This window comes from Flavobacterium noncentrifugens, assembly GCF_900100375.1.
GTDB classification, from domain to species: domain Bacteria; phylum Bacteroidota; class Bacteroidia; order Flavobacteriales; family Flavobacteriaceae; genus Flavobacterium; species Flavobacterium noncentrifugens.
Map to the genome: position 1 here is coordinate 1 of NZ_FNEZ01000007.1, position 57,671 is coordinate 57,671.

At 41.5% G+C, this 57,671-nt stretch carries 50 protein-coding genes, 3 tRNA genes and 1 riboswitch (1 of these 54 running past the window's edge); of the genes, 34 read left to right on the forward strand and 19 right to left on the reverse strand.

Annotated features, from left to right (window positions below; all coding sequences use genetic code 11):
• The first annotated feature begins 720 nt into the window (after window positions 1–720).
• From thrS to BLS32_RS16380, 11 genes are all read left to right on the forward strand, one after another.
• Window positions 721–2,667 (forward strand): threonine--tRNA ligase, encoded by a 1,947-nt coding sequence (gene thrS, locus BLS32_RS16325; RefSeq protein WP_091398476.1) that lies wholly within the window; start codon window positions 721–723, stop codon window positions 2,665–2,667.
• Window positions 2,668–2,684: 17 nt separating this feature from the next.
• The gene (gene infC / locus BLS32_RS16330; protein ID WP_174799822.1) at window positions 2,685–3,242 is read left to right on the forward strand and encodes a translation initiation factor IF-3; all 558 of its coding nucleotides are present in this window, start codon (window positions 2,685–2,687) and stop codon (window positions 3,240–3,242) included.
• A 153-nt stretch (window positions 3,243–3,395) separates the two neighbouring features.
• Window positions 3,396–3,593, forward strand: a complete 198-nt coding sequence (gene rpmI, locus BLS32_RS16335) for a 50S ribosomal protein L35 (RefSeq protein WP_091398482.1) — start codon at window positions 3,396–3,398, stop codon at window positions 3,591–3,593.
• A gap of 134 nt (window positions 3,594–3,727) precedes the next feature.
• Window positions 3,728–4,072, forward strand: a complete 345-nt coding sequence (gene rplT / locus BLS32_RS16340) for a 50S ribosomal protein L20 (protein WP_091398485.1) — start codon at window positions 3,728–3,730, stop codon at window positions 4,070–4,072.
• A 537-nt stretch (window positions 4,073–4,609) separates the two neighbouring features.
• Entirely contained in the window at window positions 4,610–5,545 is a 936-nt protein-coding gene (locus tag BLS32_RS16345; RefSeq protein ID WP_091398488.1) for a nuclear transport factor 2 family protein, read from the forward strand.
• A gap of 143 nt (window positions 5,546–5,688) precedes the next feature.
• Window positions 5,689–6,324, forward strand: a complete 636-nt coding sequence (locus BLS32_RS16350; RefSeq protein ID WP_091398492.1) for a hypothetical protein — start codon at window positions 5,689–5,691, stop codon at window positions 6,322–6,324.
• Window positions 6,325–6,330: 6 nt separating this feature from the next.
• Window positions 6,331–6,903 (forward strand): Crp/Fnr family transcriptional regulator, encoded by a 573-nt coding sequence (locus BLS32_RS16355; RefSeq protein ID WP_091398495.1) that lies wholly within the window; start codon window positions 6,331–6,333, stop codon window positions 6,901–6,903.
• A gap of 119 nt (window positions 6,904–7,022) precedes the next feature.
• A complete protein-coding gene (locus tag BLS32_RS16360) occupies window positions 7,023–7,457 on the forward strand; it encodes a carboxymuconolactone decarboxylase family protein (RefSeq protein WP_091398498.1) in 435 nt (144 codons plus the stop codon).
• A 246-nt stretch (window positions 7,458–7,703) separates the two neighbouring features.
• Window positions 7,704–8,606, forward strand: a complete 903-nt coding sequence (locus BLS32_RS16370) for a helix-turn-helix domain-containing protein (protein WP_091398504.1) — start codon at window positions 7,704–7,706, stop codon at window positions 8,604–8,606.
• An 84-nt stretch (window positions 8,607–8,690) separates the two neighbouring features.
• On the forward strand, window positions 8,691–9,530 hold the full coding sequence (locus BLS32_RS16375) for an oxidoreductase (protein WP_091398507.1): 840 nt from the start codon (window positions 8,691–8,693) through the stop codon (window positions 9,528–9,530).
• A gap of 16 nt (window positions 9,531–9,546) precedes the next feature.
• A complete protein-coding gene (locus BLS32_RS16380; RefSeq protein ID WP_091398512.1) occupies window positions 9,547–10,386 on the forward strand; it encodes an oxidoreductase in 840 nt (279 codons plus the stop codon).
• 75 nt (window positions 10,387–10,461) lie between these two features.
• Here the strand turns inward: BLS32_RS16380 and BLS32_RS16385 are convergent, their stop codons facing one another.
• Complete coding sequence (locus BLS32_RS16385; protein ID WP_091398515.1) at window positions 10,462–11,304, reverse strand: isoaspartyl peptidase/L-asparaginase; 843 nt, start codon at window positions 11,302–11,304, stop codon at window positions 10,462–10,464.
• A 9-nt stretch (window positions 11,305–11,313) separates the two neighbouring features.
• Window positions 11,314–12,213 (reverse strand): cyanophycinase, encoded by a 900-nt coding sequence (locus BLS32_RS16390; protein ID WP_091398516.1) that lies wholly within the window; start codon window positions 12,211–12,213, stop codon window positions 11,314–11,316.
• A 340-nt stretch (window positions 12,214–12,553) separates the two neighbouring features.
• Here BLS32_RS16390 and cphA point away from each other — a divergent pair, with 340 nt between their 5' ends.
• The 3 genes from cphA to BLS32_RS16405 all read left to right on the forward strand — a co-directional run bounded on the left by cphA (window position 12,554) and on the right by BLS32_RS16405 (window position 18,702).
• On the forward strand, window positions 12,554–15,178 hold the full coding sequence (gene cphA / locus BLS32_RS16395) for a cyanophycin synthetase (protein ID WP_091398519.1): 2,625 nt from the start codon (window positions 12,554–12,556) through the stop codon (window positions 15,176–15,178).
• Window positions 15,179–15,429: 251 nt separating this feature from the next.
• Entirely contained in the window at window positions 15,430–17,562 is a 2,133-nt protein-coding gene (locus BLS32_RS16400) for a S9 family peptidase (protein WP_091398522.1), read from the forward strand.
• A gap of 246 nt (window positions 17,563–17,808) precedes the next feature.
• Window positions 17,809–18,702 carry a bestrophin family protein gene (locus BLS32_RS16405; protein ID WP_091398526.1) on the forward strand — a complete coding sequence of 298 codons (894 nt, stop codon included), beginning with the start codon at window positions 17,809–17,811 and terminating at the stop codon, window positions 18,700–18,702.
• Between the two features lie 3 nt (window positions 18,703–18,705).
• Here BLS32_RS16405 and BLS32_RS16410 read toward each other — a convergent pair whose 3' ends face one another.
• Window positions 18,706–19,968 (reverse strand): asparagine synthetase B, encoded by a 1,263-nt coding sequence (locus tag BLS32_RS16410; protein ID WP_091399032.1) that lies wholly within the window; start codon window positions 19,966–19,968, stop codon window positions 18,706–18,708.
• A gap of 128 nt (window positions 19,969–20,096) precedes the next feature.
• Here BLS32_RS16410 and BLS32_RS16415 point away from each other — a divergent pair, with 128 nt between their 5' ends.
• The gene (locus BLS32_RS16415; RefSeq protein ID WP_170227588.1) at window positions 20,097–21,785 is read left to right on the forward strand and encodes a sensor histidine kinase; all 1,689 of its coding nucleotides are present in this window, start codon (window positions 20,097–20,099) and stop codon (window positions 21,783–21,785) included.
• Window positions 21,786–21,807: 22 nt separating this feature from the next.
• Here the strand turns inward: BLS32_RS16415 and dnaB are convergent, their stop codons facing one another.
• The 5 genes from dnaB to tgt all read right to left on the reverse strand — a co-directional run bounded on the left by dnaB (window position 21,808) and on the right by tgt (window position 27,874).
• A complete protein-coding gene (gene dnaB / locus BLS32_RS16420) occupies window positions 21,808–23,352 on the reverse strand; it encodes a replicative DNA helicase (RefSeq protein ID WP_091398532.1) in 1,545 nt (514 codons plus the stop codon).
• 140 nt (window positions 23,353–23,492) lie between these two features.
• Window positions 23,493–24,446 carry an acetyl-CoA carboxylase carboxyltransferase subunit alpha gene (locus tag BLS32_RS16425; RefSeq protein ID WP_091398535.1) on the reverse strand — a complete coding sequence of 318 codons (954 nt, stop codon included), beginning with the start codon at window positions 24,444–24,446 and terminating at the stop codon, window positions 23,493–23,495.
• Between the two features lie 236 nt (window positions 24,447–24,682).
• Window positions 24,683–25,585, reverse strand: a complete 903-nt coding sequence (locus BLS32_RS16430; RefSeq protein WP_091398537.1) for a DMT family transporter — start codon at window positions 25,583–25,585, stop codon at window positions 24,683–24,685.
• On the reverse strand, window positions 25,572–26,657 hold the full coding sequence (locus BLS32_RS16435) for an LptF/LptG family permease (protein WP_091398540.1): 1,086 nt from the start codon (window positions 26,655–26,657) through the stop codon (window positions 25,572–25,574). Before BLS32_RS16435 ends, BLS32_RS16430 begins: the two co-directional genes overlap by 14 nt.
• A gap of 86 nt (window positions 26,658–26,743) precedes the next feature.
• Complete coding sequence (tgt, locus tag BLS32_RS16440) at window positions 26,744–27,874, reverse strand: tRNA guanosine(34) transglycosylase Tgt (RefSeq protein ID WP_091398544.1); 1,131 nt, start codon at window positions 27,872–27,874, stop codon at window positions 26,744–26,746.
• A gap of 202 nt (window positions 27,875–28,076) precedes the next feature.
• Between tgt and BLS32_RS16445 the strand changes: the two genes are divergently transcribed.
• The 8 genes from BLS32_RS16445 to BLS32_RS16480 all read left to right on the forward strand — a co-directional run bounded on the left by BLS32_RS16445 (window position 28,077) and on the right by BLS32_RS16480 (window position 39,200).
• Window positions 28,077–28,799: a T9SS type A sorting domain-containing protein gene (locus BLS32_RS16445; protein WP_170227589.1), complete on the forward strand. Its 723-nt coding sequence runs from the start codon at window positions 28,077–28,079 to the stop codon at window positions 28,797–28,799.
• 319 nt (window positions 28,800–29,118) lie between these two features.
• On the forward strand, window positions 29,119–30,234 hold the full coding sequence (locus BLS32_RS16450) for a helix-turn-helix domain-containing protein (protein WP_091398549.1): 1,116 nt from the start codon (window positions 29,119–29,121) through the stop codon (window positions 30,232–30,234).
• A gap of 130 nt (window positions 30,235–30,364) precedes the next feature.
• Window positions 30,365–33,895 carry a T9SS type A sorting domain-containing protein gene (locus BLS32_RS16455; protein ID WP_091398552.1) on the forward strand — a complete coding sequence of 1,177 codons (3,531 nt, stop codon included), beginning with the start codon at window positions 30,365–30,367 and terminating at the stop codon, window positions 33,893–33,895.
• Window positions 33,896–34,031: 136 nt separating this feature from the next.
• Window positions 34,032–34,796, forward strand: coding sequence for a methyltransferase domain-containing protein (locus BLS32_RS16460; protein ID WP_091398556.1), 765 nt, complete (start codon window positions 34,032–34,034; stop codon window positions 34,794–34,796).
• Window positions 34,797–34,877: 81 nt separating this feature from the next.
• Window positions 34,878–36,005, forward strand: coding sequence for a helix-turn-helix transcriptional regulator (locus tag BLS32_RS16465; RefSeq protein WP_091398560.1), 1,128 nt, complete (start codon window positions 34,878–34,880; stop codon window positions 36,003–36,005).
• Window positions 36,006–36,086: 81 nt separating this feature from the next.
• Window positions 36,087–37,187: an NAD(P)-dependent alcohol dehydrogenase gene (locus tag BLS32_RS16470; RefSeq protein WP_091399035.1), complete on the forward strand. Its 1,101-nt coding sequence runs from the start codon at window positions 36,087–36,089 to the stop codon at window positions 37,185–37,187.
• Between the two features lie 114 nt (window positions 37,188–37,301).
• A complete protein-coding gene (locus BLS32_RS16475; protein WP_091398563.1) occupies window positions 37,302–38,153 on the forward strand; it encodes a transketolase in 852 nt (283 codons plus the stop codon).
• A gap of 93 nt (window positions 38,154–38,246) precedes the next feature.
• Window positions 38,247–39,200: a transketolase family protein gene (locus tag BLS32_RS16480; protein WP_091398566.1), complete on the forward strand. Its 954-nt coding sequence runs from the start codon at window positions 38,247–38,249 to the stop codon at window positions 39,198–39,200.
• Between the two features lie 63 nt (window positions 39,201–39,263).
• Here BLS32_RS16480 and BLS32_RS16485 read toward each other — a convergent pair whose 3' ends face one another.
• Window positions 39,264–40,259: an FKBP-type peptidyl-prolyl cis-trans isomerase gene (locus tag BLS32_RS16485; RefSeq protein ID WP_091398568.1), complete on the reverse strand. Its 996-nt coding sequence runs from the start codon at window positions 40,257–40,259 to the stop codon at window positions 39,264–39,266.
• Between the two features lie 80 nt (window positions 40,260–40,339).
• On the opposite strand from BLS32_RS16485, the gene BLS32_RS16490 reads away from it, so the two are divergent.
• Window positions 40,340–40,729 (forward strand): RNA-binding S4 domain-containing protein, encoded by a 390-nt coding sequence (locus BLS32_RS16490; protein ID WP_091398571.1) that lies wholly within the window; start codon window positions 40,340–40,342, stop codon window positions 40,727–40,729.
• A 26-nt stretch (window positions 40,730–40,755) separates the two neighbouring features.
• The gene (locus tag BLS32_RS16495) at window positions 40,756–41,253 is read left to right on the forward strand and encodes a phosphoribosyltransferase family protein (RefSeq protein WP_091398574.1); all 498 of its coding nucleotides are present in this window, start codon (window positions 40,756–40,758) and stop codon (window positions 41,251–41,253) included.
• Here BLS32_RS16495 and BLS32_RS16500 read toward each other — a convergent pair.
• On the reverse strand, window positions 41,245–41,763 hold the full coding sequence (locus BLS32_RS16500; protein ID WP_091398577.1) for a shikimate kinase: 519 nt from the start codon (window positions 41,761–41,763) through the stop codon (window positions 41,245–41,247). The genes BLS32_RS16495 and BLS32_RS16500 overlap by 9 nt on opposite strands.
• 127 nt (window positions 41,764–41,890) lie before the next feature.
• Between BLS32_RS16500 and BLS32_RS16505 the strand changes: the two genes are divergently transcribed.
• From BLS32_RS16505 to BLS32_RS16515, 3 genes are all read left to right on the forward strand, one after another.
• Window positions 41,891–41,963 (forward strand) — tRNA-Lys (locus tag BLS32_RS16505).
• A 28-nt stretch (window positions 41,964–41,991) separates the two neighbouring features.
• Window positions 41,992–42,064: transfer RNA gene (locus tag BLS32_RS16510), tRNA-Lys, on the forward strand.
• 36 nt (window positions 42,065–42,100) lie between these two features.
• Window positions 42,101–42,184, forward strand: a tRNA-Leu gene (locus BLS32_RS16515).
• A 156-nt stretch (window positions 42,185–42,340) separates the two neighbouring features.
• Here BLS32_RS16515 and BLS32_RS16520 read toward each other — a convergent pair.
• Window positions 42,341–43,231 carry a tyrosine-type recombinase/integrase gene (locus BLS32_RS16520; RefSeq protein ID WP_091398578.1) on the reverse strand — a complete coding sequence of 297 codons (891 nt, stop codon included), beginning with the start codon at window positions 43,229–43,231 and terminating at the stop codon, window positions 42,341–42,343.
• Between the two features lie 255 nt (window positions 43,232–43,486).
• Between BLS32_RS16520 and BLS32_RS16530 the strand changes: the two genes are divergently transcribed.
• The 4 genes from BLS32_RS16530 to BLS32_RS16545 all read left to right on the forward strand — a co-directional run bounded on the left by BLS32_RS16530 (window position 43,487) and on the right by BLS32_RS16545 (window position 47,197).
• The gene (locus tag BLS32_RS16530; protein WP_307725632.1) at window positions 43,487–44,374 is read left to right on the forward strand and encodes a MerR family transcriptional regulator; all 888 of its coding nucleotides are present in this window, start codon (window positions 43,487–43,489) and stop codon (window positions 44,372–44,374) included.
• Window positions 44,375–44,449: 75 nt separating this feature from the next.
• Window positions 44,450–45,910, forward strand: coding sequence for a phytoene desaturase family protein (locus tag BLS32_RS16535; protein WP_091398585.1), 1,461 nt, complete (start codon window positions 44,450–44,452; stop codon window positions 45,908–45,910).
• Between the two features lies 1 nt (window position 45,911).
• On the forward strand, window positions 45,912–46,751 hold the full coding sequence (locus BLS32_RS16540; protein ID WP_091398588.1) for a phytoene/squalene synthase family protein: 840 nt from the start codon (window positions 45,912–45,914) through the stop codon (window positions 46,749–46,751).
• Window positions 46,748–47,197 (forward strand): sterol desaturase family protein, encoded by a 450-nt coding sequence (locus BLS32_RS16545; RefSeq protein WP_170227590.1) that lies wholly within the window; start codon window positions 46,748–46,750, stop codon window positions 47,195–47,197. The genes BLS32_RS16540 and BLS32_RS16545 overlap by 4 nt, the downstream gene beginning before the upstream one ends.
• A gap of 47 nt (window positions 47,198–47,244) precedes the next feature.
• Here BLS32_RS16545 and BLS32_RS16550 read toward each other — a convergent pair whose 3' ends face one another.
• The 4 genes from BLS32_RS16550 to BLS32_RS16565 form a co-directional block, all read right to left on the reverse strand.
• Window positions 47,245–47,778 (reverse strand): DUF4252 domain-containing protein, encoded by a 534-nt coding sequence (locus BLS32_RS16550; RefSeq protein ID WP_091398591.1) that lies wholly within the window; start codon window positions 47,776–47,778, stop codon window positions 47,245–47,247.
• Window positions 47,779–47,783: 5 nt separating this feature from the next.
• On the reverse strand, window positions 47,784–48,341 hold the full coding sequence (locus BLS32_RS16555; protein WP_091398595.1) for a DUF4252 domain-containing protein: 558 nt from the start codon (window positions 48,339–48,341) through the stop codon (window positions 47,784–47,786).
• 72 nt (window positions 48,342–48,413) lie between these two features.
• Window positions 48,414–48,866, reverse strand: coding sequence for a hypothetical protein (locus BLS32_RS16560; RefSeq protein ID WP_091398597.1), 453 nt, complete (start codon window positions 48,864–48,866; stop codon window positions 48,414–48,416).
• Entirely contained in the window at window positions 48,853–49,362 is a 510-nt protein-coding gene (locus BLS32_RS16565; protein ID WP_091398600.1) for an RNA polymerase sigma factor, read from the reverse strand. Before BLS32_RS16565 ends, BLS32_RS16560 begins: the two co-directional genes overlap by 14 nt.
• 121 nt (window positions 49,363–49,483) lie before the next feature.
• On the opposite strand from BLS32_RS16565, the gene BLS32_RS16570 reads away from it, so the two are divergent.
• Entirely contained in the window at window positions 49,484–50,941 is a 1,458-nt protein-coding gene (locus BLS32_RS16570; RefSeq protein ID WP_091398603.1) for a S41 family peptidase, read from the forward strand.
• Window positions 50,942–50,974: 33 nt separating this feature from the next.
• Here BLS32_RS16570 and BLS32_RS16575 read toward each other — a convergent pair whose 3' ends face one another.
• Genes BLS32_RS16575 through BLS32_RS16590 form a run of 4 tightly spaced genes read right to left on the reverse strand, consistent with a single transcriptional unit; the run spans window position 50,975 to window position 56,190 of the window.
• Window positions 50,975–51,961, reverse strand: a complete 987-nt coding sequence (locus BLS32_RS16575; RefSeq protein ID WP_091398605.1) for a T9SS type A sorting domain-containing protein — start codon at window positions 51,959–51,961, stop codon at window positions 50,975–50,977.
• Window positions 51,961–53,244 (reverse strand): DUF5074 domain-containing protein, encoded by a 1,284-nt coding sequence (locus tag BLS32_RS16580; protein ID WP_091398608.1) that lies wholly within the window; start codon window positions 53,242–53,244, stop codon window positions 51,961–51,963. Before BLS32_RS16580 ends, BLS32_RS16575 begins: the two co-directional genes overlap by 1 nt.
• A gap of 12 nt (window positions 53,245–53,256) precedes the next feature.
• Window positions 53,257–54,360 (reverse strand): YncE family protein, encoded by a 1,104-nt coding sequence (locus BLS32_RS16585; protein ID WP_091398611.1) that lies wholly within the window; start codon window positions 54,358–54,360, stop codon window positions 53,257–53,259.
• A gap of 3 nt (window positions 54,361–54,363) precedes the next feature.
• Window positions 54,364–56,190, reverse strand: coding sequence for a TonB-dependent receptor plug domain-containing protein (locus tag BLS32_RS16590; RefSeq protein WP_091399043.1), 1,827 nt, complete (start codon window positions 56,188–56,190; stop codon window positions 54,364–54,366).
• A 31-nt stretch (window positions 56,191–56,221) separates the two neighbouring features.
• Window positions 56,222–56,486, reverse strand: a riboswitch (cobalamin riboswitch).
• A 92-nt stretch (window positions 56,487–56,578) separates the two neighbouring features.
• Between BLS32_RS16590 and BLS32_RS16595 the strand changes: the two genes are divergently transcribed.
• On the forward strand, window positions 56,579–57,671 hold the 5' portion of the coding sequence (locus tag BLS32_RS16595; protein ID WP_091398614.1) for an ABC transporter substrate-binding protein. It continues 50 nt past the right edge of the window; the window shows 1,093 of its 1,143 coding nt (coding positions 1–1,093); it begins with the start codon at window positions 56,579–56,581; the stop codon falls past the right edge of the window.

A 57,671-nucleotide genomic window follows, 5' to 3' on the forward strand; every position in this document is an offset into this window, starting at 1 on the left:
CTTTCAAAACGGCTGTCAATTCAATATGTCTATGAACGTGTCTTATCTTTCTTTTCGCTTATCAAACTCACTTTCGTTTGTCTCTCAAAGCGGGTGCAAAAGTACAACTTCTTTTTTCCTGTGCAAGTCTTTTTTGAAATAATTTTTGAATTTTATTTCCGCTGAACTTGTATCACAATCTTTCTAAGAACTTGCTCCCTTTTCGATCTCTCGAACCGGGTGGCAAAGATAATTACTTTTTCCTTTTCTGCAAACCTTTTGTAAAGTTTTTGTAAACTTTTTTTCCAGTCTGCCTTTCAGTAAATAAGTAAGAACGTCTTTGTCAATGCGGGTGCAAAAGTAGGCATTCATTTGACTTTTCCAAACTTTTTGAGCATTTAATTTGATAGTTTTTTGTTGAAATTATGTAACTCGCTGGAAGGTAGTTTTTTGAAGGCGAAAGTTTTTTTGAAGGTTTTTGCTTCGGTTTACCAAGATGCCCATTTTGAACACAATGCCCCTAGCCCCGATTGAAGCGGAAATCCTTTTTTATGGGTTTACTGTAGCGCAGCGGAAGGAAAATCTATAAAAAAGATTGTAGCGCAAAGCGGGAAATAGATCCAAATTCTAAAGAAAGCAACTCCCAAATCCCAAAACAAACCCAAAATTCAAATTATACACTATATATATATTGTATGTGTTTTGCGAATCCGCTATATTTGCGCTCATAAATTTTGAACAATGATTAAGATTACACTACCAGATGGTTCCGTAAAGGAGTTTTCCAATGGCGTTTCGCCGATGGATGTTGCAATGAGTATTAGCGAAGGCCTGGCCAGAAACGTGATTTCGGCTTCCTTTAATGACACGACCGTTGAAACGACGACGCCTTTGACGACCGATGGTTCTCTTATATTATATACGTGGAATGACAAAAACGGTAAGAAAGCGTTTTGGCATTCGACTTCGCACGTCATGGCACAGGCTTTGGAGGAATTGTATCCTGGAATCAAACTGACCTTAGGGCCGGCGATTGACAACGGTTTCTATTATGACGTGGATTTTGGCGATCAGAAAATCACTGAAGCCGATTTTAAAAAGATCGAAGACCGCGTGCTCGAGATTTCAAGAGGCAAATATGAATTTACGATGCGCCCGGTTTCGAAAGCCGAAGCGCTCGAAGTATATAAGGACAACGAATACAAAACCGAACTGATCTCGAATCTCGAAGACGGAACGATCACGTTTTGCGACCACGCCGATTTCTTTGATTTATGCCGCGGCGGACACATTCCGAATACCGGAATCATCAAAGCGATGAAAATCATGAGCGTGGCCGGAGCGTACTGGCGCGGTGATGAGAAAAACAAGCAGTTGACTCGGGTGTACGGCATTTCGTTCCCAAAACAAAAAGACCTGACTGAATATCTTGAGTTATTGGAAGAAGCGAAACGCCGCGACCACAGAAAACTCGGAAAAGAATTGGAGTTGTTTGCGTTTTCACAAAAAGTCGGACAAGGTTTGCCATTGTGGCTGCCGAAAGGCGCTGCTTTGCGTGACCGATTGGAGCAGTTTTTGAAAAAAGCGCAGAAAAAAGCCGGATACGAGCAAGTGGTAACGCCGCATATCGGGCAAAAAGAACTATATGTAACTTCTGGCCATTATGAAAAATACGGCGCCGATAGTTTCCAGCCAATTTTAACTCCGGCTGAAGGCGAGGAATTTTTATTAAAACCGATGAACTGCCCGCACCACTGCGAGATTTACAACGTGCGTCCGTGGTCGTATAAAGATTTACCGAAGCGTTACGCCGAATTTGGAACGGTTTACCGATACGAACAATCGGGCGAATTGCATGGTTTGACGCGCGTTCGCGGATTTACTCAGGATGACGCGCATATTTTTTGTACGCCGGACCAATTGGATGAAGAATTTAAAAAAGTAATCGACCTTGTACTATATGTATTCGGATCGTTGGGATTTGAGAATTTCACGGCTCAGATTTCTTTGAGAGATCAGGAAAATCGCGAAAAGTATATTGGTTCAGATGAAAATTGGGAGAAAGCAGAGAACGCGATCATCAGCGCTGCAGCCGATAAAGGATTGAACACGGTTGTTGAATATGGCGAAGCGGCATTCTACGGCCCGAAACTCGATTTCATGGTCAAAGATGCACTCGGCAGACAATGGCAACTCGGAACGATTCAGGTGGATTACAATTTGCCGGAGCGTTTTGACTTGACTTATAAAGGGTCGGACAACGAATTGCACCGTCCAGTGATGATTCACCGCGCGCCGTTTGGCTCGATGGAACGTTTTATCGCGATTTTGCTCGAACATACAGCAGGAAATTTCCCACTTTGGCTGATGCCGGAACAGGCTATAATCTTGTCTTTGAGCGAGAAATATGAAAATTATGCCAAAAAAGTTTTAGAATTGCTGGAAAATCACGAAATTCGCGCCCTAATTGACAACCGCAACGAGACAATCGGCAGGAAAATCAGGGAAGCTGAAACACAGAAATACCCGTTTATGCTGATCATTGGCGAGGAAGAAGAGAAAAACGGCACCATTTCCGTACGACGCCACGGCCAGGAAGGAAAAGGCAATATCACCGTTTCAATCGACGAATTTGCAGCGCTGGTCAATGAAGAAATCAGCAAAACATTAAAAACATTTAACGTTTAACTTAAAATAATAAAGTCATAGCAATAAGAAGCAACAAGGGTTACCAACCCAGAGTAGAAAAAAAAGACGCACACAGGATCAACCAGCACATTCGTGGTGTCCAGGAAGTGAGGCTTGTTGGCGAGAACATTGAGCCGGGACTTTTCAAGCTTTCGGAAGCTTTGCGCCTTGCAGACGAATTTGAACTGGATTTAGTTGAAATTTCGCCAAACGCCGATCCGCCGGTTTGTAAGATCATGGATTATAAAAAATTCGTGTACGAGCAAAAGAAACGCGACAAGGCATTAAAGGCAAAATCTACTCAGGTCGTTGTAAAAGAGATCCGTTTTGGACCTCAGACCGACGAACATGATTATGAATTTAAAAGAAAAAATGCAGAGAAATTCCTTAAAGAAGGTTCGAAATTAAAAGCTTTCGTATTCTTCAAAGGACGTTCGATCATTTATAAAGACCAGGGACAAATCTTATTGTTGAGATTGGCGACTGATCTGGAAGAATTCGGAAAAGTAGAATCGATGCCGGTTCTCGAAGGAAAGCGGATGATTATTTTCATTGCGCCGAAGAAGAAGAAATAGTGAGCCAAAAGGCAAATTCATAACGAACTGCCCTAGCCCGGATTGCAGCAGAAATCCTTTTGTGGAGTTTACGAAACAAAAGATTGCCGCGAAAAGCCGGATTAGCTCCTAATAAAAATGTAAGTAAGTTAAATTAAATAAATTCAGGACAAGATGCCTAAAATGAAAACCAAATCCAGCGCCAAGAAACGTTTCAAAGTTACCGGCTCAGGAAAGATTAAAAGAAAACATGCTTTTAAAAGTCACATTTTGACTAAGAAATCTAAAAAACGTAAACTCGCGTTGACACATTCAACACTCGTTCACAAAACAGATGAGAAAAGCATCAAACAACAATTAAGGATTATCTAATACCAAGCAATTGGTGTTTGAAACAGAGCGAAAGTTCTAATTCTTTAGGTTACAAATTATTTAATAACCTTGGAGTACGGCATTAAGTTCCCTTGATTTAATTCGGGACGCCTGCTACAAAAAATCAGCAAATTATGCCAAGATCAGTAAATTCAGTTGCTAAAAGAGCAAGAAGAAAAAAAATAATGAAGCAAGCCAAAGGTTTCTTTGGCCGTAGAAAAAACGTTTGGACGGTAGCTAAAAATGCCGTGGAAAAAGCGATGGTTTACGCTTACCGCGACAGAAAGCAGAACAAGAGAAACTTCCGCGCACTGTGGATTCAGCGTATCAACGCAGGAGCACGTCTCGAAGGAATGTCTTACTCACAGTTCATGGGGAAAGTGAAATCTAATGGAATCGAATTGAACCGTAAAGTTCTTGCCGATCTCGCGATGAACCACCCGGAAGCTTTCAAAGCCGTACTTAACAAAGTAAAATAACGTTTTATCAACTACATTTAACTTACTTACATAGGAAACCCGTTCGAAAGAGCGGGTTTTTTTATGCCTATTTTTTGGGCGTTGCCTTTGGCCGGGCTATCCGCTCTATCTTTTACGGCTCCGCTGCGCTGCGACGTAAAAGGATGCCGCTTCCATCCCTAACGCGCCAAACATGAAACTTTATACATTGACCTTTTGCCTGATGCCTTTCAACTTTATCTCATTGTTTTTCAGCATATTAAAAATATTTTGTTATCTTTAACAACCTGCTAACCCCAGATTTGCAAAAACTTCCCGCCTGCTTTGGTATTATCGAGATATCAGTTCATTCCCAAAGCTTCATGGCCTATAAAATCCGATCGTAAAAGAATATTATCATTGTCACGACTACTCGTTGCAACGCATTGCGCTTGGTTATAAACAGTCAAAAAATCCTACAGCCTTTTGGCAAATGAATTTATCAAAGTTCAATTGCCAAGTTCCGCCCCAACCAAATTGACAATTAAAACATCTTTATAACCTTTAAATAACAAACCCATGAAAAAATTATTCCTTATCGCAGTATTGTTTGCGGCTTTTGTTTGCAATGCACAAAAAAAGACCAACGGCACCATTTACATCGAACATCCGGCTATTGCCGTCGTAGAAAACATGACCAAAGCGTTTGTCGCCGGTGATGTGCAAAAGCTCGCCACATACCTTTCAGATGATTTCAGATCTTACAATGGCGTCAGCGGCAAAATCACCGACAAAGGCGACGACAAAGCAGCTTATCTGCAAATGGCAAAAGCCTGGCACGACCAACTCGACTATTACTCGATCACACCCTGGGGAGAAGCCTATCCCGATGCGTTGGAATACAAAAAAGACAACGACAAAAACGTGATCTGGGTGCTTAGCTGGGACAAGCTCAAAGGCGTACACAAAGCCACCGGCGTAAAAGTAGAAATGCCGCTGCACCGCTCTTTCGTAGTCGACAAAGACAACAAGATCAAAATGGCCATCGATTACATGGATTCGAACGTAATTACAGAAATCAGGCAAAGCTACAGCGACCGCACCAACGGCACGATTTACAACCACCACGAATACATCAATACGGTCAAAAAAATGGTCTATGCCCTTGAAAATAAAGACTACGCAAAATCTTACAGCTTTTATGCCGACGATGCGCGTTTCTTTTCCTTAGGCGATTTCAGCAAAAACGGGATTTCCCTTGAAGAGCAAAAAGCCATGGACAAAAAGATACTTGAAAAATTTGAGATCAGCAGCATCGACATCGTTGGTTATCCGGATTACCTGCATTATGAGCTTGGTGATGGCCGCACGGTATTGTCATGGTGGAACTTTAACCTGATCCGGAAATCCGATAAAAAAACCATTGTTTTTCCAATCCATCTTTCAGATGAATTCAACAAAGACGGCAAAATCACGTCTGAAACGGCGTATTATGATTCGAAATTATTAGACTAAAATTTATAAAATAAATAGCAGCGACAAACATAATTGCCGCTGCTTTGTTTAGCGCTTTTCTAAAAAACTTTAGATCATCGAAACAAAAAAAGTATCACGGATAAAGGATTATTGCTAATTTTAGACAAAATTATATCCGTAAAATGACCTTTCGAAAACTGCTTTCAAAAATGGGTTTTGCTTTGTTATCGCTTGTAGCGCTTTCTGCTTCGGCACAAGATACTTTAAAACTAAAAAGCGGCTCCTTAAAACGCGTACAGATTTTAAATATTAACGATGAATCCGTGCATTTTAAACCCACTCCGGAATCACCAAACGCCTTTTATTTCGCCAAAAGCGATATCGAGGAAATCTGGTTTGGAAACGGAAAAAAAGAAAAAATCCTTCATCCCGAATTGACTGAAGAGGAACTGAAGCTTAAAGCAACCACACTATTACAAACCAATGCACACCTGAAAAAATCAAAAAATCCCATCCAGGTGCTTTTTGACAGCAATCTTTTGGTACTTTCCGAAATCAATCCAAATGATAACAAAACCATTGGAACCTCAAAAACTTACGATCTTTCAAAGGTTTTTGCTTTTCAACCTGTTTCTTACCGTACAGGCGACTTTGCTTTCCTGAACATTGTAATCATGGTTCGTGAAAATGATTCGGCCAACTGGGAACAGCAAAAACTCGTCCTTGCCATCGACCATCAGGAAAAAGCGGTGCTGTTGCTTGATGTGCTTAAGCAACTCAACGAAATGCTCAATCAAAAAAACGATCCTAAAAAATAAATTCCGATGTATATACCGCTAATCAATCACATCGAAAAATTCATTTCCCTCGACGAAAATGAAACCCAATTGCTGCGAGACGCGCTCCAATTCAAGACCCTCAAAAAGAAAGAAAACCTGCTCCATGCCGGACAAATCTGCCACCACCAATATTTCATCATCAAAGGCTGCTGCCGCAATTTCATCATCAATGACAAAGGCAACGAGCAAACGACCCAATTCGGGATCGAAAACTGGTGGCTCAGCGATTTCCTGAGTTACCACAACGAACGCCCTTCGGATTTCTACATCCAGGCCATAGAAAATTCTGAAATCATCGCTATCGAAAAAATAGACATGGAGGACTTGCTCGTAAAAGTCCCCAAACTCGAGCGCTATTTTCGACTGGTACTCCAAAAAGCATTCGGTGCCTCACAAATGCGCATCAAATACCTGTATACCCAAAGCGCCGAAGAACGCTACCATTTTTTCAATGATTCATTTCCTGAATTCACCCAGCGTATTCCGCAGTACATGCTCGCTTCTTACCTTGATTTCTCCCCGGAATTCCTTAGTAAAATCCGCGCCGGCAAAGTCTGACTACAATCAAAATCAACTCAGGACCTTGCAACTTTGCGACTCAGCAACTTCTTAAACTACTTCAAGTTTTTTTAAAGCTTAATACAAGAACTTTGTTCCAACTTTAAAAAACAACGAAAATGCAAACCAGAATCAATTTTTCAAAAGTAGCTCCCGAAGCGTATACTGCTCTGATGAATCTTGAAAAATACATTGGCACAACAGGTCTGGATCCAATCCACAAAGAACTAATCAAAATCCGTGCATCCCAAATCAACGGCTGTGCGTTCTGCATCAACATGCACACTGCCGATGCCCGGAAAATCGGTATGACCGAAAGGCATATTTACCTGATCAGCGCCTGGCGTGAAACCGATTTTTACAGCGAACAGGAAAAAGCAATCCTCGCCCTGACCGAAGAAGTAACCTTAATCAGCAACCACGTTTCAAACGAAACTTACGCGAGTGCAGCCAATCTTTTTGACGAAAAATACCTCGCCGAAATCATCATGGCGATTATCACGATCAACACCTGGAACCGTTTCGCGATCACGACCGGATTGCGCGTTGCCTGATTTTAAATTTAATTTGTTTGAAGAACCATCGTGAAAGCGGTGGTTTTTTTATGGGCGTTGCCTTCGGCCAGACTTTTCGCTGCAATCTTTTAAACTTCACTGCGTTGCGTCTAAAAGGATTTGCGCTGCAATCCTTAACGCGGACGGCAGCAAAAATCCAAAAAAGAAATTCTGAAACAGCAATCAACAAATAAACCGCTTCAATTAAATTTATTTTTGTTTGTTTGAATTTCATAACTTTGCCCCATGAGCAAAACCGAAACTTTACAGGATTTTTACACCCAAAAGCAACTCAACCAACCCGAAGGTTTGCATCCCGGCGTGGGCCATTTTAACGTGTTCCGACTCGAAGACTGCCTCCAAAAAGAAGGAAGCAGCATCACTTACAGCCGTCGCGATTATTACAAAGTCCTGCTCATTCGCGGCAAAAACCACTACCATTATGCCGATAAAAGCATCGAGATTTCCGGTTCGACTTTATTGTTTTTCAATCCACAGGTTCCATATACCTGGGAATCATTATCCGAAAATGTCACCGGATATTTCTGCATTTTTACAGAATCGTTCTTCACCGAAAAGATCAAAACCAGCCTCAGCGAACTTCCCATGTTTGCGCCAGGCGGAAAACCAAGCTATGTTTTAAATGATGCTCAAGATGCTGATGTCGCTGCAATTTTCAACAAAATGCTCGAAGAGATCAGTTCTGATTATGTTTATAAATATGACTTGTTGCACAATTATACAACTGAACTTACGCATTACGCGCTAAAGCAACAGCCTTCAGAAACTCTTTACCAACATCCTGATGCCAACTCCCGAATTACTTCCGTATTCAGGGAATTGCTAGAAAGGCAGTTTCCAATTGAAACGCCGGGACAACGTTTTACCTTGCGTTCGGCCAAAGATTTTGCACAGCAGCTTTCCGTTCACGTGAATCATTTGAACCGTGCCATTCGTGAAACCACCGGAAAAACCACGACCGATTACATTACGGAAAGATTGGTTTCAGAAGCCAAAGCCTTACTAAAACACACCGACTGGAATATTTCCGAAATCGGGTATTGTCTCGGTTTTGACGAAGCGGCGCATTTCAACAACTTCTTTAAAAAACAAACCACACAAACCCCTACATTTTTTAGGAATGTTTGAATTTCGTAATCATCCGTTTGATTCGCGCAATCTCAGCATTGCATAACCAACATACCTTTGCTTCATCATTTAAAACATTAAATCATGAAGCATTCCAATCAAAAAACGTGGTTCATTACCGGCGCTTCCAAAGGGCTCGGACTCGCATTGGCAACAAAACTTCTTAACGAAGGTTATGCTGTTGCAGCGACTTCGCGAAATTCTAAAAATTTTCCGGAAGTTTTACTCCAAAATCAGGATTTCCTGGCTTTGCAAACTGATTTATCTGATGAAAATAGCATCCGGAATTCAGTCGAGCAAACCGTCAATCATTTCGGCAAAATTGATGTCGTTGTCAACAATGCCGGTTACGGAATTGGCGGCGCCATCGAAGAACTCAGCGAAACCGAAATCAGCCAGAGTTTCGATGTCAATGTTTTCGCTACCTTAAAAGTCATCAAATCAGTCATGCCGCATTTGCGGGCGCAGCGCTCCGGGCATATTATCAATATTTCGTCGATTGCCGGATTTGCTGCAGCAACCGGCTGGGCCGTTTATGCGGCGGTAAAATTTGCAGTCGTTGGCTTATCAGAAGTTTTGGCAGAAGATGTCAAAGAATTCGGTATTCACGTTACAGTTGTAGAACCCGGCGCTTTCCGAACGCAATTCCTGAGTTCAGAATCTTTGGTTCTCGCGCAAAATCCGATCGAAGATTACACAGAGATCAGAAAATCCCACGAGCGCTACGCTTCTTTCGACGGTGCGCAGATTGGCGATCCGGACAAAGCCGCATCCGTATTTATCGACCTGGTTAAAAACCCGAATCCGCCGATCCGGTTGTTTCTGGGCAGCGATGCTTTCAACCGCGCGACAGAAAAAGTCAGCATCCTGAGTGACGACTTGCAAAACTGGAAAGCCGTTTCCATTTCAACCGATTTCAATTAATTTTCAAACAACAATCATGAGCAACAAAAAAGTATGGTTTATCACCGGAGCTTCACAAGGTTTCGGATTAATATTGGCAAAAAAATTATTAGAAAAAGGCGATTTTGTCGCAGCCACTTCAAGAAGAAAATCTGATTTGGAACGTGAAATTTCACCAAAGTCTAATCAATTTCTTCCACTAGAAATGAACCTGACCGATGAAAACGATGTCAAAAAAGCGATCGATGAAACAATCGCTGCTTTCGGAAAAATCGACAACATTATCAATAACGCCGGTTACGGTTTGCTTGGCGCGGTTGAAGAATTATCAGATGCGGAGGCAAGACAAAATTTCGACGTCAATGTCTTCGGATCATTAAATGTTATTCGTCAGGCGTTACCGCATATGCGCAGGCAACAATCGGGACACATTTTCAACATTGCATCAATCGGTGGTTATTTGGGAGATTTTCCGGGATTCGGGATTTACTGCGCCACTAAATTTGCAGTCGTCGGATTTTCTGAAGCGATGGCGATCGAACTCAAAGATTTCGGGATCAACGTCACCGCAGTACTTCCCGGTTATTTCAGAACCAATTTCCTGACATCGGGTTCGTTGTCCACGCCGCAAAATCCGCTTGACGATTACAAATCAACACGCGAATCACAGGAATTACACCAGCAGCAAATCAACAACAACCAACCCGGAGATCCTGAAAAAGGCGCGGCAGCGATCATTCAGATTGCTGGAGAAAAAAATCCGCCAGTACATTTATTCCTCGGAAGCGATGCGTATGGATTGGCGAAAACCAAAGCCGAAAATGTGATGAACGAGCTCGAAGTATGGAAATCGGTGACTGTAAATACCGATTTTTAAATTCTTCTAACAAACCAAAAAGCTACAGAATCAACTATATGAAACTGTAGCTTTTTTATTTATACAGATATTTTGTTATTCGAAAACTTCTTCTTTTTCCCCATCAAAACTCGCAAATACCATACTCGGATGCGAATCCTGATGAAAGATATTTCCATGGGAATCAATCGCGATTGCTCCGGCAAAACCATCAAAAGGCTTTAATTCCTCAAAAGTCTTCTCAAATGCTTTTTCAATGGTAAAGCCATCGGTGACACGCGTGACAATTTTTGCTGCGACAGCGCCGCTGACAATGTCTTCGCCGACACCGGTTAAACTGACGCCGCAAAAATGATTGGCATAATTTCCGGCTACAGTAGCCGAATCGGAAACGCGCCCCGGAATTTCAAAACCTTTTCCGCCGGTTGAAGTCGCAACCGCTATTTTTCCGTGTGTATCTAATGCGACACAGCCTACTGTTCCGGTTCCAGTTGGTGCTTTCTTGGCCACGTATTCTGCACGGCGTTGCGGAATTTCAGTCGAAAAAACCTCAAAACCCAATTTGCGTGCAAAATCGGTTGCACCATCGCCGCCCAAAACCTTATCTTCGCTGTCCATCAGCAATTGCGCCACCTGAATAGGATTTTTGACTTCTTCTATATTAATGACACCGCTCATTTTTTGGGTCGAGCCGTCCATTAACGATGCGCTCATCCGGATTTTCCCGTCGCTTTGAATTTGCGAACCGGTTCCGGCATTGAACAATTCGTCATCTTCCAATAAAGTAACGGCATGAACCACCGTTTCCAAAGCCGAATGATGCTGTAAAAAGTCGTACGAATTCTTAACAATTCTAAGCAAAGCCTGTTGTTTGGCGACTTTCGTTTCGTGGTTGGTCGATGATTCCGAAAAGAAACCGCCGTGAATGATAATTTTCATGTGTGGATTTTAGTCGTCTGAAAGCATTTTTAATTCATCTGCATATTGCGACGACTGGATGTTCATTTTGTGTGTTTTCAAATCGAAAGTGTCGTATTTGCTCATCACATGCGTGACCAAATGGTTGATCGAGATTGGCTGGCCCATTTCAACCTGCGTTAAATTCGTATCTTTAATTTCACGCCCATCCACCAAAATCACAAGCCCAGAACCAATTGCTTCCATTTTTTCATTGTTGGTAATCAGCAAACCGGTGTCTTCCCCAAGCCCGATTCCCAAAACTTTTGGGTTTCCAACAACAGCCTGGAACAATCTTCCGATCCTGCCGCGCTGCACAAAATGCGTGTCGATGATCACGCCGTCAATGAGTCCGAGTCCACTCGTAATTTTCACTTCACCTTTCAGCAAAGCTTCAGAACTGCTGCCCTGGTAAATCATCGTGTTCGACGCCGCCGCGGCTCCCGCAGAAGTTCCGGCATATATAAAGTCTTCATTGTGGTATTTGTCGAGGATCAGGTCGTGAAATTCCGTTCCGCCTAAAATGGATGTCAGCCTCAACTGATCGCCGCCGGTAAAAATCAATACATCAGCTGCTTTTACACGATCTAGCACTTCCTGGCTCGTTGCCTGTTCTCGCTTTTCGATATGCAAAACGTCCACATTTTTCGCGCCCAGATAATTAAATGCTTTTACGTATTCTGGTCCGATTTCACGCGGAATTTTCGAAGCCGTCGTAATGACTTCAATTCGCGAATCGATTTTATTCTTGGACTCGTTCAGGATCCGTTTCAGAATTCCGGTTTCAAAAAAGTTCAGATTATTGGCTACATTGGCATCCAGGTTCGTTTCAGTAAAACTCCCTTTGTCAACGGCGCCGCCTATAATGATTAATTTTCCTCGTATGTTCATCTGGTAAAAATAACCAAAAATTAAAATAAACCAAACGTATTTATGTTTTTTAGAAGCAGAAAATTCGGGCGTTAAAGGAACTTTTGTCCCGCTATCCGTTGCAATCTTAGCTATTAAATTAGCATTTAATAGCTAAGGATTTCCACTGCTATCGGGGCTAAATAACAAGAGCTTCGTTTCCATCACAACAATTCCCGACTGAAAATCAGGTTCCAAAAAAGAAAAACCTCAAATAAATCAAATAAATTTTGAAAACCTGCTGGAAAAATTTACTTTAGTAAAATCAATACCTTTTCTTTTTAACAAAACTGCTATCAAATAAACAAACATTACTTCGTCTATGAAAATCTTAAAAGTGCAGGCGCTTCGCGGCCCGAATATCTGGAGTGTCCAAAGAAAAAAATTAATCCAGATGCGTTTGGATCTCGAAGAAATGGAGCAATTTCCAACCAATAAAATCGACGGTTTTCAAGGGCGCATCATGGCGATGTTTCCTACCATGTACGAGCATCGTTGCTCCGAAGGCGTCGACGGTGGGTTTTTCATGCGCGTTGAGCAAGGCACCTGGATGGGACATGTGATCGAGCACATCGCCCTTGAAATCCAGACACTTGCCGGAATGGAAACTGGTTTCGGACGCACCCGCGAAACCAAAACGCCCGGAATTTACAACGTTGTTTTTAGTTATACCGAAGAAAATGTCGGGCTTTTCGCAGCCGAAAGTGCTGTAAATATCGCCGAAGCTTTAATCGCCGGAACAGATTATGATCTTGAAGGCGACATCCAGAAAATGCGCGAAATCCGAGAACGCGTAAGGCTTGGGCCAAGCACGGGAAGTATCGTTGAAGAAGCCGTTGCCCGAGATATTCCGTGGATTCGCCTCGGAACGAATTCACTCGTACAACTCGGATATGGCGTCAATCAAATGCGTTTTCAGGCGACCATTACGTGTAAAACGAGCAACATTGCAGTCGATATTGCGTGTAATAAGGAAGAAACCAAACGCATGCTCGATAACGCTTCTATTCCCGTTGCCAGTGGTGGCATTTGTATGGAAGAAGAAGATTTGAAAACAGTTGTTGACAAAATCGGTTATCCAATTGTAATCAAACCGCTCGACGGAAACCACGGAAAAGGCGCTTCTATTAATGTATTGAACTGGGAAGATGCCGTTGCAGGATTGGCTTACGCAAAAACGTACAGCCGCCGCGTCATCGTCGAAAAATTCATCACCGGTTTTGATTTTCGGGTTTTGGTTATCGACAACAAACTCGTTGCAGCAGCGAAACGCGTTCCGGCACACGTCGTCGGAAACGGAACCCATGCTTTACAGGAATTGATTGACACGGTCAATCTCGATCCGCGACGCGGTTACGGACATGAAAATGTCCTGACTCAAATTGATGTCGATCGCGACACCTTGGATTTACTAGAAAAATTAAATTATACTTTAGAAACCGTACCTAAAAACGGAGAGATTGTTTATTTAAAATCAACTGCCAATCTCAGTACCGGCGGAACTTCTGTCGACGTTACCGACATGATGCACCCCGAAAATATTTTCCTAGCCGAACGCATCTCGCGTGTCATCGGACTCGATATTTGCGGTGTCGACATCATGGCAGAAAATTTAACGCAGCCTTTAAAAGAAAACGGCGGTTGTATTTTGGAAGTCAACGCAGCCCCAGGTTTCCGCATGCACTTAGCGCCGTCTGAAGGTTTGCCGAGAAATGTAGCCGCTCCGGTAATCGACATGTTGTACCCGCCAGGAAAACCAAGCCGCATCCCAATCATCGCGGTAACCGGAACCAATGGAAAAACGACCACTACCCGATTGCTTGCCCATATTGTAAAAAACAACGGTTATAAAGTGGGCTTTACGACATCTGACGGAATTTACATCCAGAACCACATGATGGAAAAAGGCGACACGACAGGGCCATTAAGTGCAGAATACATTTTAAAAGATCCAACAGTGGAATTTGCAATTCTGGAAACAGCCCGTGGCGGAATTTTACGTTCTGGTCTGGGTTTTAGCCGTTGCGATATTGCTGTTGTAACCAATATTCAGGAAGACCATTTGGGAATCAGCGACATTCATACACTTGACGATCTGGCACGTGTCAAAAGCACCGTTGCAAAAAGCGTCAAAAAAGACGGCTGGGCGATTTTAAATGCTGAAGATGAGCAATGCGTCAAAATCGCATCTGAACTCAGTTGCAATGTGGCGTATTTCAGCATGGATGAAGAAAATCCGCTGATTAAAAAACTGAGCAAAGAAGGAAAAATTGTCGCCGTTTATGAAAATGGTTTCATTACCGTTAAAAAAGGCGAATGGAAAATCCGTGTGGAAAGGGCGACGCATGTGCCGCTGACTTTAGGCGGAAAAGCAAAATTCATGATCGCAAATGCGCTCGCCGCAACCTTGGCCGCTTATTTATGGGGATTCAAAACAGAAGACATCAGCTTGTCCTTACAGACTTTTATTCCGAGTGTCGCGCAAACGCCTGGAAGAATGAACATTTTCGACTTCAAGCGCTTTAAAGTACTGATCGATTTTGCCCACAATCCGTCGGGATATTTAGGAGTCGAGGACTTTTTGAACAGTGTCGATGCGAATAAAAAAATCGGGATTATTGCCGGTGTTGGCGACCGACGCGATGAAGACATTAAAGAATGTGCGAAAATCGCCGGAAGAATGTTCGATCATATTATCATCCGCCAGGAAAAACATTTGCGCGGAAGAACCGAACAGGAAATCATCGATTTAATCCTTGAAGGCATTGCAGAATCAGGAAGAAACGTGACGCATGAAATCATTACAAAAGAGGTCGAAGCGATCAAACACGCGATCAATTCGGCAGAAGAAGGTACGTTTATTGTAGCTTTAAGCGATGTGGTGACGAACGCGATTGAAATCGTACAGGAATATTTAGATAAAGAAAACGAGGAAGGTATTGTCTAATTTTTGTTGATTATCGGAAATTTCATAGTCAGAATAAGTTTGAACCATTAAGAAATGAAGGAACATTAAGACAAATGGCTTCATGCTTTCTTAATACCTTCTGGTTTATAAAAAAATTTAATCGGCTGAAATTTAAAACAGCTAATCAATAATTTTACGAGATTGTAACAAAGGATCATGTTAACAGACCAACAAAGTCAGTTTTCATGATCCTTTTTTAATACTTTTGTTTTTCAATTAAATCCAAACACATGAATAAAAAAATCGTACTGTTTTTCAGTTTTTTCATTGCGGTTTCGACCTTTGGGCAAACCAAAAAAATCACGCTAGAAGATGGCGTTTTACAGCAGAACAGGTTATTTCGGGCTGATAAATTATTGGGTTTCCAATGGATACCGAACACCAACAAATATGTTTATGTTGCCGATTCGTATAAGAAATTAATGACGGCCAACACTGCAAATTCCAAAGCAACCGAATTGGTCACACTTGCAGATCTAAACAAAGCCTTGTCATCAGATTTTAAAAACTTCTTCGGGTTAGAATGGAAAGATGCAAATACATTTATCGTTAGCAAAGACAACAAATATTACGAATACAATCTTTCCACAAAAGCTGGAAAACTCATTTCTGAACTCCCTGAAAAAGCAGAAAACGCCGCATTTGATGATCAGAAAAACAATATTGCTTACACCCAAAAAAACAATCTGTATATTTTAAATGCCAATAAAGAAAAAGTCGCCGTAACCAATGAAAGCAACGAAGCAATCGTTTCAGGACAGTTTTTTGCAAGAAGCGAATTCGGGATTACTGTGGGAACATTCTGGTCGCCAAAAGCTAATTATTTAGCCTTTTACCAAAAAGACCAGACCGAAGTGGCCGATTATCCATTATTGGACATCAATGAAACTCCGGGAAAATTAGAAAATATCAAATATCCGATGATCGGGCAAAAAAGCGAAAAACCAAGGGTCGGGATTTACAACCTGGCTTCTAAAAAAACAGTTTTCATTGCGCCAAGAGGAAATGCTGATGACTACTTAACGAACCTTTCTTGGACTCCAGATGAAAAATTTGTAGTGATCGCTGAACTGAACCGCGGGCAAAACGACATGCATTTAAATGTGTACGATGCGAATACGGGCGCTTTCGTCCGTACGATTCTTGAAGAAAAAAACGACAATTGGGTAGAACCGGAACATCCGGCGTTTTTCCCAAACTCTAAATCAAACAATTTCATCTGGATCAGTGAAAAAGACGGATTCGACAATTTATATTACTATTCGCTTGACGGAAAACTCATCAAACAACTGACACAGAACAAATTTGTTGCACATGAGATTTTAGGCGCAAATCCTGCCGGAACAGAAGTTTATTTTACGGCAACAGGCCCAAATCCGACAAATATGTTAGGATATAAAGTGGATTTAAAAGGAAAGCAAACTTTAATTACCAAGGATGAAGGCACACATACCGTTGCAGTGAGTACCGATGGAAACTGGGTATTTGACGAATATTCAAACCATACAACATCTTCAAAATCGTTATTGTACGACAAGAATTTAAAAGCACAGACTTTACTCGTCAGTGCTAACAAATATGACGGTTACCAAATGGGAACTGCCGAGGTCAAAACGATCAAATCTGCCGATGGAAAAACCGATTTATACACGAGATTGATCAAGCCAAGCAACTTTGACCCGACGAAAAAATATCCGGTTATGGTGTATGTTTACGGCGGTCCACATGCACAAATGATCACGAATTCCTACCTTGACGGAGCCAATTTATGGATGTACTGGATGGCCGAGCAAGGTTATCTTGTCTTTACAGTCGACAACCGTGGCTCGGGAAATCGCGGATTTGCATTCGAAAGCATCATCCATGGAAGATTGGGTGTCAACGAAATGGACGACCAGATCAAAGGTGTGGATTATCTAAAATCATTGCCTTATGTTGACGGCAATCGATTGGCAGTTCACGGCTGGAGTTTCGGCGGATTCATGACTACTTCACTAATGTTGAGAAAACCTGATGCGTTTAAAGTAGGTGTTGCCGGCGGCCCGGTAACCGACTGGAAATACTATGAAGTCATGTATGGTGAGCGTTACATGGACACGCCTGCAGAAAATCAAAAAGGTTTTGATGAAGCCAGTACACTGAATTATGTCAAAGATTTAAAAGGAAAACTGCTCTTAATTCACGGAACGAGTGACGATGTGGTCGTGATGCAGCAAAATTTCGCCTTGGTTAAAAAGTTCGTAGAAGCAGAAAAACAAGTCGACTTTTTCCCTTATCCGATGCACAAACACAATGTTGTTGGCAAAGACCGTGTGCATTTGATGACTAAGGTTTTAAATTATATTATTGATAACAATAAGTAATTTTATTTGAAGCTATTTCCTGCTGTCCGCTAACTCGAGCAAAGCGAACTGACCGAGCACAAAATCAAAATTATTATTTTGTGGGGTAATCTTTTTTTCGTTCCTCAAAAAAGGGTGCCGCTTCCATCAGGGCTAAAAGAGCCAGTCGTAAAAGATTGGCTTTTTTGTTTATTTGTAATTTATTCTATTTACGATGTAACACAAAGATTGCACTTAAAATATATGTTTGTCCAACAATTGTAAAATATGCTACTCAACAAAAAAATCCCTCTACCGTATATTTTAAGAACCATCAAGTATGAAGTCGTATATGTTTTTGTCATCGGACTTGTCGTATACTATCTGACACACGAATTTAAAATGCTGATCCCGATTATGCCAATTGCCATTCCGGCATTTATTGGTACTGCAATATCGGTAATCTTATCGTTTAAATTAAATCAGTCGTACGACAGATGGTGGGAAGCGCGAAAAATCTGGGGTTCGATTGTAAATGACAGCAGAAATCTAATCATACAATTGCAATCTTTCGTAGAAATTCCGGCAGAAGCAGCAATCAAGAAAATTGCTTACCGCCAAATTGCGTGGTGCTATGCGCTTGGGCGACATTTACGAGGACAGGATGTGCTTCAAACTCTTGAGAAATATTTTTCAGCGGAAGATCTAAATTCCATCAAAAAACACAGCAATAAACCACTTGCCATATTACAGCTGAATGCGATGGACATTGAAAAACTTAGGAAAAATGCAACATTAGAACTGTTCAGCCAAGTTCAGTTAAACAATACGATTGTAAGTCTCACAAATTCAATGGGAATGGCAGAAAGAATCAAGAACACGGTGTTTCCGGTGACTTACAAATATTTCCTGCACCTGATCATTTACCTGTTTGTCATCACGCTTTCCATCTCATTGCGCGACATCGAAAGCTATTTTGAAATTCCGTTGCTGCTGGTCATTTCGATGGCATTCTTTCTTCTTGAGAAAACGGCAAGCCATTTACAGGATCCGTTTAACGACATGCCGACAGACATTTCTGTGACTTCAATCGCAACAACCATCGAAATTAATATCATGGATTTGCTGAATGAAGATCAAAAACCAGAACCGCTAAAAACAGATAATTTTTATCTGATGTAAAATTTAGGTTTTCTGTTTTTTCTTTCTTGCTGCCGGAAACAAAATATTGTTCAAAATCAAACGGTAACCCGGAGAATTCGGGTGCAGATCTAGAACCGTTGGCTCATCGCCCACCCGGTGCTGGTAATCTTCGGGATCGTGGCCGCCGTAGAACGTAAAAAAACCTTTTCCGACCTGGCCGTGGATGTAACGCGCTTCACCGTTGAGTTGGCATTCGCCTAAAACCAATACATTTGATTTTACGAGTTCGCGTTCGAAAGAAGTCGTTTGCCCCATAAAACCTTTGACCAATTGGGTGTGGTTTTGGCATAACATACTTGGAATCACATCCCATTTTGCAGAAAATTCCATTAAGGTGAAATAATCTTTTTCCATTGGGATCTTGCGTTTTTCGGTCATGTCGATGTCTGAAAACTCGTAGCGTTCCGGTTTTCTTTCGAGTGTATAATTCTTGAAAGCAAATGATTTGGTGTAATCGATTTTAGATTGGTAATTGGGTTCGCTCGGATCGCCGTCAAACATCGGTTCGCAAATGTCGACTCCATCTGCGGCAAGCGCAATATCGAAACTATCGGTCGCCGAGCACATGGCAAACATGAATCCGCCGCCAATGACAAAGTCCCGGATCTTTTTCGCGACTGCGCCTTTTTCTTCTGAGACTTTATTGTAACCGAGTTTTTTTGCCAATGCCTCGGCATCTTTTTTCTGTTCGATATACCACGGAGCCGTTCGGTAAGCACCATAAAATTTGCCGTATTGCCCAGTAAAATCTTCGTGGTGTAAATGCAGCCAGTCATATAACAGCAACTGGTCTGTCAACACTTCTTCGTCATAAATGGGCGTAAACGGAATTTCGGCATAGGTTAAAACCAACGTTACCGCGTCATCCCAGGGTTGTTTGCCTTTCGGCGTGTAAACTGCAATTTTCGGCGCTTTTTCCAATACCACCGTTTCCATATTTTGCGATGGGCTGGAAATTTCATCAAGGATCGTCTGCGCCTGTGAATCTGAAAGTACTTCAAAACTGACCCCGCGAATCTGGCATTCTTTCCGGATTTCGGGCGAATCGGGCAGTAAAAAAGAACCGCCGCGATAATTGAGCAGCCAGCTCGCCTTGAATTTTTTGTCGAGGCACCAATAGGTGATTCCGTAAGCTTTGAGGTGGTTTTGCTGGGTGGTTTCGTCCATCGGCAGCAAAATAAAATTCGCCTTAGCCAGGATTGGAAATACAAAAACCAATAAAACGACGATTCTTTTAAAAAGCATTCTTTTATTTTTATCCAAAGATAACAGATTTGCGATGAAAATGTTTCCCAATAAAACTATTAAACTGCTGCAGATCGTTAAAAATTTATTACTTATGCAATCTGATTATGTTTGACCAAATAAATGTTATGAGATTTTTTTTAGTGCTTATCGTTTTGCTGTTGTTTGCTCCAAACGCAGTTTCGCAAAATTACGTGAAAGAGAACAATGAGATCAGTGATTTGATTTACAAAAACCAATATACAGAAGCGCAAACGTATATTTATCGTTTGATGAACACGCAAAAACCTGACAAATATGAGCAGGTTTTGCTAAAGCTTTTCCTTAGCGACATCCAGCGGTTGCTGGCACATCCAAAAAAAGCAGCGGAATATTCGAAAGAAGCCTTGCAAATTTCGTTTAGGGATGGCACCCGCGGGCTCAGAAGCCGTGGCTATATTTTCCATAAAATTGCTAATCTTTTTTATGAACGGAAAGTTTATGACTCGGCTTACTTTTATGCCAGAAAATCGATGCTTTTTGCAGAAAAATACAACCGCAAAGAAATTGTTACCGATAATAAGATGATCAATCTGCCGATTATTGGTTATTACTACCTTGTCAATAACAATCCGAAACTTGCCAAAGAAACTTTTCTCCAATCCATAAAGCTATTTACAGAAAACGGCTCTGAATGTGAAACTTCCCTGCAATATAATAAGCTTTCAGATGTTGCCATTTCGACAAATAACCTGAACGAAGCTGAAAATTACGGACTCAAAGCATTAAAAATCGCAGCCGATTGTAGGATCAGTTCTTATGAAATCAGTGCCGTTAATAAACTCATTGAAATTTATAAGCTTCAGAACAATGCTGCCAAATTGTATCAATACTTTAAGCAGAAAGAAATGTTGATGAGCGCCATAAAGTTTGATGAACAGCGCAAAAACCTGCTCGCTCTGGAAGTAAAATATCAATCCCAGATCAGAGAAAAAGAGAATAAATTGCTCAAGATCCAGAATGTTGCTCAGGCAAACAGATCGCGGGTTTTTATCGTGATCATAATTTTATCTGCAATGATTTTAATTGGATTCATGCTGATTGCGTTTTACTTACAACGTAAAAACCGCTTGATCCGAAAGCAAAAAAATGAACTTGAAAAACTGAATACTTTAAACCAGAAGATTTTTTCGATTATTTCACACGATTTTAAAAGCCCGCTGACCAATTTACAGCAAACAATCGAACTCACAGAAAATGAAGTGTTGGATTTTGAAAGCTTTCCAATGCTAGCCTATGGAATTAAACAACAAATCAACCAAACTACACTGATTTTAGAAAATCTTTTGAGCTGGGCACAGTCTGAAATGAATGATGCAGCCCGAGCAAATGTGTTGTGCCAGCCGAAATTGGTTGCCGCCGAAACGATTCTCCAGTTGGAAATGTTCTTGAACCGAAAAAATTTGACAGTTGAAATTGACATTCCAAATAATCTTCTCATCAAAATCCCTTCAGAAATCCTCAAGATCGTTTACCGCAATATTATCAGCAATGCAATTAAATACAGTTATGAAAATGGGCAGATTGAGATTGGTTATGAACAAGCTGAATCTTATTTTTTTGTAAAAGATAATGGTGCTGGCATCAGCGAAAAAAACCTGCAGCGGCTTTTTACTAATAAAGTCCAGTCGGCTCAGGGAACATCAGCAGAAACCGGATATGGTATCGGACTTCATATTACGTATGAAATGATCCGAAAATTTGGAGGCGAAATCTGGGCTGAAAACAATCCGGAAAAAGGCGCGATCATCAAATTTACTATTCCGTTACAAAAATAAAAATTCAGGTTAAAGAAATTTATTAAAACGGCACATCACTATCATCATCTGCCGCATTCATATTGCTTCCAAACGCTTCATTCGGCGACGGTAAATTTTTAGTCGTAAACGGATTGTCTTCATGGTTCATCTTCGATGGCAAATCGTCATAGCTTCCGCTGAAATCCTCCAAATTGTCAAACTTACCAAGGTTTCCGATAAATTTCAATCGGATGTTTTCAAGTGATCCGTTACGGTGTTTGGCGATGATAAACTCTGCCTGTCCGGCTGTAGGCGTTTGCTCGTCATCGTCCCATTCGTCAATTTTATAATACTCGGGGCGGTAGATGAACGACACGATATCGGCATCCTGCTCGATCGCCCCGGATTCCCGAAGATCCGAAAGCAACGGCCTTTTACTCGATCCACGCGTTTCCACGGCACGCGACAATTGCGACAAGGCAATGACCGGAACGCTTAGTTCTTTGGCCAAAGCCTTTAAATTTCGGGAAATGGTTGAGATTTCCTGCTCGCGGTTTCCGCCGCCTTTACCGTTTCCACCGGCAGTCATTAATTGGAGGTAATCGACAATAATCAGCTTAATGCCGTGCTGCGAAGACAAACGGCGCGCTTTGGCCCGCAAATCGAAGATCGAAAGCGAAGGCGTATCATCGATGAATAACGGTGCTTTTTCAAGGTTTTTCACTTTGATCGAAAGCTGTTCCCATTCGTGCTTTTCAAGTTTTCCGGTTCTTAATTTTTCAGAGGACAATCCGGTTTCAGACGAGATCAAACGCGTGATCAACTGTACCGATGACATCTCGAGTGAAAACAACGCTACCGGATGGCCAAAATCGATCGAAATATTTCTTGCCATTGACAAAACGAAAGCCGTTTTACCCATACCCGGACGTGCCGCGATGATGATTAAATCGCTGGGTTGCCAGCCTGAAGTAATCTGGTCGAGTTTTTCAAATCCAGTCGCAATTCCGGAAAGCCCTTCTTTACCTGCGATTTCCTCAATTCTTTTTTTCGCCTGAATCACCAAACTCTGCGCGGTTTCAGAACTCCGCTTGATGTTTCCCTGCGTGACTTCGTATAATTTGGATTCCGCTTTGTCGAGCAGATCGAAAACATCTGTGGTTTCATCATACGATTCTTCGATGATTTCTGATGAGATCTTGATCAGGCTTCGCTGGATGTATTTCTGTAAAATGATCCTGGAGTGGAATTCGATATGTGCTGAAGATGAGATCTTTTGGGTGAGCTGGATCAGGTAAAAATCGCCTCCGGCCAAATCGAGTTTGGCGTTCTTTTTCAATTGTGCCGACACTGTTAATAAGTCGATAGGTTGCGTGTCTGTGAACAACTGCACGATCGCTTCAAAAATATGTTTGTGTGCGTCTTTGTAAAAAGCATCGGGCTGCAGGATGTCAATCACCTCATCAACACCCTTTTTATCAATCATCATCGCACCGAGAACAGCTTCCTCAAGGTCTAAAACCTGCGGCGGCAGCTTGCCTTTTTCAAGGTTGATGATCGTAGTTTTATCTACGCGTACGGGATTGATATTCCTGAAATTTTCCATAGTGCGAAAGTAACTAAAAAATAAAAAAAGGGCTGCCAGAGTTATTACAAACTGTTGTTGATAAATCGGTATTTTTTGTTTATAACCATAAAAAAATCCGAAACCACAGGGCTTCGGATTAAGTATCTATTTGTAAGATTTTACTCTTTGTATTCGCCCATTTTACTGTATTTATCCATTCTGCGGGAGACCAGTTCGGCTGTTGATAAATCTTTAAGTTCATTGAAACCTTTCAACACATATTCCTGAACATTTTTGAAAGTCGTCTCGCGGTCGTAGTGCGCGCCGCCCAATGGTTCCGGAATTACGTCATCAACAAGCTTTTGTCTTTTCATGTCGGTTGACGTTAGTTTCAATGCTTCAGCGGCCTGCTCTTTATAATCCCAGCTTTTCCAAAGGATGGACGAACAAGATTCTGGTGAAATTACCGAATACCAGGTGTTTTCAAGCATATATACTTTGTCTCCAACACCGATTCCGAGTGCGCCACCCGATGCGCCTTCTCCAACGATCACAGAGATGATTGGCACTTTTAAACGGATCATTTCGAAGATATTCCTTGCAATCGCTTCACCTTGCCCGCGCTCTTCGGCTTCAAGGCCGGGATAAGCTCCGGGTGTGTCGATCAGCGTTAAAACCGGAATCCCGAATTTTTCTGCCATTTGCATGAGTCGCAACGCTTTTCTATAGCCTTCAGGATTTGCCATTCCGAAATTGCGGTACTGGCGTGTTTTGGTATTGTATCCTTTTTGCTGTCCGACGATCATGAACGACTGGCCTCCGATTTTCCCGAGTCCGCCAATCATCGCTTTGTCATCTTTAAAATTCCTGTCGCCAAAAAGTTCTAAGAATGAGGTGCCGCACAACGCACGGACATGATCCATCGTATATGGCCGGCTTGGATGCCTTGACAGCTGCACGCGTTGCCATGCCGTCAGGTTTTTATAAATGTCTTTTTTGGTTTCGAGAAGTTTTTTTTCGATCTGTTTGCAGGTTTGTGTCACGTCGACGTTTGATTCCTGGCCGATGATCTGGCATTTGTCTAACTGGTCTTCCAGTTCTTTTATGGGAAGCTCAAAATCTAAATATTCCATAGGATTTGTGCGTTTAATTTTAAATTGGAAACGCAAAGATAAAATTTAAAACTTGGAACGAAAGCGTTTTTTTTGATTTTAATTGTTAACGTTTTTGGTGCTGGAATGCCCTAGCCCGGATGGGAAGCGGTATCCTTTTTTGTAGTCGTTGCGAGGCACGAGCAATACTATAAAAAAGATAAAGCGGACAGCCGGAACAGCTCCTGAAAAAATAATTTTTTTAAACCATTAAGGCATTAAGCTGTTGGTGTTTGTGCTGCTTTTTTTCGGGTATAATTTTTTACAATGCCATTCGCGATGACTGTTGCAAGGATGATTGCAGATACAATATAAAACGGAACGCTCATTTTTTCGCTGTCGCCGATGATGAAATACGCGAGGAAAATGCCGTAAACGGGTTCGAGATTCGTAGTGAGCATGACCGTATAAGGCGACAATTTTTTCATGACATTGACCGAAGCCGTAAACGCATAAGCGGTACAGACGGATGATAAAATGACGATTAAAACCCAGTCTTTTCCGGAAACGCTGAAGAATTCAGGGGTGAATTTGCCGTCGAAAAGCAGGTAAATGGAGACGAAGAAAAATCCGGCGAAAAACTCGTATAATGTGATGACAGTCGAATCGTATTGCTGGATGAGTTTTCCGTTGAAAATCGTAAACATCACGCCCATAAATACTGAAAACAAAGCGCAGAGCATTCCGTTTAAATATTTGGCCTCGACATCCATGATGATGCAAAGTCCGGCAACGATGATGAGCCCGAATAATATTTCATACCACAGCATTTTGCGCTTGTAGAAGATTGGCTCGAGGATCGATGCAAAAAACGCGCCTGTGGAAAACATCGCCAGTGTCACCGAAACGTTTGAAATATTGATCGCACGAAAGAAAAAGATCCAGTGGATCGCAATTAAAAAACCGACCAAAACGAGTTTGATCACGGCTTTTGGAGGCAGTAAAAACGACTTTTTTGTAATCAGTAAATAAGACAAAAGGAAAATTCCGGCAAGCAGCATTCGGTACCAAACGAGCGATGCTTCGCGAATCGTGATCAAATCGCCGAGCACTGCCGTGAATCCCCAGATGAAGACAATCAGGTGAAGATTGAGGTAACTTTTGAAGTTAGCGCTTGGCATTGCGTAGCAGGTAAATGGCCAGGATTCCGAAGACTACATTTGGAAACCAAACGGCAACGATTGGCGGAATGCTTGATTTTTCGGCCATGACGCCAAAAACCTTATCGAAAAAAACATACGTAAACGCGAGGATAATTCCGATGGCAAGGTTCATTCCCATGCCGCCACGACGTTTCATAGCAGAAACCGAAACTGCGATGATCGTTAAGATAAATGCAGAAACCGGAATGCTGTATTTTTTATACAACACGACTAAATAGGTATTGATATTGGCGTTTCCACGCTTGCGTTCTTTATCGATAAAACTGTTGAGTTCTCCAAGTGAAAGGGTTTCGGCTATGTAAACCACCGGCGTTAAATCGTCGAGTTCGAATTTAAAAACAGTATCTTTTTTCTCGGCCTTTTCGAGTTTGTCATTGAGTATGCCCACAGTTCGCTTGGTGTAGCCAAACATGGTGTATTTCTTTGTTGACGGGTTATATTTGATGCGGTTCGCCGTAATTTTATAGTCGAGCTGGTCGCCTTTGAATTTTTCGAATGAGAAATTAAATGCCGTTTTCGACATTGTATTGAAATTGCTCACATAAATGAATTCGTCGTCGGTGATCTGGCGGAATACATTGTTGTTTTCGCGCATTTCGTTCTTGCCGTTTCCTTTCAGATAGGTATACCGAAAATTATTGAAACCTTCACTCGCCTTTGGCACGATGAAAAATCCCATCAGCAAAGCAAAAACCGAAACGATTGTCGCACCGATAATATAAGGCCTCAAGAATCTCGAAAATGAAATCCCGGAACTTAAAATGGCAATGACTTCAGTATTGTTGGCGAGTTTTGACGTAAACCAGATTACCGACAAAAACAGGAAAATCGGGAACAGCAGATTTGCAAAATAAATCGTAAAATGCAGGTAGTACAACGCAATGTCTGCAAAAGGCACTTTATTCTCGAGCATTTTATTGACCTTTTCCGAAACATCGATCACAATCCCGATCGGAATAAACAACAACAGCATCACCACAAATGTGGAAAGGTATCTTTTAAGGATGTATCTGTCTATTATTGTTAGCATACTTTCAGTTGAAAGTCGAAAGTCGAAAGTCGAAAGTCACCGCCCGAAGGATCTTTTGACTTTTAGAATTTAGACTTTAGACTGTTTTACAATCGTTGGTCCATTTGCTTGACCATTTTTTCTTTCCATTCGCGGAAATCTCCCGCTAAGATATGTTTTCTGGCTTCGCGAACCAACCACATGTAGAATCCTAAATTGTGGATCGTCGCGATTTGTTTTCCAAGGTATTCATTGGCCGCGAACAAATGGCGCAAATAGGCTTTGGTGTATTCTGTATCTACGAAAGTGTGGCCCATATTATCCAATGGGGAAAAATCGGCTTCCCACTTTTTATTTTTGATGTTGATAGTTCCCTGAGACGTGAACAACATACCGTTTCTGGCATTTCTAGTTGGCATCACACAGTCGAACATGTCGATTCCGAGTGCAATATTTTCGAGGATGTTAATTGGTGTTCCAACGCCCATTAAATAACGCGGCTTGTCTTCGGGAAGGATCGCGGTCACAATTTCAGTCATCGCATACATTTCTTCGGCCGGTTCACCCACAGACAATCCACCAATCGCATTGCCCTGCTGTCCTGCATTCGCAATGTATTCTGCCGATTGCACGCGCAGATCTTTATAGGTACTTCCCTGAACGATCGGGAAAAATGTTTGTTCGAAACCATATTTAAACGGCAATTTGTCCAGATGCGAAATGCAGCGGTCGAGCCAGCGGTGTGTCATGTGCATCGACCTTCTCGCATAGTGAAAATCACACGGATAAGGCGTGCATTCGTCAAAAGCCATAATGATATCTGCACCGATCGTACGCTGGATTTCCATCACGTTTTCGGGCGTGAAGAAATGGTACGAACCGTCGATGTGCGATTTAAATTTGACGCCTTCTTCCTTGATTTTGCGGTTTGCCGAAAGCGAATATACCTGGTAACCGCCGGAATCTGTAAGGATGTTGCGGTCCCAGTTCATGAATTTGTGCAATCCGCCTGCTTTTTCGAGGATTTCGGTTTGCGGGCGAAGGTATAAATGGTAAGTATTTCCTAGGATAATATCGGGATTGATGTCGTCTTTGAGTTCGCGCTGGTGCACGCCTTTAACCGAAGCTACGGTTCCGACAGGCATAAAAATCGGGGTTTCAATGACACCGTGATCGGTGGTGATTTTGCCGGCGCGGGCTTTTGTTTGCGGATCTGTCTTTAGTAAATCGAACTTCATGGATTTGGTTTCCCGTTACTTTTGGGACGGCAAAGATAGCAGATTTCAAATTTAGGATTAACGATTTGATATTTATTTTAACAGCTTTTTGACGGATGGATTTCACAGCCAAATGATTATTTTCACTTTCTTATTGTGCTTTATCACCATTCATTTGTTCTTTTTTGTAAATTCACACCTTAACAACCTTAAAAACAGACTTATGAAACAATTCTACATTTTTATATTGATTGCATTTGCAGCGCAATTCAGCCAGGCGCAGCCTGAAGTTTTGTTTAGCACCCAATGGAAACTTACTTATTTGGCCGTTGGCAGCGAAAGTTATATTCCGGTATCGAATTCAGAAGTTGTGCAGGTTCCGCTGCAATTCAGCACTGGTGATTTTGCACCCACTTCAATGAGTACTTCCGTATGCAACACCGGATTCGGATTTACTGAATTTTCAAGTACAGAACCGACTTTTTCCATGGGTGAATTTGGACGCACGCTCATCATGTGTAACCTTCCGGAAAATGAAAGCATGGAAGGAAGGTATTTTAGTTTCTTTTCAGAAAATATTCCGGGAATTTTTACCTATGAAGTTACTTATTTGTTAGATTTTTCCTATACTCCGATGTTGACCATTACGAATCCTGACGGAGATTATGCCCAATATACCGATGCCAATTTGGCTGCGAAATCTTTCACTTCTGAAAAATTCACCATTTCTCCAAATCCGGCGACAGACTACATAGCAATTGATTTTGGAAACAAAACTGCTACAAATGCAACAGTCGAAATTTATGACACTTCCGGAAAACGGATTCGAACAGAAAACCTTTCGGCATCCAATACGATCAATGTGCAGAACCTGGCAAAAGGCATTTATTTCCTGAAATTAAAAAACGGCGATGCAGCATCGGCAACAAAATTCATTAAGATATAACTTTCGACAACGTCCGCGTCATCTGCATATATATAAGGTATATTTCGCTTGGCGCATTGGAATCAGGAAAATATTATATGAAATTGCCTCCAGATAATAAAATCTGGTAAAGCCATTCATTGACGATAAAAATCAAAAAAACTAAAATTAAAGTCCTGCTCCAGCGGGATTTTTTTAGATGTATAAAAGCTTCACAACAGCTGTCTGAAACAAATTAAGGCAATTGTTAAAATTATTCTACATCGGTAAAAATTTCCCAAAATCTGTATATTTGGACTGACGCTCAATGATCTGACCGAAGAACTTAAAAAGATACCATGTGAATTTCAATATTTTCAACAGCATCATTCTCGCAGGGATTTTCCAGGGAATTGTTTTTGCGATGGTCGTACTCTTTTCCAAAAAATACAATATTTTTAAGAGTACGCTTTTGCTGGCGGGAATTATCCTGAGTTTTTCACTCAGCAATCTTGGCTATTACCTGCGTGACATCAACCTGATCACGGCGATGCAGTTTTATGAATATTGCTACGTGCCTTTTCCGCTGCTGATCCCGGTATTGCTGTATTTTTACGTGGGTGCGTTTCTCGATCCTCAAAAGAAAACCAAGCTGAGGGAAAAATTCCTGTATGTGCCTTTTGCCATTTTTCTGCTGCCCTGCATTGCCTTTAAGATTGCAAAACTTTCAGGTTTTCAAAATGACACATTTTACCGATCAATATATTATGTGCCTTTTGAGGTTGAAATCCTGGGAATTTTGATGATGATGGTGACGATGTTGTACTGCATCATAAAAATCAACCGCTTTGAACGCAGCAATGATAAAAACATTATAAACAGCACAAATTCCGGACTCCGATGGCTCAAATGGACGTGTGGCGGATTGATTTTCCTCACGACTGTATGGAGTTATCAGATGATCAAAATCCAGATTGACGGCATGACCAGCGCGTTTTATTTGCTGTGGATTGGCATTTCAATCATGATTTACTGGCTTGGCCATATCGGAATTTACAAATTCGGCATCCAACAGCAACGCAAGAAAATCCGCAATTATTCAATAGAAAGCAAGATTAGTTATGTTCCCGAAAAACAAAAAAGCGATTACATCGTTACTTTTGAAAAGATGTTTATTGGTGAAAAGCGGTTTCTGGATCCTACAATTACACTCGATAAAATCGCCGACGAGCTTCACCTGAGCAAAAGTTACCTGTCACGCATCATCAATGGCGAACTCGGCAGCAGTTTTCCCGATTACCTCAACGCGCTTCGTGTGGAAGAAGCCAAATCGTATCTCAGCAATGCTGATTTTTCGAATTATACCCTGGTTGCCATTGGCCTGGAAGCCGGATTCAATTCTAAGACCACTTTCAACAATACCTTCAAAAAAGTGACCGGAATCACACCATCTGATTTTAAAAATGGGTTAAGATAGTTCCACTTTTTGTAAAAAAGCAATAATCGGCACACCGGAAATTCTTGGGTTGGTACATTTGTCGAACCCATTTCCGCCGACTTCCCTATTGATGTTCTGAAATTTATTTCTCAACATTAATAAAAAAACCATGAAAAAAACTTTATTCTTTTTGATGCTCTTGTGTAGTGTTTTTACTACATCGGCACAAACCATTACGTGGACAGGATCTGGCAGCAATACCAATTGGGATACTGCCGCAAACTGGAGTCCGGCTACGGTGCCAACAGCCGCTAATGACGTGATCATCCCAACAGGAAAAGCGGTCGTCATCAATGTTGCCGGGGTTACAAAATCGATTGTTGTGCAAGGCAATGCTTCGGTGACGATTGTGGGCGGACTGTCTTTTTTGAATGCGTCTTCGTTTGCTGCGAATGCAGTTACAAACTGGACTTCGGGAACGATCAGCGGCGGCGGAACTTTGACAAATGCGGGTACTTTAAATCTCACTTCGGGTACTTCAAAAGTGATTTCGCAAGTGACTACGATTAACAATACAGGAACGATCAATATCAAAGACGGCGGATATTTTTACCTTAACAATGGAACGATCAACAACCAGGTCGCGGGAATTGTCGATTTGATGTCTGACAATGGCAACATCACCTGGTCTGGCGGCGGTTCGCACTTGTTAAACAATCTGGGAACAATTAAGCGCTCGACGACTTCAGGCACTGTTGTGATTGAAGCAGAACTGCATAATTCGGGAACCATCGATGTTACTACTGGTATCCTTTACTTTAACAATTCGGCAATAGTGATGACAGGCGGCATTTACAATGTTGCTATGGGAGCCACTCTGAACTTGGCACTGACCGTAACTTGTTCAGGAACACTGACCGGTATGGCAAACGGATCACTGAACTGGCTTGGAAACATGACCGTTCCTACGACTGCAACATTCAACTTTACTGGAACTACCGGGCTTATCTGGGGATCTGGAGTCCTAAATGGTGGTGGAACGGTAACAAACAACAGCCCGATCGCTTTAAATTTCAGTACGTCAAAATCTATTACCGGAGGAACGACATTGAATAATACTTCTACGATCAGCCTCAATGATGGCGGAAGTTTCTACATTAGTAACGGTATTGTAAACAATCAGGCTTTGGGAATTATCGATATCAAATCGGATAACGCAAACATCACTTGGTCTGGCAGTATTTTGCACACTTTAAATAATTCGGGTACCATTCGCAAAACCACCACGACTGGCTCAGCGATGATCGAAGCTACGTTAAAAAATACAGGGACTATTTCAGTAACCAACGGCACGTTAATATTCAATGATCCGAACATATCGCTCACAGGCGGAACATACAATGTAGCGGCCGGAACGACTTTACAATGGCAAAATGTGCTCACCTGTGCCGGAACATTGACTGGAGCAATAAACGGAAATCTTAATTTAGCCGGAACCGTATTATTTCCGGCTGCAGTCGTTTTCAATTTTACAGGAACACCCGGAATTAACTGGAGCGGCGGAATATTTTCAGGACCTGGAAGCCTTGGCATCAGCAGCAAGTTAAACCTGACTTCAGGCGCAAGCAAAGTCCTGAACAGCGGCCTTACTTTAAACAATAGCAATATCATTAATATCTTAGATGGCGGCTATCTTTATCTAAATGACGCCGTTGTCAACAACCTCGCAGGCGGTACCATTGACATGAAATCAGATGGCGGGGAAATCACCTGGTCTGGTGGCGGAAGTCATTTGCTTAACAATGCAGGAACCATTATTAAAAGCACTACTGCCGGGTCAACCCAAATTGAAGCCTCGCTGAAAAATACCGGAACTATTTCGGTAACAGCAGGTACATTAATATTCAATGATGCGAATATCACGCTCACCGGCGGCATTTATAATGTGGCGGCAACTACGGCGCTGCTATGGCAAAATACCATTACTTGTACCGGAACCTTAACCGGGGCTGTAAATGGCAATTTGAACCTCACAGGAATAGTATCGATTCCTGTTGCAGCTATTTTCAATTTTACAGGAACGCCGGGAATCAACTGGAGCAGCGGAACAATCACCGGACCCGGAACTTTGGGTATCCACAGCACATTAAACCTGACTTCCAGCGTAAGCAAAGTCATCAACAACACGCTTACGCTGAATAATACAAGCCTGATCAACATTTTAGACGGCGGGTATTTTTACATCAATAATGCCATTGTAAACAATACCGCTTCAGGAATTATCGACATGAAAAGCGACGGCGGTGAAATCACCTGGTCAGGTTCGGTTTTGCATACCCTGAACAATGCCGGGCTTATCAAAAAAACAACTACTTCAGGATCAACTCAGATAGAAGCTTCCTTAAAAAATACCGGAACGATTGTGGTAAATTCAGGAACCTTGATTTTAAATGACCCAAATACGGAACTAACTGGCGGAATCTATAATGTATCGGCTTCAGCTGTTTTGCAATGGGTCAATACCGTAAGCTGTTCAGGAATACTGACCGGCGCATTAAACGGAGTGCTGGATCTTTCCGGAACGACAACAGTAACTACTTCTGCAACGTTTAACTTTACAGGAACCGCCGGAATTCAATGGAAAGCCGGAACCATAAACGGCGGTGGAACACTCAACAACAACAGCCTTTTAAATCTTAGTTCAGGCACCAGCAAAGTGGCAAACGGAGGCACTACAATAAACAACAGTGCTTTAATGAATATGCAGGACGGCGGTGCTTTATATGTAAATGACGGGATTTTAAACAATCTGGCCTCTGGTGTCATCGACATAAGATCAGACAATATTTATATCACCTGGTCTGGAGGCGGATCTCATATTCTCAACAACTTCGGGCTGGTTAAAAAATCGACCACCAATGGATCTGCAGCAATCGAATTGACTGTGGTAAATTCAGGCACCGTTGACGCACAATCAGGCACGCTGGTATTTTACAGTGGCGTAACATTTACAAACAATGTCGACGGAATCGTGAAAGGAACCGGAACAATCGTTCCGCCACCGGGGACAAATTTCATCAATAACGGAACTTTCGCTCCAGGCGGAACTCCGGGAACATTAACAATCAACGGGGATTTTAAATCATCGCCAAGTGCAATACTGGCTGTTGATCTTGACGGACTTGCCCCAGGCACAGGATATGATGTGCTCGCCATTCAGGGCAATGCGACAACGAATGGTAATGTTTCGGTTGTGCTTGGATTTGCCGCGAATATCAACGACCAGTTCACCATTGCAACGACTACCGGAACATTAACTTTTGGCATGGCGCCAACTACAACGGCAGCATACAACGGAATGAATTATACGTTTGACGTCGTTAATGTGGGCAACAACAAAGTGGTCTTGAAAGTCGTACAGAAAACTGTGCTTGCGACAAAAGACCCAACGGCAAAAGCTCAAAAAATCGTGCTTTCACCCAATCCTGCAAAAGACCATATCGTATTGCGAAATGACAGCGGATGGAATTTAACACAAGCGGTAATCTTTGATTTAAACGGCCGGATTATCAGCACCATTGACCTGAAAAACAGCAATGAAGATTTTGAGATTCGTTTGGATGATTGTGCTTCCGGTACCTATCTGATGAAGATTATTTCGCCCGAAGGTACTGCAGTAAAACGATTCATCAGGCAGTAATTTTTTATAATTTTGAGTTGAAAGCCCTGCATTTTCAGGGCTTTTTTTATTTGATTTCAGCTGTGCCGTTCCCGCAAATCGTAGTCATCCGATATCATAAAATCGCAAATTTTGCTTATCTTACCGTAAAAAAATCATGGCCTGGAATCCCGACACTTATAATAAATTTAAATCGGAGCGCTTTTTGCCGTTTTACGATTTGCTCGGATTGGTAGAACTAAAATCCGGGATTAGCGCACTCGACCTCGGTTGCGGAACCGGCGAACTCACACGCAAACTTTCTGATGCGTTGCCCCATTCTAAAATTCTCGGCATCGATGCTTCTGCAGAAATGCTTCAGGATTCGAAGGCTTTCGCCAATGACAAGCTGCATTTTGAACAACGATCTATAGAAGCGCAGCTCGAATCACGAGCAACATTCGACCTGATTTTTTCAAATGCCGCCATCCAATGGGTACAAAACCACCAGGAACTTCTGCCGAAAATTATTGCAGCGATCAACCCCGGTGGGCAATTGGCCATTCAGATCCCGGATCAGCAGAACAACCTTACAAACCAGATCTTAAACCAGCTCGCTGACGAAGCGCCGTTTAAAACCGAATTGTTAAACTGGAAACGCCATTCGCCGGTACTCAATATCGACGCCTATTCCAAACTACTTTTCGAAAATGGCAGCCAGTCGATGACGGTTTTTGAAAAAGTTTATCCGTTACACTTGAAAGATGCCGAGGCATTGTTTGATTGGGTTTCCGGAACCGCATTGCTTCCGTATCTCGAAAGGCTTCCTCAGGATTTGAAGCCGCAATTCATCAATACCTTTAAAAAGCGGCTGCATTTGGAATTCCCTGTTACGCCGGTATTTTATCCATTCCGGAGAATCTTATTTGAAGCAAAATTTTAATAATTTATTTTCCGATTTACATCCATAACCTTTAAATTATTTTTAATCATTCTGATAACATAAAAAACTTATTTTTGATTTATGGACGAAGGTTTGGATTTTAATATTTTCAACAGCATCATCCTTGCGGGAATCTGCCAGGGTATCGTGTTTTCGCTGGTTGTTTTCTTTTCAAAAAAATACAGGTCAAAAAGCACTTTGTTCCTTACAACACTGATTTTCAGTTTTTCGATCAACAACTTAGGCTATTATTTGATGGACATTGCACTAATCTCGAGGACGCAGTTTTTCATCTGGCTGTATTTCCCGAGTGCGCTGCTTTCGCCGCCGGTGTTTTATTCCTACATCTGTTCGTTTTTGGATCAGGAAAAAAAATTCAGTTTTCGCGAAAAGTTGCTGTATCTGCCTTTTGTGGTCGCTTTGTTTCTAATTATACTTTACAAGATTGCGGCGATCGCTAAATATGAAAACGACGCTTTTTACAATTTTCTTGAGCCGTTGCCGAATTTGGTAGAGTTTTCCGGAATTATTTTCAGCCAGATTGTACTGCTGTATTGTTTCGTGAAGATTTATAAGTTTGAAAAACAGCACCGCAAAACCGAGATTCACCTTTCCTATTCGGGCTTAAACTGGCTCAAATGGATTATTGGAAGTTTGTTTTTGCTGAGTTTTTTATGGGCTTTTGAAATGGTCAGTTCGGTTATTGATGGCATTTCACGTGCTTTTTATATGTTGTGGATCGGCATGTCGATCATGACGTATTGGCTCGGCCACATTGGAATTTATAAATTCGGCGTGGTTCAGGAGCGCAAAAAAATCCGGAATTATTCGATCGAAAACAAAATCAAATATGCGCCTGCAAAGCAAAAGAATGAGCACATCGTCCAGATTGAAAACATGCTTGTCGATCAAAAACGTTTTCTAGATCCATCGATCACTTTGGATAAAATAGCTGAAGAACTGCACCTCAGCAAAAGCCATCTGTCACGGGTTTTCAATGCCGAACTGCAAATAAGCTTTCCGGATTACATCAACAAATTGCGCGTCGAAGAGGCGAAAAACTACCTTTTAAATCCTGATTTTGCTAATTATACCTTGATTGCCATTGGCCTTGAAGCCGGATTCAATTCAAAAACCACCTTCAACAATGCGTTTAAAAAAGCCACAGGCATGACGCCCTCCGAGTTTAAAAATACGCCTTCAGAATAATCGTGCAAGCAATCCAAAAAATCCTGTAAATATTTTTATCAGATTCGATTTAGTTTTATAAACAAACTAAAAATGACAATCATGGCAAAATTTACAATTCCGGCATACGGCGCATCGGGCTCTTTAATTGGTGGAAAACACCTTGAAGCCATGGAAATAGAGCGAAACACACCCATAAACGATGAAGTTTTAATACAAATTTTATACTGCGGGGTGTGCCATTCCGATCTGCATCAGGTGCACAACGATTGGAAAAACACCATTTATCCGTGCGTTCCGGGACACGAAATTGTAGGCCGAATTATTGAAACCGGGCCCAATACCACACGCTTTTCAAAAGGCGATATTGTTGGCGTAGGCTGTATGGTTGATTCGTGCAAATCGTGTGCTTCGTGCGAACATGGCGAGGAGCAATATTGCCTTGGCCCGGTTGGCCCAACGATGACATACAACGGTTATTTTAAACCTGATGGATCAGAATACAATACTTTCGGCGGTTATTCAACACACATTACTGTCCAGGAATCTTTCGTTTTAGACATTCCAAAAAATTTACCCGTAGCATCTATTGCCCCGATCTTGTGTGCCGGGGTGACGACTTATTCACCATTAAAACGTGCCAATATCAATCAGGGCGATAAAGTAGCGATCATTGGCATTGGCGGTCTTGGGCATATGGCTGTAAAAATTGCAAAAGCGATGGGTGCCAATGTAACTGCGATCACTTCCCGCGAGGAAAAACGTCAGGCTGCAAATGAACTTGGTGCAGATAGCGTATTGGTATATGAAGATGAAGACGATTTAAAGAATTATGAAAATGCGTTTAAATTTATGCTTTGTACGATTCCGTATCCGTTTGATATCAATCCGTATATTTGTTTGTTGCAGCCACACGGAAGCCTGATTACGGTAGGACTTCTTGGTCCGTATAAAAAACCGGCAAACAATATGGAACTGGCGAAAATGAACCGTACCATCGGCGGATCACTTATCGGCAGCATTGCAGAAACTCAGGAAGTACTCGATTTTTGCTCTGAACACCGCATCACTCCGGATGTCGAAATGATCGAAATGAAAGACATCAACAACGCTTTTGAAATGCTGAAAGATGAAGAAGTACGTTTCAGGTATGTGATCGATATGGAATCGTTAAAACCAGATCCGGCAGGAAAAGCCTCTTAAATGATTTCTCAAACCAATACTGATTCCCGCCTAAAACGGGAATTTTTATTTAAATAGATTTGCCTCCCGCTAAATAAAAATTTACTTTTGACAGACTTTAACGCTATAAATACAATGAAACGCAACACTCAAGAATTGAACAATTTAAGCATTCAGGTGCGCAGGGACATCCTCCGCATGGTGCATGCTGTAAACTCAGGACATCCGGGCGGTTCGCTGGGTTGTACCGAATTTATGGTAGTGCTTTACCAACACCTGATGGATCGAAAAGAAGGTTTTGACATGGACGGGATCGGGGAAGATATTTTCTTCCTTTCGAACGGCCACATTTCCCCGGTTTTTTACAGTGTACTGGCACGAAGCGGTTATTTTCCAGTTTCTGAACTCGCCACTTTCCGATTACTGAATTCGCGTTTGCAAGGCCATCCGACAACACACGAAGGTTTGCCTGGAATTCGCATCGCCTCGGGATCTTTAGGACAAGGAATGTCGGTTGCGATTGGTGCAGCACAAGCTAAAAAACTCAACAATGACAGCCATTTGGTGTATACTTTACACGGCGACGGCGAATTGCAGGAAGGGCAAAACTGGGAAGCGATCATGTATGCTTCGGCTAAAAAAGTCGATAATTTAATTGCTACGATCGACCTTAACGGAAAACAGATCGACGGAACGACGGACGAAGTATTGCCAATGGGAAGCATTCGTGCAAAGTTTGAAGCGTTTGGCTGGGATGTCATCGACATCGAAAAAGGAAACGACATCGAAGCGATCATCGCCGGAATGACCGAAGCCAAATCCAAAACCGGAAAAGGAAAACCCATTTGCGTATTGCTGCATACCGAAATGGGCAACGGTGTCGATTTTATGATGTACAGCCACGCCTGGCACGGGAAAGCGCCTAATGACGCACAATTGGCATTGGCATTGGAGCAGAATTACATTGAAGGCGAAAGCGATTATTAATTAATGGATAATTAATAATGAATAATTGATAATGATTGGTTTGTATAAACGACAATCTCTCAATTTTTTAAATCTTTTAATTTTAAATTTTAAATGAAAAAATACGAAAATACAGGAAGCAAAGACACGCGTTCGGGCTTTGGTGCCGGAATGACGGAACTTGGGCAGAAAAATGAAAATGTCGTGGCGCTTTGTGCCGATTTGATCGGATCGCTGAAATTTGACGATTTCAAGAAAAACCATCCGGAGCGTTTTTTCCAGATCGGGATTGCTGAGGCGAATATGATCGGGATCGCGGCAGGATTAACCATTGGCGGAAAAATTCCGTTTACGGGAACATTTGCGAACTTTTCTACCGGAAGAGTTTATGACCAGATCCGCCAGTCGGTGGCTTATTCAGATAAAAATGTAAAAATTTGTGCTTCGCATGCCGGACTGACTTTGGGTGAAGATGGCGCGACGCACCAAATCTTAGAAGACATCGGATTGATGAAAATGCTTCCGGGGATGGCCGTGATCAACACCTGCGATTACAACCAGACGAAAGCGGCGACTTTGGCTATTGCCGATCATCACGGGCCGGTTTATTTGCGTTTTGGCCGTCCGGTCGTGCCGAATTTTACACCAGCTGATGAACCGTTTGAAATTGGTAAAGCCATTGTTTTAAATGAAGGTTCGGATGTGACGATCGTGGCGACAGGCCATCTGGTTTGGGAAGCGCTTGTTGCTGCCGAAGCATTGGAAGAAAAAGGCATTTCTGCAGAAGTGATCAACATTCATACAATCAAACCACTCGATGAAGAAGCCATCTTGAAATCATTGGCCAAAACAAAATGTGTGGTTACTGCTGAAGAGCATAACATCCTTGGCGGATTGGGCGAAAGCATTGCCCGCGTGTTGACATTAAACCGTCCGGCACCACAGGAATTTGTAGCTGTTCAGGACAGTTTTGGAGAATCGGGCACACCCGAACAATTGATGGAAAAATACAAACTGAACAACCAGGCGATTGTTGAAGCGGTTGAAAGAGTGATGAAAAGAAAATAGTCTCATCTGAAATAAAAAAAATCCCGCTATGATTGTAGCGGGATTTTTTATGTTTTATATCGACTATCGACAACTGGGGTCAATGTATCGTCTTAAGCGTGTTGGCGAAAGATAATCAGGGCTGCTTCCACAACTAGGAATTCCCAACCTTTCATCAATTGCTGTAGTAGGATCATCTACCTCGGCACCATTGTATGGATAATAAGCCGCTGGGGAAGAATTTGGAATTTTGGTTTCCTCTTTCGTTGTAGTTCCGTCGCCATCGTCATCAACATCCTGATAATCAGGCACGCCATCACCATCGGTATCATCATCTGTAAAAATACCGTTGCCGTTGCGGTCTTCGTAAATTGACAATATGCCATCTTCATCCTGATCGGCACGTGTCATGTCATACAATTTAAACGAAAAGAACAGTGGGACATAGGAAGGAATCGAAGTGGTTGCATAATTATAATAAGCCAGCCCTGACGGAATAAAAATGACACCAGCGCCAAAATTATTGTAAATTGTAGGCTCGCCCACGACTACCGTTGAAGTTCCAGGTTTGAATAACGGAAAAATTTCTTTCCAGCCCTGAACAGCTACTTGATCCAATCCAATTTTATTTATTGGAAAAGGCACATATTCAAATTGCTTAAGAGCACCATCTGAATTCAGATAGGAGCCGTTGTAAGAAACCAAGATTTCATCAACAACCGAAGGACTTTCTTTTGAAGCATCGCCTTCTCTCAACGCAAGGTAATACAGTTTATAAGTGACGCCATTCGAAACGACCGATTTTGAAAGCAGGTCTGGCCTGAGCCATAACGAAACAAGGTTAGCTGGATTTCCTGTTGGGATGTCGCCAAAAGCAACATCCATTTCGCTCGTTGTTCCGGGCGTTCCGGTTTCAATCAGGTAATGTGTTTTTAAAAAAGTTTCAATCAGCGAATTGTCTGTATCATATTGTGTTTGAAAATCACGCAACGGTACTGGATCTTCACTATCATCATCCTTGCAGGAAAATAAAAGCAATCCTGAAATCATTAGAATAAAATAAAACTTAAATTTGTTCATTATAGCTGATTTTTTTAGGTTCGCAAGATACAATATTGATTTATTTTTGTAAACTATTTAACGCTGATTTTAGAAAAAACATGAGAATCGATAAATATCTTTGGTGCGTGCGGTATTACAAAACCCGAAATATGGTTACCGAAGCCGCAAAAAAGAACCACATTACCGTAAATGGGCAGGTTGCAAAGCCTTCGAAAGAGGTTTTTCCGGGTGACAAAATCACTTTCAGGAAAGACCAGATCACACAAATCATTGTGGTGCTCGATGTACCGCCAAACCGCGTGGGCGCGAAACTAGTCGATATGTACCGAAAAGATGAAACGCCTCCCGAAACTTTTGCACACCTCGAACTGATGAAGCTTTCCAAAGAACATTATCGCAAGACCGGCGAAGGCAGGCCTACTAAAAAAGACCGGCGTGACCTGGACGAATATGGCAATGAAATCCCGGATCCCAATTGGGATTCATAATATATTTTACTTTAAATAAAAACGACATGGCGCAGAACATCATATTGACGCATCAGGAAATTGAGCACAAGATCAAAAGGATCGCTTACCAGATTTATGAAACTTTCGTGGATGAAGATACGATCGTCATTGCAGGAATTGTAACGAACGGTTATGCATTGGCAGAAAAAATTGCCATTGTGCTGGGGCAGATTTCAACGCTAAAAGTGCTTTTATGTGAAGTGCATATCAACAAGCAAAACCCGAATGCTGAAGTTTCTACTTCGCTTGACAAATCGCAATACGAAAACAGAGGTTTGGTACTTGTTGATGATGTATTGAATTCAGGAACCACGCTGGTTTATGGCGTAAAACATTTTCTTGATGTACCGCTTAAAAAATTCAAAACCGCAGTACTTGTAGACCGAAATCATAAAAAATATCCGGTGAAAGCCGATTTTAAAGGAATTTCTTTGAGTACATCATCACAAGAACACGTTCGCGTGGTTTTTGAAGGAACGAATGATTATGCGTGTTTAAATTAGGAGTTTTTCTACTTCTGAAACGACATCTTCAGCCGATTTTCCATCTACGTTTACAGCGTGCATCGCCTGATTGTAGAAATAACTTCTTTCAAACAAATGCTTGGCGATGAATTCTTTCATGTCTTCGGAATGTGCATTTGAAATCAACGGACGGTGCTGTTTTTCGTCGGTTAACCTGTTGTACAATTCGGCAATCGACGCTTTCAGGTAAATTGATATGGTATTTTCTCCTGTAAACAGCAAATGGTTGTTTGCATAACAGGGTGTTCCGCCGCCAAGGCTAAGCACAAAATCTTCATTTCTTTCCATAAGCTGATGGAAAAGTTCATGCTCCAGTTTCCTGAAATGAATTTCACCTTTTGCTGAAAATATTTCTTTTACAGGCATTCCGGCTTTTTCTTCAATCATTTCATCGAGATCGAAATGTGGCAATTGGCGTTTTTCAGCCAGCATTTTCGAGACAGTCGACTTTCCGCTACCCATATAACCCAGCAAAATCACTTTCATCATAAAAATAAAACCTTATAAATTAAGGCGTTAACAGTAAATATTAAAAAAAGGTAAATTTAAAAGAAAATTGCTTTGAAAAATAAATAATAACACCTTATATTTGCACCCGCATTGAAGAAATGATTTTGACTTGATAGCTCAGTTGGTAGAGCACATCACTTTTAATGATGGGGTCCTGGGTTCGAGCCCCAGTCAGGTCACAAAATTACATTCATTTCTTCAGGCTAAGACTTGATAGCTCAGTTGGTAGAGCACATCACTTTTAATGATGGGGTCCTGGGTTCGAGCCCCAGTCAGGTCACAAAAGCCGAGCTAAAGCTTGGCTTTTTTTAATTCCGGCGACGTGGAGAAACTGGTAGACTTGCCAGCTTGAGGGGCTGGTGCTCATTAGGGCGTGTGGGTTCGAATCCCATCGTCGTCACGGATGAATAAAAATTGGAGAAAAATAGGAAGCCCTGCTTCTATATTTTTCTCCTTTTTTATTCTCAAACCGGAGGTTTTGGGATGGACGAAGTCAATCCCATCGTCGTCACTAAAAAGCCTGTAGAGAAATTTATTTACAGGCTTTTTATTGGTTTTAGTTAGGTGTAAATTCCATCAGACAGTGATTCTCAATTTGCTTTTCCTGTAATAACAGACAACCATTTGCAAGGTTAAAATCAGGTTTCTGCATTCCATACAAAGTGTCCAGCGGACTAAAAAACCTTTTTCTGTCATATTGTGCGACATGCAAATACAGCAGCGTCGTTTCAATTTTGACGTGTCCCAACAATTCTTTGATACTCACAATATCCAAACCGTCTTCTAACAGATGTGTCGCAAAAGTGTGCCGCAAAGTATGAACAGAAACCAACTTTAAAATCCCGGCATTTTTTGACACCTGTTTCACCGCCCATTGAATGCCTCTTTGCGAATACCTGCTGTCAAAATCACCTCCTGCCCTCCCGACAGGTTTGCCATTAAACAGCCATTCCATACAGCCTTCTTCCCGAATGTATTTTTTTAGTTCGGAAATCAGGATTTTGCCCATTGGAACGTATCGGTCTTTCCTGCCTTTTCCACATCTTACATGCAGCATCCGCCGGTCAAAATCAAGATCGCATAATTTAAGGTTTCGGGTTTCGCCACATCGCAATCCACAGCCGTAAAGCAGGAACAGCAACACACGGTGCTTTCGCAATTTTGTAACTTCAACCATGCGCCTGACTTCATTGCGACTTAAAACTACGGGGAGTTTTTTGTCTTTTTTTATGGTTGGAAGTGCAATGTATTTGTCGCGCATTCCTTCCATTTTGAACGCAAAACGCAATCCGTACACGGTGAATTTAAAATAGGAATCTGACGGAGAATTGTACTGTTGCTGCAACTGATACAAATACTGGTTCAGGTCTTCTATCGGAACAAAAGTCGGCACACGACCAAAACAAATAGCCACTTTCGCAAGATATCTCGAATAATTCGCAAACATGCTTTCGCTTTTGCCTGAAATAGAAATGCTTTGCCTAAGACGTTCATTAAACTCTAAAAAACCAGGAATGCCATTGCAGGCCGTTTCAACAATAGTTTTGTTTTTTTTGGATCATATCTTTAAATTAAGTTCCAAAAATAAGACAACCCACAAATTATTTTCATCATTTAAATTTGATTTATTATCTGAGGTCTTCAAATTTCTCGTCCTTTTTAATTAAATTTGTTTAACATATCTAATCAAAACATAAACAGTTTGAGAAATACTTTCAGCATCAAAGACCTCGAAAACCTGTCCGGAATCAAGGCGCATACCATTCGCATCTGGGAAAAACGATACAACGTCCTGGAACCCATGCGCACCGACACGAATATTCGTTTGTATGATCTTGAAAGCCTTCAAAAACTGCTAAACATTACGTTGCTGCACAACCACGGTTATAAAATCTCTACGATTTCAAAATATCCGGAAGGTAAAATCCCGCAATTGGTTTCTGAGATCATCTCTTCAAAAAGTGCCAAAACACACGCCATTAGCGCTTTTAAAATTGCGATGGTAAACTTTGACCAAAACCATTTTCTGGAAACTTACAATGCTTTGCTCTCAGAAAAAACATTCAGTGACATCTTTACCGAAGTTTTCATTCCGTTTCTGCAGGAAATCGGGATGTTGTGGCAAACCGGAACGATTACGCCCGCACAGGAACATTTTATCTGTTATCTGATCAAGCAAAAACTCGTCATCAATATTGAAAAGGCGCAACTTTCAAAGCCCGAAAAAACCGACCGTACATTTGTGCTTTACCTGCCGTCGGGCGAATTGCACGAACTCGGCCTCATGTATATCAACTACGAATTGCTGATGCACGGCCACCAAACGATTTATCTTGGGCAGAGTATACCGATGAACAACCTCAAAGATTTAGGACAAAATTTCAGGCTCATCGAGTTTGTTACCTACATGACCATTTATCCCGATACCGGCGCGATCAACGATTACATCAAGCTGATGAAAAAAAACATCCTTTCTGATCATTCCAGGATTTGGATTACCGGAAAACAAACCAAACACATCGACGACAGTGTCATGGATTCAAACATCAGGATTTTTGACGACTTTAAAGACTTGCTCGAGCATTTTTAAGCACTTTAAATTCGCAATCAAAAATAATATTCAATTTCGATATTTTGTTTAATTTTTTTGTAAATTCGTTAAACAATGAGAAAGAATATTGTTATTATCGGATCCGGGTTTTCATCACTTGCCGCTGCTTGTTATTTGGCGAAAGCCGGAAATAAAGTTTCCATTTATGAAAAAAACAGCACCATTGGCGGACGCGCTCGGCAGTTAAAAAAAGACGGATTTACGTTTGACATTGGCCCAACCTGGTATTGGATGCCCGATGTTTTTGAACGCTTCTTTGCCGATTTCGACAAAAAAACTTCCGATTATTATGAGTTGAAAAAACTTGCTCCGGCTTATCAGGTTTATTTTGGAGTCAATGATTTTGTAACAATTGCAGACAATTTACCCGAAATCATCAAAACATTTGAATCGATCGAAAAAGGCAGTGGAAAAATCCTCGAAGATTTCATGGCCACAGCCAAAAGCAATTACGACATCGCGATCAAAGACTTGGTTTACAATCCCGGAGTTTCGCCGCTTGAGTTGGTTACTTTGAAAACCGCGACAAAAGTCGGACAGTTTTTTAGCAACATCAGCAAGGAAGTTCGAAAGCGTTTTACAAATAAAAAACTGGTTCAGATACTCGAATTTCCGGTTTTGTTTTTGGGCGCAAAACCTTCAGACACACCGTCATTTTACAGTTTTATGAATTTTGCAGATTTCGGACTTGGCACTTGGCATCCGAAAAATGGTATGTACAGCGTTGTTTTAGCGATAGAAAAACTGGCACGGGAACTGGGAGTTCAAATTCATACAAACAGCAATATTTCTAAAATTGTAGTTGAAAATGGCAAAGCGGTCGGAATTGAAATTGATTCAGAAATCATTTCCGCAGATGTGGTTTTAAGCGGCGCCGATTACCATCATACCGAAACTTTACTCGATTTTAAAGACAGGAAATATTCCGAAAAATATTGGGAAAGCCGCACATTCGCACCTTCTTCCCTACTGTTTTATGTAGGCTTTGATAAAAAAGTTAAAAACGTGCAGCACCATACTTTGTTTTTTGATGTGGAATTTGACGAACACGCCAAGGATATTTACGACGACCCGAAATGGCCCGAAAATCCATTATTCTATGCCAGTTTTCCATCCAAAACTGATGAAAACGCAGCTCCTAAAAATTGCGAAGCAGCCATTTTCCTGATTCCGATCGCACCCGGAATTAAAGATACGCAGGAACTTCGGGAAACTTACTTTGAGAAAATCCTGATTCGCCTTGAAAATTTAACACAGCAAAAACTTCGGGAAAACCTTATATTTAAGGAATCATTTTGCGTAAATGATTTCGTAAAGGAATACAATTCTTATAAAGGAAATGCCTACGGAATGGCAAATACGCTGTTGCAAACGGCATTCCTGCGACCCAAACTAAAAAGCCCGAAAGTGCGTAGTTTGTATTTTACCGGACAGTTGACCGTTCCCGGCCCAGGTGTTCCACCGGCGCTGATTTCGGGAAAACTGGCCGCCGAATTAATAGAGAAACACTCGTAATATGAAATCCATTTTTGACCAGATATCGTTTGAATGCAGCAGGAATGTGACGCAATCTTACAGCACTTCGTTTTCTACAGCGGTGAAATTGCTCGCGCCGGGAATTCGCCAGGACATTTACAATATTTATGGATTTGTGCGTTTCGCGGATGAAATTGTTGACAGTTTTCACGATTATGATAAAGCCGAATTGTTTGATTTATTTGAATCTGACCTGGATAGATCGCTGCAGTATAAAATCAGCCTGAATCCGGTACTAAACGCCTTTCAGCATACGGTTTCTAAATATAATATTCCGATTGAAATGATCGCTTCGTTCATGAAAAGCATGAAAATGGACCTCAGCAAAAAAGAGTACAAAACGGCAGACGAATACAACGAATATATTTTTGGATCTGCCGATGTTGTCGGGTTAATGTGCCTGAAAGTCTTTGTGAAAGGCGACAATGCAAAGTTTGAAGAGTTAAAACATTCGGCGATGCGGCTTGGATCGGCGTTGCAGAAGATCAATTTCCTACGTGATTTGAAAGCCGATTTTGAAGTGTTGGAACGCAGTTATTTTCCGAATGCCGATTTGAACAAACTCGATGAACATTCGAAAAAACTCATCATCGACGAAATCGAATCGGATTTAAAAGCCGGATTTGAAGGCATTTTGAAATTGCCGATCGATGCGAAATTCGGCGTGTACACGGCTTACATTTATTATAAAAAATTACTGTCCAAATTAAAGAAAACACCTTCTGCAGAAATTAAAAATACCCGCATCCGCGTTCCGGATTACCAGAAATACGGACTTTTCGCACAGTGTTATTTCTCTTATAAATTCAATCTATTATGAGCATTTGGATTCACTTACTGGCGTTTTTCGGGGCATTCTTCTTCATGGAATTCATGGCGTGGTTTACGCATAAATTCATCATGCACGGATTTTTATGGAAACTGCACGAAGATCATCATAGGAAAGACCACGATTCCTGGTTTGAGCGCAATGATACTTTTTTTGTGTTTTATGCTTTCGTCAGTATTGGTTTTTTTCTATTATGGCGATATGATATTTTAGAAATCGGGCTTTCAATCGGACTGGGGATTTTTGTTTACGGCTGGACGTATTTCGTCGTGCACGATATTTTCATTCACCAGCGTTTTAAATTGCTTCGTACGGCAAACAACCGATATGCAAAAGCGGTTCGGCGCGCACATAAAATGCATCACAAACACACCGGAAAAGAGCACGGAGAATGTTTTGGAATGCTGATTGTTCCTTTCAAATATTTTAAAAAATAAAAACCTCCCAATTACGGAAGGTTTTTCTTTTTGATTAATGATTGATTTTATTTCTTCTCAAGCATTTCCTGCAAAGGCTTCAATTGATCGAGATTGATATTTGAATTTTTGAGCGCGGTCATCATCGTCATGATGCTTGTCGGGTTCATGTCTTTACCAAGAATCCTGACGACTGCAAATCCGGCGTCTTCCTTATTGGCAAACAAAACGAATTCGTCTATATGTTCGTCCTCACCCACAAAACTTACTGAAGCACCTTCTTTCCCAGAACCGAATTTCATCAGTTGCTGGTATTTTTCGTCTTTGAGGATTTTGGTGACCTTGGCTCTTTCAGTTGCAAATTCCGCTTTATTCGAACCATTGGCTTTAAACGCAAGCACATTCATTTTTTCAAATGTTTTCATCGCTTCTTTTTGTTCCAGCGACAATTTCGTTTGGTCTAAATTCAAAATGCTTGGCGAAACATCAAGTGCTATGAAATCCTTGTTTTCCGTATTTTCAACAAAATATTTCTGAAGGCTAGGCTCGTTGTTGCAACTGATCATTAACAATGCGCAAGTTGCGATGAGATATCGTTTCATATTATTTATTTTGCGCCTTTCGGGCCTTTTGAACCTTTGGTTGCTCTTTTCAGATCGTCGCCTCCGGGAAATCTCATTTTATCCGTTAAGGTCGAAATTTCATTGAGGTCGAAATTTCCGGTTAACGACATCAAGACAGTATCTTCGCCTTTTCCGCCTTCGATAAACATTAAAAGTTCGCGAACCTGGGTGTCGCTTGATCCTGATTTGACAAGGATTTTGATGTTTCTCCCGTTTTCAGTCACACGCATCAATTCTTCGAGTCCGGCAGATTTGATGTAAGAATTGGCTGAAGCTTTCATCTCATTTTCAACCCTGGTACTTTTGGTCGTGAAGACTTTTAAATTGTCGAGTTTTTTGATGAGATTCAGGTATTGCTGCGCTTCTTTATCCGAAGCATCGGTTTTCACCTTGCTCATCAGGTCAAACATTTTTTTGTTGACGATGATCGAAGTCACATCGTCCTGCCCGTCGAATTTATCAAAAGCGCCTTGGGCAAAGTTTAGCATTGGCAGTAAAGCGATTGCTAAAGCGAAAACTAATTTTTGGATTGCTGATTTCATGTTCTTTGATTTTATTTTTTTAATTGATTTTTAAATTTTGCCCCGATAATGCCCGAAGCCTGCAGATTTCGTTTAGTCAACAATGAATACTTTGTCTCTTGTAGCCTCATATTCATGGATATACTGAACACTTTCAACGCCGACATTCACATTGCTCGACAACAATTCCAGTGCTTTTTGAGTTTCCCTGAACGCAATTTCAGGATTGTCGTAAGTGCCTAAATCCTGATTTTGCTGTGGCTGATGGTAATTGAAGTATGCGAAAGTTCCGGCGCCAAGCAAAACAACAACCGATGCTGCAATTGAAATCCACGCTATTTTTAATTTCTTGGTGTCTAGTGGAATCTGTTGCTCAAACTGCTGTTCTTTTGCGGTAGAGAAATAGCCAAACAAAGGTTTGTAATGTTCCAGATGCTGCGCAACATCTGATGAAGAAAAATAAGTGCGCAACTCATTTTCTTCGGTAATACTCGTTTCTCCATCGAAGTATTTTTCTAATAATTGTTCTATTTTAATTAATTCCATAGCGGTGTGTTTTTGTCATGAATTCCCTTATCGTTTTCCTCGCTCTTGAAAGCGCCACGCGAATGGCGGCTTCATTCATTTCCAGTATCTTGGCAATTTCTGCAAACTCATATTGCTCGATATCGCGCATTTGTATGATCAGTCTTTGTTGTTCCGGCAGTTGGTTGATGACTTTTTCAACCCAGGACAAACTATCTAAATCTTCAACCTGCTGCTGCAAACCCGGTGTGCGGTCGGTAAAATTGTTGTGGACGATTTTCAGGTTTGAGGCACGTTTTGATTTTAATTGATCCAGACAGTAATTTTTGGTCATGGTCATTGCCAATGCTTCGACGCTGTTGTAAACCGACAAACCTTCGTTTTTATTCCACAATTTCACCATGACTTCCTGGGTCGCGTCTTCTGCTTCCTCAGTACTTATGAGCAATCGCTTGGCCACGCGGAAAATCTTATCCTTGAAAGGCGAAACGAGTTGCATAAAGTCATTCTGGTTCATAAAAAGGTTTGTTTTTTGGTGGTTTCCAAAGTGCAGACGAAATGCAATATTTTTTGTTACAAAGAAATTGCAATAAAACTAATTTAAGTAAATTTACATTTCTTATGACAAAATGAATGCTATGAAAAATACTTGCAGATTATTGGTTTTATTGCTGTTGTTCGGAACGGTGTTCCAAAGTTGTGATGACCTTGATGACAACGCCGTCCCAAGTGATATTGCAGTCAATAATTTTATCTGGAAAGGCCTAAACCTTTATTATTTATGGCAGGCCGATGTTCCTGATTTAGCAGACAACCGGTTCCCTGACCAGAAAGCGCTCAATAGTTTTTTGCAAAGCAACAGCAACTCTGAAGATTTTTTTCAGCATCTGCTCTATATGCCTAAATCATTGGTGTCAAATCCGGTGGATCGCTTTAGCGTATTGTTTGACGATTACGTTGAACTTGAAGGCATTCTTGCAGGAACTACAAAAAATAGCGGAGCCGATTATGGATTTTATTTAAAGACTTCCACCGGAACAGATGTTTTCGGAATTGTACGTTACGTACTACCGAATTCAGATGCTGAAGCCAAAGGCGTAAAACGCGGCGATATTTTTTATGCCATAGATGGCGTTTCACTCAACACCGACAATTTTAGCGAGTTGCTCGATAAGGAATCCTACACGCTGAACCTTGCCGACTTCAATTCCGGGAATATCACTCCTAACGGAAATTCGGTAACGCTTACCAAAACAGTGCTTTCAGAAAATCCGGTGTATATCAACAAAGTTATTACTTCGGGAAGCCACAAAATCGGCTATTTAATGTACAACGGTTTTTATCCAAATTATGAAACGGCGATGAACAATGCTTTTGGCGAATTAAAAGCACAGGGAATTACCGATTTTATCCTTGACCTCCGCTACAATTCCGGCGGGTCTGTCGAAACGGCAACACATCTCGCCAGTATGATCACCGGACAGTTCAACGGACAATTGTTTGCCCGCGAGCAATGGAATGCCAAAGCGATGGCGTATTACAATTCGAACAATCCTGAAACTTTGCTGAATAAATTCGGGACGACAATCAATACCGGCGCGGCCATCAATTCGCTGAACAGCACCAAAATATACATTCTCACGACTCAGTCCACCGCTTCCGCAAGCGAACTCATCATCAACGGGCTCAAGCCATACATCACGATTGTGCAGATTGGCGATACAACCACCGGGAAAAACGTTGGGTCGATTACTTTATACGATTCGCCTACGTTTACCAAGAAAGATATCAATACGTCGCACCATTATGCGATGCAGCCGCTCGTATTGAAAACTCTGAATAGAGACGGTTCAAGCGATTATGCTAAAGGTTTTAAACCCGATTTTGAAAGGAAAGAAAACCTCGCAAATCTCGGAATTTTAGGCGATCCATCCGAAATGTACCTGAATATAGCCATTGCACAAATCACCGGAAACGGAAAACATTTCCCGCAAAATCAAGGACAAATATTTGACGAATTTAAAAATTCCAAGTCGATGAATCCGGTTGGAACCGATATGTATGTTTCCAAAATCCCTGAAGGTTTGATCAAATAATAAAAAAGGCTTCCCGATTTGAGAAGCCTTTTTTTATTTGATGATTATTTTTTTGTGGATTTCTCCCGATGCTTCGGCATCATCCAATGCCAATCGCAAAAAGTAAACGCCTGATTTTAATTGGGAAACCGGAATCTTTTGGTTTTTATCAATATCTTTTTCAATCACGATGCTGCCCTCATTGTCAAATAGAGTCGCTCTTAATTGCTTTTCAGAATTGATGCAGATGTAATCGGTTGCCGGATTTGGATACACCGAAATAGCTTGCAACAGATTGTCATTCAACCCCAAAGTTCGTTGATGAATGACTCCGACAGCCTGCAGGTCAAATCCGCAGGAAGCAAACGGCGTTGGATACGATTCATTCACCGCATTTCCGAAACTGTCAAAAGTCGCAAACTCGGGATCAATCGAACCCACAACATCAATGATTCGGACATGTGTAATATTATTCTTATCCAGAAAATCATCATCGGGCAACTCGCTTAAATCGAACGGCGTGCCGTATTGCGCGCTGTATTTTCCGGCAAGATTGTTCAAATAGGTTGCTGATGGCGTTCCGAACGGGCCAATTTGCGTTTGCGTTTGCGTTTGGCTGTGCGCCGGAAACCTGAAAAAATGAACGCCATCCGAACTCGCTTCTACAAAAGCCAGTTCGAGGTATGTTGGCCCGCCGTTTTCAAAAACGGCAAAGTCAAAACCGTCGCCATTGATAATTGGCGAAGCAAATGTGAGCGTCGCGTTTCCTTCATCGCCAAGACTTACCGTATTTCCATCGGGGAAGCCCAAAGCATCTGAAGGCGAACCTGCAGTGGCTTTATTATTTCCGCCAATTGAAAAATTCGGATCTGACTTTTTCAGATAGCCGCGAGTTACTTCAATTCCGGTTGCCCAGGCTTTGAAATCGGCACTTTCTTTAAAAATCGCAGTCGATCCTGCAACTCCGGCTTCGGGCGGATAGGATTGGGCATTTGATGAAATTCCAATCAGAATTAAAAATAAAGCAGCGGCTTTTTTCATTATTTGATGCTGATGCGTTTGATGCTTTTCTGGTCGTTGATGGTAATCTCAACCAGGTAAATTCCGCTATTCAAGTCAGAAACCACAATTCCTGACGGATTGTAAGTCGTTGATTTTACCAACCTGCCTGAAATATCATATATTTTTACCGCTGCATTTTTATCGGTATTGATAAAAAAACGTTCCGTTGTTGGATTAGGGAAAACAGAAATTGAAGCAATACCGTTCGGATTTTCTGTTGACAATAAAACATCGGCAGCATAAAAACCATTCGGAATCACGCCCACTGTGTAAGAATTTTGGAGCACACCGTTCATATTATATACCAAAGCTTTTCCGTTCGAAACGTAATCGGCTGCATCGGCAACATAAATTTGATCGCCGATCACGTCCATTCCGTACACGCCATAAGAACCGACTTCATCAATGGAAAACAAAGGATTTTCAGGCAAATCCGTATCGCCAAGCGTGATTTTATAAATATCGGTCTCAATCGAAAACAATAAAAAATCGCCATACAATTCTAAGTTTGACGGATGTTTGCCTTCAAAGTTGATTTCACTAATCAGGCTGTTGTCTGCCAAATTGAATTTCATCAGTTTTCCAAAAGTCTCCGGTGTCGCCCACATTGGTTTTCCGCCGCAAAGCACATACAACACACTTCCGTCTGAAATAATAGAATTCGGCACATCGCCCGTTTGAATCGTTGCAGTAATGGTATTCGTAGCCACGTCAATTACAGAAACCGTGTTTCCGTAACCGTAACCGCCCTGGTTTGCAACATACAATTTGTCGCCAACCTGGATGATCCTTTCGACACCTTCGGGCGCAGGGATTGTTGTCGTAATGCTGAGGCTTTGCAAATCAACTACTGCCACATAATCATCGGAAGCATTTCCGCCGTCGCCCCAACAAGTGATGTAGGCATTTCCGTTTGCAAGTGTGATAAACCTTGGGTTGAAAAGCCCGATCGGCATGATTGCCTGAAGCGCGAGGGTTTGCTTGTCCAAGACTTTCAATGCGTTGGATCCATTTAAAATGACATAAGCATGATCGCTATCGAAAGCCATGCTTTGTGCGGTATTTCCCAATGGAACATTGTTATTTCCATCGGCATAAACCTGCTGGTGCACCTGTCCGTTTGCAAGAAATGACATTCCGGCATTGTCAACACCAAAGCTGCCTTCGTTTAACACCAATACACCACTGGTATTTTGTGCAGAAATTGCAGTCGAAAAGATCAGGGCAAGAAGGGCAAGCGGTAATTTGTAAAATTTTTTCATATTGATTTTTGGTTAATTATTAAAGTAAAATGCCGACGGTCCGACACCGACAGTCGTTCTGTTCAAAAGTACCCCGATCGCAAATTCTGCGTTTCCGGCAGCATACACATAGACTTTTCCGCGTACTGTAAATCCTGCATCATCCGAAACATAAATGCGCCCGTTGTTTACCGCCAAACCATAAATCGAAGCCGCGCCCTGTGCAGCTGCGTCAAAAGCCGGAGTCGTAGGAAGTACCGGTGCATCTGTCGCGCATTTGTAAACGGCTGTGCCAATGTTATAGTAGATGTTCGTTCCCGAAATGGCACTGCTTCCTAAATTGGTCGCTGCCTGCCCATTTGGAAACTTCAATTCTCCAATAATCGCATTGGTATCCGCATTGATTTTTACGAATTTTCCGCTTGTTGTTCCCGATGGTGCGTAAGACGGATTGCCTTTACATGTTACCCATAAATTTCCGTCAACAATCTGCAACTCTTTCGGAACATCGCCAACAGCAATTGTGGATGAAACGGCATCATTTGAAATTACAGATACCGTATTTCCGAAATGGAAACCGCCGGAATGGGAAACGAATAATTTTCCGTTATTAGGAACAATTTGTTCCGGACCTTCTGCAACAGGAATCGTAGACGTTACGGTTTGTGTGGATAGATTGACAATCGCAACATAATCATCATTCGGATTGATCGGGTCTCCCCAATTGGTCACATACCCTTTCCCGTTTGCAAATGCAATGTATCTCGGGTTTCTGATTTGATTGTTGATCGTTGCCACTTTTTTGAAAGTGTAGCGGTTGACGACTTCAATTTTTTGTGAATTGTTGACCACAATATACGCCAGATCGTTGTTGAATCCGACGCTTTGTGCCACATCGCCAAGTACTGCGCCGTCATTCACAATTGAAAAAATATCATTTTGACTGACAGAAAAATCATCAGAAATATAAGATACGGATGCATTTCCCGTATTAAAATTCCCTTCATTCAAAACCAAAGTTCCAAGATCGTAACTTCCCAAAGCAATGCGGCCTGCATCTTCAGCATCGTCGTCTGAACACGAAACGAAAAAAAGCGCCCCGGCCAAAACAGTTAAAAATAATTTAATTTGTTCCATAGTTTAAAATTTAAGTGTGAGATTGATCATGTAATTTCTTCCCGGAAGCGGTCTTTGCGGCATGCTTTGGTAATTTTCATTCCAGATATTGAGCGCCTGAAAACCGATTTTGTAGTTGTTTTTCGAACCAAAATCACAATCGATTCCGGCATTTGAAACCTGGTATGCTTTTAAAACATCCGATTCATCGGCAAGTGTAAAAATTTGTCCGTTGAATAAATATTGGTAGTTGAACGTGAGTTTTCTAAATGAATAAACCAGCTCTGCATTGAATTTATGGTAAGGAACATAAGCCAGCTGTTTTTTCAACAGTTCATTTTCCGAAATCGTATACGCATAAGTCGAGTGAAATTCTATGAAATGAGCACCGATTTTTTTATGGAAATTCAAAAATCCTTCCGCACCATAACTATTTACTTTACCCACATTTTCAGGAACCCAAATGTTTCCGTTTGGCATCCAGCGCAGCAAATTCTCGATTTTCATGTAATAAGCGGTTGCAGAAATGGTGAAATTCCCAAAAGTGACTTCCTGCCCGATTTCGCCCTGATAGGAACTTTCCGGCTTTAAATCGGGATTGCCTGCACCTTGCCAGTATAAATCATTAAACGTCGGAATCCTGAAATTGCGTGAAACGTTTAATTTGATGTTGTAATGTTTGGAAGCCGTAAATTTTGTTCCAAATCCAAACAAAACCGGACTTTGATAGGCATTCGTAAATTCCTTCCTAATGCTAAAATCATATTCGAGTTGCTGAAGCAATTGGTGCTTAAAAAGCAAAACTGCCGACGCGACATTCCTGGTTTCATCACCGATATTCGATCCGATGCCTTTGGTTTTGGTATAATCTACAATTCCGTTAAGGTTAATTGTTGGCGAAATTTTCCAGTTCAGGTCATATTTTGCGATGACTGTTTCAGCTTTGGAAGTTTCAAAATGATCCGAATCGAAATCCCCGAAATATTTATATTTTTCAGAAAGGAAAGCCACTTTTGCAGTGGAGATCAAAGTCTGGTTTGAAGCCGTCCATTCCAGTAAATTCCGCGTATTCAAATCCTGGTATTTGCTGCGCGAAGGCGAAACCAAAGTACCTGAAAAATGCCGTTCGCTTTCAAAAACCTGGCTGTACAATTTTAAAACATTCGCCTTGTTGAGTTTGTATCCGAAAGCCAAATTGACACTGGTGTTGTAAAATTGCCCGTTTTCATTCCTGAGGTTTGTCGTGTTTAAATATTCGTAATCATTATCCGAACTGTTTCTCGAAATACTTAAATTCACGCTCGTTTTAGCATCGGCTGCAGCCAGTTTGTAATTGCCGCCAAAAGTATTGAAGCTTCCATAATTCAGCCGGATCTCATTTTCAAAACGCTTTTTAAAACTTAAGTCGTTGTTTAAGTGAATGCTGCCGCCGATCGCGCTGCTGCCGTAAATAATACTGCCTCCGCCTGATTTTACTGAAATTTCACTGAAATCACGCGTCGTAATCGTATTAAAATCGGTTTGCCCGTTGAGTTGCGAATTGATGTTGATGCCGTTCCAGATCACCGCGGTTTGTTGCGCTGTTGTGCCGCGAAACGAAGGCGACGACACCATTCCGAGTCCGTTTTCCTTAAAATAAACAACCGAATTGTAATTGAGTAATGAAGTCAGCGAAGATTGGTTCCTGCCGATAATCGTATCGTTGAGTTTTTGTACCGATTGCGCATCCGAAAAATGCTTCAGCTGATAATCCGAAACCAAAACTTCCTTCAAAGCAATAGAATCCTGCTGCGCCAAAACAACCTGGCACATCAAAAATAAAACACCTAAAAACAGCTTTTTCGCAGTCATCCTTTCTGAATCTTTTTTCCCGAAGATTCGATATTCGTTAAGAAAAAAGGCAGGTCTCCTGGCTTGCGTCCTGATGTTTACCTTCCCGTTTTGCAACAGTGGTTTTGGAGATAACAGCAGTCTTTGTAGCTTACAGTTGCGGGAACAGCTCAGGATTTTGGGATTTATGATTTTCAATGTTTGATTTACGAACGTTATCGTAAATCGTACTTCTTAAATCAAAAATACCCTTGCCTGATTCCCTTTTAATGTGATTTACAGTATTCAAAATCACAACCTCAATTCGCTGCAAATATAGGCGTATCATTTGAATAATTAAATAAAGATTGCCGATTGTGCAAAAAAACCGGCGTAACTTTTACCTTTGCCTTACTTTTAATAATTTTCAATGAAACATTTCTTTCTTAAATCCATCCTGATTTTTTTATTGGTTTTGTTTGGCGGATGTAAAAAAAACGAGACCGTTTCCACGGATAAAAATCAGGCTGTAGCTAACGAAATCTACTATGCAAAAGGACTTTCGATTTACAAATACGACGGTTTTTCGGTTGTAAAAGTCAGCAATCCATGGCCGAAAGCGAATAAAGATTATACTTATGTGTTGCAGCAAAAAGGCGCCGGTATTCCTGATAGTTTGAAGCAAAATACGATCATTCAAGTTCCGATAAAAAATATTATAGTAACATCAACAACACACATTCCGTCACTCGAAATGCTCGGTATTGAAAATACGTTGACTGGATTTCCAAACCTGGATTTTGTTTCTTCGGATAAAGTCAGAAACCTAATCGACCAGAAAAAAATACGCGAAATTGGCGTAGGCCAGCAATTAAATACCGAAGTGATTATCGACATCCAGCCCGATGTCATCGTTGGGTACGGGATTGACAACAACAATCCATCACTCGACAATTTACAGAAAAGCGGACTCAAAGTCATCCTCAACGGCGACTGGAACGAATTGTCCCCACTCGGGAAAGCCGAATGGATTAAGTTTTTCGGAGCACTTTACGGATTGGAATCCAAAGCAAATTCGATCTTTTCAAACATCGAAAAAGACTACAACGCCACATTGGAAATCGCCAAAAAAGCCACCACCAAACCAACGGTTTTATCCGGAGCGATGTTTGAAAACCAATGGTATCTGCCGCAAGGCGAAAGCTGGGGATCGGTAATCATTGCTCAGGCTGGAGGAAATTATTTGTGGAACAATACCAAAGGTTCCGGAAGTTTGTCATTGCCGTTTGAAACCGTTTTTGAAAAGGGTGAGCACGCCGATTTCTGGATCGGGCCGGGACAATTTACAAGCTTGAAAGAACTGTCCGACAGCAATCCGCATTATGCGAAATTCGCGTCATTCAGAAATAAAAACGTCTATTCTTACAGTACGAAAAAAGGAAAAACGGGTGGGCTGATTTATTTCGAATTGGCGCCAAACCGCCCGGATTTAGTGCTCAACGATATGGTTAAAATCCTTCATC

Bases quoted from the DNA above. Each gene is read 5' to 3' on its own strand.
- BLS32_RS16350 (WP_091398492.1), top strand. From the start codon at position 5,689: ATGACCTTTCGAAAACTGCTTTCAAAAATGGGTTTTGCTTTGTTATCG.
- thrS (WP_091398476.1), top strand. From the start codon at position 721: ATGATTAAGATTACACTACCAGATGGTTCCGTAAAGGAGTTTTCCAAT.
- BLS32_RS16360 (WP_091398498.1), top strand. From the start codon at position 7,023: ATGCAAACCAGAATCAATTTTTCAAAAGTAGCTCCCGAAGCGTATACT.
- BLS32_RS16405 (WP_091398526.1), top strand. From the start codon at position 17,809: ATGCTACTCAACAAAAAAATCCCTCTACCGTATATTTTAAGAACCATC.
- BLS32_RS16400 (WP_091398522.1), top strand. From the start codon at position 15,430: ATGAATAAAAAAATCGTACTGTTTTTCAGTTTTTTCATTGCGGTTTCG.
- BLS32_RS16565 (WP_091398600.1), bottom strand. From the start codon at position 49,362: ATGAACCAGAATGACTTTATGCAACTCGTTTCGCCTTTCAAGGATAAG.
- BLS32_RS16455 (WP_091398552.1), top strand. From the start codon at position 30,365: ATGAAAAAAACTTTATTCTTTTTGATGCTCTTGTGTAGTGTTTTTACT.
- BLS32_RS16480 (WP_091398566.1), top strand. From the start codon at position 38,247: ATGAAAAAATACGAAAATACAGGAAGCAAAGACACGCGTTCGGGCTTT.
- BLS32_RS16390 (WP_091398516.1), bottom strand. From the start codon at position 12,213: ATGAACATACGAGGAAAATTAATCATTATAGGCGGCGCCGTTGACAAA.
- BLS32_RS16380 (WP_091398512.1), top strand. From the start codon at position 9,547: ATGAGCAACAAAAAAGTATGGTTTATCACCGGAGCTTCACAAGGTTTC.
- BLS32_RS16535 (WP_091398585.1), top strand. From the start codon at position 44,450: ATGAGAAAGAATATTGTTATTATCGGATCCGGGTTTTCATCACTTGCC.
- BLS32_RS16570 (WP_091398603.1), top strand. From the start codon at position 49,484: ATGAAAAATACTTGCAGATTATTGGTTTTATTGCTGTTGTTCGGAACG.
- BLS32_RS16465 (WP_091398560.1), top strand. From the start codon at position 34,878: ATGGACGAAGGTTTGGATTTTAATATTTTCAACAGCATCATCCTTGCG.
- BLS32_RS16540 (WP_091398588.1), top strand. From the start codon at position 45,912: ATGAAATCCATTTTTGACCAGATATCGTTTGAATGCAGCAGGAATGTG.
- BLS32_RS16415 (WP_170227588.1), top strand. From the start codon at position 20,097: ATGAGATTTTTTTTAGTGCTTATCGTTTTGCTGTTGTTTGCTCCAAAC.
- BLS32_RS16410 (WP_091399032.1), bottom strand. From the start codon at position 19,968: ATGCTTTTTAAAAGAATCGTCGTTTTATTGGTTTTTGTATTTCCAATC.
- BLS32_RS16385 (WP_091398515.1), bottom strand. From the start codon at position 11,304: ATGAAAATTATCATTCACGGCGGTTTCTTTTCGGAATCATCGACCAAC.
- BLS32_RS16585 (WP_091398611.1), bottom strand. From the start codon at position 54,360: ATGGAACAAATTAAATTATTTTTAACTGTTTTGGCCGGGGCGCTTTTT.
- BLS32_RS16500 (WP_091398577.1), bottom strand. From the start codon at position 41,763: ATGATGAAAGTGATTTTGCTGGGTTATATGGGTAGCGGAAAGTCGACT.
- BLS32_RS16495 (WP_091398574.1), top strand. From the start codon at position 40,756: ATGGCGCAGAACATCATATTGACGCATCAGGAAATTGAGCACAAGATC.
- BLS32_RS16545 (WP_170227590.1), top strand. From the start codon at position 46,748: ATGAGCATTTGGATTCACTTACTGGCGTTTTTCGGGGCATTCTTCTTC.
- rpmI (WP_091398482.1), top strand. From the start codon at position 3,396: ATGCCTAAAATGAAAACCAAATCCAGCGCCAAGAAACGTTTCAAAGTT.
- BLS32_RS16425 (WP_091398535.1), bottom strand. From the start codon at position 24,446: ATGGAATATTTAGATTTTGAGCTTCCCATAAAAGAACTGGAAGACCAG.
- tgt (WP_091398544.1), bottom strand. From the start codon at position 27,874: ATGAAGTTCGATTTACTAAAGACAGATCCGCAAACAAAAGCCCGCGCC.
- BLS32_RS16590 (WP_091399043.1), bottom strand. From the start codon at position 56,190: ATGACTGCGAAAAAGCTGTTTTTAGGTGTTTTATTTTTGATGTGCCAG.
- BLS32_RS16575 (WP_091398605.1), bottom strand. From the start codon at position 51,961: ATGAAAAAAGCCGCTGCTTTATTTTTAATTCTGATTGGAATTTCATCA.
- rplT (WP_091398485.1), top strand. From the start codon at position 3,728: ATGCCAAGATCAGTAAATTCAGTTGCTAAAAGAGCAAGAAGAAAAAAA.
- cphA (WP_091398519.1), top strand. From the start codon at position 12,554: ATGAAAATCTTAAAAGTGCAGGCGCTTCGCGGCCCGAATATCTGGAGT.
- BLS32_RS16430 (WP_091398537.1), bottom strand. From the start codon at position 25,585: ATGCCAAGCGCTAACTTCAAAAGTTACCTCAATCTTCACCTGATTGTC.
- BLS32_RS16485 (WP_091398568.1), bottom strand. From the start codon at position 40,259: ATGAACAAATTTAAGTTTTATTTTATTCTAATGATTTCAGGATTGCTT.
- BLS32_RS16375 (WP_091398507.1), top strand. From the start codon at position 8,691: ATGAAGCATTCCAATCAAAAAACGTGGTTCATTACCGGCGCTTCCAAA.
- BLS32_RS16470 (WP_091399035.1), top strand. From the start codon at position 36,087: ATGGCAAAATTTACAATTCCGGCATACGGCGCATCGGGCTCTTTAATT.
- BLS32_RS16475 (WP_091398563.1), top strand. From the start codon at position 37,302: ATGAAACGCAACACTCAAGAATTGAACAATTTAAGCATTCAGGTGCGC.
- BLS32_RS16355 (WP_091398495.1), top strand. From the start codon at position 6,331: ATGTATATACCGCTAATCAATCACATCGAAAAATTCATTTCCCTCGAC.
- BLS32_RS16345 (WP_091398488.1), top strand. From the start codon at position 4,610: ATGAAAAAATTATTCCTTATCGCAGTATTGTTTGCGGCTTTTGTTTGC.
- BLS32_RS16460 (WP_091398556.1), top strand. From the start codon at position 34,032: ATGGCCTGGAATCCCGACACTTATAATAAATTTAAATCGGAGCGCTTT.
- BLS32_RS16580 (WP_091398608.1), bottom strand. From the start codon at position 53,244: ATGAAAAAATTTTACAAATTACCGCTTGCCCTTCTTGCCCTGATCTTT.
- BLS32_RS16445 (WP_170227589.1), top strand. From the start codon at position 28,077: ATGAAACAATTCTACATTTTTATATTGATTGCATTTGCAGCGCAATTC.
- BLS32_RS16550 (WP_091398591.1), bottom strand. From the start codon at position 47,778: ATGAAACGATATCTCATCGCAACTTGCGCATTGTTAATGATCAGTTGC.
- BLS32_RS16555 (WP_091398595.1), bottom strand. From the start codon at position 48,341: ATGAAATCAGCAATCCAAAAATTAGTTTTCGCTTTAGCAATCGCTTTA.
- BLS32_RS16520 (WP_091398578.1), bottom strand. From the start codon at position 43,231: ATGTTTGCGAATTATTCGAGATATCTTGCGAAAGTGGCTATTTGTTTT.
- dnaB (WP_091398532.1), bottom strand. From the start codon at position 23,352: ATGGAAAATTTCAGGAATATCAATCCCGTACGCGTAGATAAAACTACG.
- BLS32_RS16435 (WP_091398540.1), bottom strand. From the start codon at position 26,657: ATGCTAACAATAATAGACAGATACATCCTTAAAAGATACCTTTCCACA.
- BLS32_RS16490 (WP_091398571.1), top strand. From the start codon at position 40,340: ATGAGAATCGATAAATATCTTTGGTGCGTGCGGTATTACAAAACCCGA.
- BLS32_RS16560 (WP_091398597.1), bottom strand. From the start codon at position 48,866: ATGGAATTAATTAAAATAGAACAATTATTAGAAAAATACTTCGATGGA.
- BLS32_RS16370 (WP_091398504.1), top strand. From the start codon at position 7,704: ATGAGCAAAACCGAAACTTTACAGGATTTTTACACCCAAAAGCAACTC.